We start from the raw sequence: 57,671 nt of genomic DNA on the forward strand, positions 1-57,671 counted from the left end.
ACGACGTCGCCTTCTACGGAGCCGACCTCTTACTGACAGGACACACCCACGGAGGCCAAATTCGCATCCCAGGCCTGCCGCCCCTGGTTACCAACACCTACCTTGGCGACAAAGGAATTTACGAAGGATACCATGTCATCCAAGGCATCCCCCTCTACATCAACCGCGGCATCGGCGAAAGTGTCATACCGCTGCGTTTCAACGTACCCCCGGAAATCACCTTCTTCACCTTCCACCAAGGAAATGAATCACCCAAACATCAAACTAAAGACGCCAAGTAGCCCCGCAATAGCGGGGCTACTTCATTTCCCAAGTCAGACGGTGCACATAAAATGTGCCGTCACCCAAAAACCGTTTCTCTTATTCTCGTTCCGTTACCAAGCCCAGGACGCAGTATGACGCAAGCGCGAGGCCTTTACGTAAGCAGCCCAGCAAACTTCCGTTCTAGCGACCGACCCCAGATACGGGGCGGTGAACAGGGATGTTCACCGCCGCCATGGCGCCAAGGACGGCGCCTATGGCACGATAATCTCCGGTGGAGATTATCGCCGAAGGCGGGTTCTCCAAAAAATACTATCGCCGTAGGATGTACCCCGCTCCCCAAATCAGTCGCTCGAACGGTTAGTTTGCTCTGCGCATGTACGGACGAGCGCTGTGTCATACAAGTCAGATACTGAACGTATGGTTCCCAATCCTCTTAATCACGGGCCTGCTTTTTATCCAGCGATCTTTCGTAAGCCGCGGATTATAATAATATATTGCCCCATCGGTGGGATCATCACCTGAAAGCGCTGCTTCCGCAGCCTTGTAGGCTACGTCATTCGGATCGAGATGAATCTGCTGATCCTTGACGGCCGTAAAAGCACCGGGTTGATAAATAACACCCCAAAAGGTTTTCGGAAAATGAGGATCCTTAAGGCGATTTAAAACGACAGCTCCAACAGCGACTTGACCTTCAAAATTCTCTCCCCGCGCTTCTCCATAAATTACACGAGATAACAGATTGACTTCCTCTTCTGTTACGAAACGCCCCAAACTGCGGGAGAGAACTTGATGCCCTGTATCTGGCAGTGGTCTATCTTGAGACGATTTATCATTTTGATACTGATCATTATTTACAATAATATTATACGTTGGAATTTTGGTTGTCGACTTTGTTGGCTGAGACTCATTGGAACGAGATGGTTGGGGTCCGGTGTGAGAGTTGGCAAACATGATTTCATATATATCATCTTGACCCAAAACAGGATAGATCTCGGCTTGCCAAAGAAACAAACACATCAACCCGCAAAGAAAGATCGCCCAGGACTTCCGACATCGTCGGTGTGGCAAAAAAATCACCTCTTAAGTTCTAAACTATTTCTAGTCTTTCCCAACAAAGGCGATTTTTATAACATGAGAAATTTTAATGATCAAAGATGCTCTTTTTTATCCTCTTTAAATCATATCCAGCAATCTATTTACATATACTTAGGCAAACCGAGCAAAGCTAGAGTGAAGTCTTATAATTAGAGCACGCAAGTAAAGTGAGGGTGATGATATGCGAGCTATAATTAAAAACCTCTTTTCATCGTATTCTTCACCGAACGAACCACCGCTGAGCGAGGCTGAACAATTATTGGGAGAAATTGAGGAATCTCGGGAAAAAATCGAATATGCCTGGAATCATTTTGATTTTGCAAATCCCGAGTATGTGGAAGTTGCCGTCCTTGAACTTCTTTTAGCAGAAACTCAATATAGCATTCTTAACAAACGTTATCGTCTAATGTTGGGCATACAGGAAAAATCATTATACCTGGAAACATCTGAAGCCGACGTACCCTCATTTTCTCTGGAAAGCCAGCTCCACAGCCATGCCTTCTATGGAACGTTCTTTAAGGGCGAGGAAAATCCTGCCCCGGTAGTCTCTCAGTTATTATCCCAGAATCAGAGTTAAGCTCCAGACACCGCCAGTTCGCAGCACAATACTGTAACAGTCAATTTTCAGTACTAATTTCTGTGCTAATCATTCAATAATTCTAAGAGCCAGTCTTATTCGGAGTCTAGCAGCATTTCTCCTAACATATGTAAGGAGACAAGATCGGACTAAGAAACGAAGAAAAACCTAGCACATATTAAAAGAGGTTGGTTAAGAATCATCCAGATTCTAACCAACCTCATGCCATTTGGTTATTAAAGCTAATAATTACTATTTACATAACAACAACAGTGACTTCTTCCCTTAATCTTTAGTCAGCTAAGTCGTTTTGGAGATTTGCCGCAGCAGTCATGTAAGCATTGATATCTTGTTGGAGAGTATTTTGGTCATTTAAAAGCGTGTTTTGCAAATTAATCAAGTCCAGGCTGCTTGCTGTTCCCACATCGACATTTTTTTGTTTCGTGTCGAGATTAATCTGATCGGCTTCAGCAGTCAATTTATCGGCTGCAATACTATTCTCCAGGGATTTCAAAGAATTATACTCTGTCCGTAAATCTACTTCTTTGTTTGTTCCTAAGTTTGCTAAAGTCTCTTTCTTATCCTCGATGCTGATTTCAAGTTGATCTGCTGCTTTGTCGTCAAATTCAAGGTCGATATCGTGTTCAATTTGAGTAATGTCAATATCCTGGGTGTATTTTTGAATATTATAGTCGTTCTTAATGGCTTGAGCAATTTGATCAGCAAATTTTGAGTCATCAAATTGCGCATAGGGAATGAGACTTGACGTCAGCACAACATTTCTGCTCAGATCGATTCCCAAATCCTGTTTCAGGGTAATCATATCGCTGTTGATGCTATTCTGAACGGCTTTTTGGGCTGCTTCCAGCTTGCTTTTCGAAGCGGTGTAGGAATCGATAGCTGACGGAATTTGTAAACCAAGCTTGATTTGGAGATTAACTTGAGCAATAACCTTGTCAATATTAGCAAGCTCAGTCGTATAGTTAGTCACTTGCGTCTGAAGCGCTAAAATGGTCTCGTATTGATTCGTGACGTCAACCTTGAGATCTTTTAATTGGGTATCTCTGTCATGCTTAGCATTGTCTAAGGTCCATTGTGAGCGTTTGTAGTTTAAATAGATAACCTTTTTAGAGTCCTCATCAGTGACTGCCGTACCGGCACTATGCTGCGCCAAATCGGTTTGATTTTGCTTATCGTAGATGGCAATTTGACTGTCGGCTAATTTCAGGTCCGGATTGCCTGTTTCTACAGCCTTCAAAGCATCATCGAGGGAAAGATTTAAAGTCGATGTATCTGCTGGTGTGGCAGGCTCCGTTGTACTTGAAGAACTCGAATCGGCGGAGGAAGTATCCGTTGCAGCTGCACCTGTCGATGCAGACGTTGTATCCGTTGAGGTACCGGTTGCCGTTGTCACTGAAGACGTAGTTGAAGCGGTTTGAGCTGAACTATCCAAGGCAAATGTCGGATGAGTCGACAATACGATAGAAGCTGATAAAACAAGAGTAAATAATGTTAAATAACTCTTTTTCAAGTTAGACACCTCCAAAATATTAGTGACGATTGGCTGCTTTATCTGGCTTAGTTGAGACAGTTTTATTAGAACCGGTGGTTTGAGCAGCACCTGATGTCCCAGTGCTGGGAGGAACATAGCCGGCACCGCAGGCTGAATTCATCGTGGCTTGCGCTAACCAGGCGTCTAATTGGGCATTTTTGTAGTTCACGTCGGCTTGGGCTTTAGCAACTTTGGCGTCATCCAAGTCCTGCAGGGAAATCTGAGCAGTCTTATATTTCGTTTCAGCCGCAGTATAATCTGCCGCTGCTTGATCATCGAGATCCTTCGCTGCTTCCATGAGCTTCATGGCACTGTCTAAGGATTTGTAAAGAGTGGTAACACTTTGCTGAACTGTTATTTTAGCAAGGTCCAAATTATTTTGGTCATTATCCATGTTGTAATTTAGCTTCTGCATGGCGAAATCATAATCGGTAACTGGGGCAGCCTTAATGTAGTCATATTCTTGTTTAGCCACATCCAAGGTACTCTGAGCATTCTTGACTTCTGATCGACTAGCCACAGCTATGGCAATGTAATCAGATAACGATTTGATTTGAGCTGCAGGCTTAACGTTATTATCCTGCAGGGTTGAATATTGCTTGGCGAGATCCGCGCCCATCAAGTTATCGATGGCCATGGAGGCCGAGTCGAAACTCTTTTGAGCACTGTTATAACTATATTGTGATTTAAGATAGGTAATTTCAGCTAAGCGCAAATCGGAGGCTGAAAGCAAACCCAAGGATTCCTGTTGCTTCGCTGTTCTGAAATCAGCATCAAAGCCATTCATCAGACCTTGCTGGATGTTTAAAGCATAATTTGCTTTTAAGAGGTTGATATAAGCTTGATAGGCAGAAAGCCTGACAGCATTCGTCACCACTTGTTGGTTATTGGTATACTGATCCATGCTGCTTTTGGCCTCTATCGGAAGAAAAACAATTTGTTCTAAGGTACTGTATGAATTCTGATACTGTAAGAGACCTTTCATGGCCTCAGCGCCTGATGTCGCATCCGAATAATATTTCTTGGTCAGGTCTACCATTTTATTGTAGGTTTGAAGGTTTTGGGAGTTTTTTATGGTTTGGATAGCAACTTTTTCAATATCCAAACTATTATCCTCAGCCAAAACCGAATTGGCGGAAGCGAGCAGCATCAATCCTACGAATAAAACTGATATTACTTTTTTCACATGAAGTTCCTCCTTTGCTGATGATAAACTATTCGCTATTCATTTAGTTGTATTGTTATGCAGTTAATTCTCTCCACCCTTCGACGTTTTGTGGGCAATATGTTAAAATACTTTAAATGTATTAACTATGGAAGGAGGAATCAGAAAACACGATGGATAAAAACGAGCCGAGAATGCACCTTAGTACTATTGCCGGGATTGCTCTCGCCGGCTGCCTTGCCGGAGCTGTGGCCGGGGTACTGCTCGCACCGAAACGCGGCAAGGAATTGCGTCAGGATATTCGTAAATTGATGAAGACCTTCCATAAAGACTCTCAAGACTTCCCGCAGCCTGGAAAAACAGGTTACATTACTCTAAAAAACCCCAAAGATACTCGGTTTTACATGCCGGAGATCTGAAGAGAAGTCCCGGCCGCCCCATTCAGCGGTCAGGGGCTTATTTTTTATCTCTGAACTCCTGCCAAAGTTCCTTAAGCTGCTTGATTGTCTCTAATAAACTCGTAATCAGATACAAAGGGTCCTTCCTCAATCTCTCTAAACCAGCCGCAACTTCGCTGACCGTTCCATTGACTTGCTCCGTAGTTTGTCTCACCACGTTAGTCATAGCGTTGACATCCTGCAGCATGTGCGGTATATAGGTGTTTATGTCCTGAAGAGTATGTTTAGCCTCATCCGTAAGTTTTCGGAGTGAGCGAATCCACATGACTAATTCTATACCAAGCATTCCTAAAATAATAGTGGCTACGAGAGCACATACTTGATAAACCATCTTCCTGCCTCCAGCATCCTCCAATAATCCCCTCTTGATTCCATCAAGACGGGTTATTTCTTCGTCAAGTCCTGTATAGCCCAACCATAATCAGGATCATTGGTATTGGTCAAAGGTCTCTCGCTTAGAGGCCGGAAAGATCCAAAAGACTGAGTCTTCGCCTTTGGTTCAGCTGCAGACCCCTGGGTCGTATGCAGAATAGTCACGGTTCCTCCGCTCATGGCCTTTCCTGAGGTATCTTTAACCGTAGGATGAACAACCAGCCAGTAAGTCGAATCCGGGGACAGGTCTTTCTCCGGAATCACTTGAACATCAGAGGGACCCAAGGTCTCAAACGTCGTCAGGATTCGTTCTCCGGTCATACTATTAATCAGCTCGATCGTCGAATCGTTGACGCTCTGCCAATCGACAGCCTTATTAAAATGAACGTTAAATAGTTGATTCAGGGAAACGTTGGCTATTTCAGCCATCTTCTGATAATCGGGATAATAAAGGGAATAGAGAGCATACTGTTCCGGTTTTACGTCAGAAGACGTTGTGTTTACCAGTTCTCTCCAAGCCTCCCAATAGTCCGGAGTCTTAGCCATGTCTAAAGCAGTTTGCTTATTCGCGAGCATCAGTTCAGCCGCTTTGAGCGAGTCCGAATTGACGATATTGACATCCGGAGTGACACCCACTTTATTGATTTCATGACCAAAGGCAGAGTAAAAATGATCAACTGTCATTTTCAGGACACCACCGTTGGAAAGGGGGAACATGGTCTGAACGGTCCCTTTGCCATAGGTTCTGGTGCCGACAATAGTGGCTTTCTTGTAGTCTTTCACTGCCGACGTAAGAATTTCGGAAGCACTGGCGCTGTATTCATTGGTTAAAAATATAATTGGTTGATTCAAGGTAAAGGGTTGATACGGAGCCTGGTATAAATGAAGAACCCCTGTCCGGTCTTTGACCTTCACTGCAACATTAGAACCAATGAAGAAACCGGCAATGTCAATTGCTGAGGTTAAGTAGCCGCCTCCATTATCCCTTAAATCAACGATCCAACTGTCAACGTTTTGATAATCGAGCTTTACAACAGCGGAAGCGAACTCCATGGGTGTCGAGTCACCGAAGGATTCAAGCTGGATATAACCGATATGTCCGTCCAGTACTGAGCCTTCTACTGTCGGTTCTGACACAGTTCGCCGGGCTACCGTGAACTCTTTGGTTTCAGTTCCCCGCTTGACGCTGATTTGAACGCTGCTTCCCTCAGGACCCCGCAAATACTTCACAGCTTCTTCGTCCGATAATCCGGCTAAAGACTGTCCGTCTGCGCTGACAATCACATCTCCCGCTTTTAATCCGACCTCCTCAGCCGGTGAACCTTTTACTACTGAAACCACCTTGACACCCTCGGGTAACATCTCAATATGTATTCCGATACCCGTAAAGCTCATGTTGACGCTGTCCACAAAGTCTTGGTATTCCTGAGAAGAAAAATAAGTGGTATGCGGGTCTCCAAGTCGTCTTAACATTTCATCGATCGTCGGAGCGCTGAGGACGTCTTGAGATACTGGGTCTGCATACTGCTTCTGCAGCAAGTCACGAACTTCGGGCAAGACGTTATCATTCGTTGCTGCCAGAGCAGATGTTGATGTACTCAAAATTAGCGTCAAGACCAGCAATAATGCGGTAAAACGGCCTAGTAATTTCTTTCGCCAAAAAAACTCTCTCATTGTTTTGATTATCTCCCTCCAAGATATAGACAGAATACGAATATTGATTCGACATAGGAACCCATTTTACCTTCGAGGTTTTGAAAATTTCTTTTACTTGATAAAGAAAATTATTTGCCATTCGCCCTATCTCATTCCATTTCTGGGATAAATTTGGGGATATGGCCTTATGCTTTCTGATTTGGCATTATCAGAGTAATGAAAATGGGTCGTTCGGGTCAGGTAGCTTCGCCCACACCGTTCACTCAGCATTCCAAGACTAGCCCACTCGCTTGCGTGGGAGCTACACTGAACCTCAGGGTAGTACCTGATGTGAACCACAGTTCCGCTTTCCCCACGCAAGCTTCGTGGGCTTTACCGCCTCTCCATGCAATGAGTTCACTCTTGTGGGCGAAGCTCCCTTCCTCTGTGGTCTAGAGGTTTCCCTAGAGCAGGCAGTCGTGCCGCTGAGGCGGCACCATCAACCCATGGGCAAAACATCTGTATGAACCGCTGGCCATGATAATAAGCGGACGAGCTTATCGTCATACTGCGGCTCATTACGCATACCCCTGGAGTGTGGATTGGCCGGGTGTCCCCGAAGTCATGGACGGCGAATGGGGCTCTTGGCCTCGCTTTCCCCAAGCAAACTTTGTGAGCCTTCCCGCCTCTCCATGCAATGAGTTCACTTTGTGGGCGAAGCTCCCCTCCTCTGTGGTCTAGAGGTTTTCTGTTTGTGAATATTTTAGTTTATTGAGGCAGCCTGGAAAGAATCCTGAATGTTAAAAAGGCCAAAAATGGCCTTTTTCTTAGATCATTATATATTATTGATCATTCTTAGAACCGTTCCGTCTATTGTCGCGGCTTCTGGGTGCTCCTCCGCGGACATCGTGGTTCCTTCTTCGCGGCCAGGTATCTTTTTGGCCATAGTTATTTCTATTATATCCGCCTTTGGGAGATCTGGGGCCGGGGTTGCCTAGGCCTCGAACTCGGATCGGGGCGGTTTCGGTTAGGTGGACTTCTACTGTTTCCGGTTCTTTGGTAATAATTTTCAAAGCGGCGGATAAGAGGGTGACGGAATCATTTTCGGCCAGAAGTTCTTCGGCGATGGCTTTATATTTCTCGATATCCTCTTCGGCAATAACTCGCAAAATCTCATTCATGGTCAAGCGCTGTTGTCCTTGGACAGCTTCAACTATCGTGGGGATTGGCTTGCGGATAATTTTCCGTTTGATGACTGATTCGATGAGTCTTAACATCCCCATTTCACGAGGGGTTACGAGAGTGATGGCCAGTCCTGTTTTTCCGGCACGTCCTGTTCGCCCGACGCGGTGGACATAGCTTTCCGTATCTTGAGGAATATCGAAGTTGAAAACATGGGTTACACCGCTGATATCAAGGCCGCGGGCAGCTACGTCCGTAGCTACCAGAACGTCAATTGTCCCGTCTTTAAATTGCCGCAGGACGCTGTCTCTTTTGCTCTGGGTTAAATCGCCGTGAATCCCTTCGGCGGAATAACCGCGTTTGCCTAAGCCTTCAGCAAGTTCATCGACGCGGCGCTTAGTACGGGCAAAGACGATGGACAAGTCGGGAGATTGGATGTCAAGTATTCTGGTTAAAACATCGAATTTAAGTTTTTCCGCAACTTCAATATAATGCTGCTCAATGTCTGAAACCGTGACGCCCGTGGCCTTAATTCTCACCATTTCCGGTTCCTTCATAAAGCGCTGGGCGATCGCCTCAATCTGCTTGGGCATGGTTGCAGAAAAGAGCAGTGTTTGACGTTCCTCAGAAATCTCCTTGAGAATGGTTTCAATGTCTTCTAAAAATCCCATATTGAGCATCTCATCGGCTTCGTCTAAAACAACAATTTTAATATCGTTTAAGCGGATAGTTCTTCTCCTCATGTGATCCATCAGTCGGCCGGGAGTTGCTACAATAATATGCGGTTTCTTTTTAAGAGCACGTATCTGCCAGTCAATCCCTTGGCCGCCATAAATCGGCAAGGCATGAATCCTCTTGAATTGGCCAATTTTATTAAGCTCCTCAGCGACTTGAACCGCTAATTCTCGTGTGGGTGCCAAGACGATGCCTTGAATTTGTTCAAATTGAGTCATAAGCTTCTCGACGAGAGGAATTCCGTAGGCAGCAGTTTTCCCCGTTCCTGTTTGCGCCTGCCCGATGAGATCCCTTCCCTGAAGGGCGATGGGTATCGTTAACTCCTGAATCGGGGTTGTTTCCTCAAACCCCATGTTAATAATTGACCGGATAACAAATTCACTCAACCCTAAGTCTGAAAACGTTGCCAATAGTTTCATACTCCTTTTTAATAGTCTTTAATTATAAGTTTTCCAAAGGCGTCTCTATCTAAACTGCAGGCAAGAAATAGCTATCCTGCGGTCAATAATTCTACTCTATCACTATCACTAAAAGTGAACATTTACCGGCGCGCGTGAGCTCGCATCCAATTACAAACGCCATTGGGACTTAAAAATGTATTATATCACATTATTAGCATAATATACAAGAAATTATCCAATCGTCACTTTCGTCACCGAAGTCCCGATGTTCGGCCTTAGCTGAACGAGTTCACTGCAGCCTGACCGAACTAAGCCGGCCGAAAGGATCTAACGTACTGGCAAGAACCCTACAGAGCGGGAAGGGAGAAAGAAAACAAAATGGCTGTAGCAAAACTTTTTCAGTTTTTGTTGCAGCCATTTTACAAAGTCGCTTATTCAATTTCTACAGTTCATTTTTGGCTTATTTCAGATTATCTTCAGTTCGTTAAAGACTTTTATTGTCTTCTCTGAATTCCCATTGGAAAATTGCCAAATTGCCTTCTTTTAATAATTCTGACCGTTGGCTCACGGTTTGAAGGAAATAGAGTCGGTAGTTTTCCCGTCGACAATGACTTGAGTGGTAATCTGGCGTTTCGGGTAATTGACCTTCAGTTGAGTTAAAAACTCATTAGCCAATTCATGGGCATATGCTTTGTCAACTCCGGTTTTAAAGGTAATCCTGCCAATCATAATTCCTTTTTCTTCGGAAATCTGAGTACCCAGAACATCCTTCTGCGCCATCAGTTGTTTAGTTACATTATTATTGGAGGTAACTAAGGCAGTTCCTTTGGGAACGGGCTTCAAATAATCTTTCTTAACTTCCTGAGAACTACTAGTGCCTTGTTGAGTTTTATTTGTCGAAGTACCGCAACCCACGAGGGTTATACCCAATACTAACACTATTAACCCCAGCGTAATTTGTTTCATGGTAATTCGTCGATTCATGTAACCACTTCCTTTAGATCAAGATTAACTCCAAGCAACTTTGACTAGTGCTATTATAGCACCGCAAGCTGTGGCCTTCAAAACAAATCGACATCAACAAAACAACAAATTTCAAAAATCAACATCCATTGAACTCGAAGCAAGGTATGGGAAACAAAGATAACTAATTGTTACTCCCCGGAATACTATCGTTCAAGTCTTGAACAGTAACCGTCGGATCAGATATATTCTTCGTCCGAAGATCATAGAAGGATGCGGCGACATGATTTACCAGCCATCGTCCTCCGCCGGCGAAACTGACTTCATTCTCCGGAAATTGGGGTGAGGCGTAATAGGGATAATAGTCTTGATAAACAATGTTGCCTGAAAAACTTCTGCCGGGATAGTTTTTGGCAAGATCATTATTAATCTGCACAAAATAGGCCATTATACTTCCTTTTTGATTGGCCTTGAGCAGAGCAACCCAGTTAGCATAATCCTTTGGATTCATATAACCCAGAATGCTGAGATTCGATGTTCCGGACTGATTAACAGTAACCTTCCAAAGGAAGTGGACACTCTTATTGTCAATCGTCATGACACTATAGGAACTATCCAGACCCCTTAAATTATAAGAAGAATTAAGGTAGTTGTCCGGATTTGAAAAATCTGCTGAAGTCAGGTCCGTCTCTACAGGTATTGAAGCGGCAGAACTGTCATGAGGCAGCTGAGCCAAAGTCTTATTGATATCCTTGGTTAACAAGGGCTTCAAAGAATTACTCGGCATTGCCAAGTAGAAGTTCTGGCCATCCGACACATTGACTGTCGTCGTGCCGATAACTTCAGCCTGTTCATTGACGAGGGCTCCGCCGCTCGTTCCTTTAGATATGGCAGCGGAAATTTGAATAAAGGATGCTTCATTGACTAACTCTGATTTAGTGCTGACTATTCCATCGCTCATTGTATCATCGGTTCCTGAAGTATTCCCCAGGGCGTAAATCTTATCTCCTGTGCTGATTGAATCAGAATCGCCCAAGGTCACGGCGGACAGTCCTGCAGCATCTATTTTAAGTAAGGCAATGTCCTGATAGGGATCATAGGCCAGAACTTTGGTGACATCATAAGTCTTGCCGTCTTTGGTGGTGACTTTGGCTGAGTTGGCATTCTTAATCAGCTGATAGTTTGTGGCAATCTTACCGCTGGGATCAACAATATATCCGCTGCCGCTGGCAATAGGCACACCGCTTGAATCGCTGGTTTCGATATAGACAATCGAAGGACTGAGCTTTTTAGCAATTTCGCTGGCGCTATAGGCTGCAGCAGGTGTCGTAGGTGTCGTAGGCTGTGCTGGATTCAGATAGCTTTGAACGAGTGCTGAGGGCATCACGACCTCGCCGCCCAAAATATCCAATTGCTCAATTTGACTGCTCTTAGAGTTTAAATACTCTCCGATGGTCTGCTTATAGGCATTATCGACCAGCAAAACAGGGGCGTTCAGGGCAGCAGCATAGGCCCCTCCGGCGAGAGCATCTGCAAAACCGTTTCCGGTTGCCATAAACAATTTGCTGAAGTCCAAACTGCTGTCAAACCGATTCAGCACGGCAAGATTACGGGCGTACTTATCACTGCCCGTTATTCGTTCAACACCAGGAAATTGATCGGCCACCGACTCATTGATTTGATCGGTGCTGCCAATTATATACGTATGAGAAAGCTGATGAGCCGCCAGATAATCCTGGATACTGTTGGTCAAATGATCTTTTGGTGCCAGGATAATCGGAGCATTTTTTTGAGCAGCGATGGGGGCAATAGATAAGGCATCGGCATAACCGTCACCGCTGACCACAGCGGCCTCCTGCACATCCCCCAGCTGTTGGGCAACTTCTATAGCCGTATCATACATATCTTCTCCGGCTAGACGTGTTACATTGATCCCCAGATCACGGACCTGGGCTTCCACGTTCGTGGATACTACAGCAGTCCCCCCCACGATAAACACGTTTTTGACACTTAGATCCTGTAACGTTTGCTTCGTTACGGCGGGCAGGCTTTGAGCTTCGGTCAGCAATATGGGAGCATTGAACTTTTTGGCTAACGGAGTTGATGCCAAAGCATCAGGAAAGTTTTCCCCATAGGCTAAAACAGCATAATCCGACTGTGTCCAGCCTTCCTTAGCGATGGCAGAAGCAGTATCGTACTGAGTATAGCCGGCGATGCGCTGGCTGGTCGGTGCGGCTATAGCGGGACGGACAAAGGCCATCTGAAGAATACAGACCGAAATAATCAGCAGCAGTGACAGAGAACTCCATCTGGCCCGCTGGGCATTAAGCGTTCGATAGTCCATGGTTAAATATGACTCCCCTCCAAGTAATCTCCTCTCACCATAATTTCTACGTTAGTCCTTTTTTCCCTCTTTTCCTTTGCTTAAAATTAATGGAAAAGCGATTCCATGAAAGCCACTATAAAAGCTTTGAATGAAACCGAAATGCCGGATCAACTAAAAGTTATCCTTGTCGGAAAGAAAAAAAGCTCCTCAATGTAATAACCCGTTTTACGATGAAAACTTGGTTATTACAAAAGGAGCCTATCACAAACGCTATGAAACGCTGATTATAAGTATTTGCCCTAGTAGATTAGCCTACTACCGCAGTAGCGACACGTTACTTAACGGGCAACGTCCGTGTAAATTGACATATAGCCGGGATCGGTTGCAACGACATGAATTTCAATGGATTTAACCATACCATTGGCTGCAACTCCCGTAAGTTTAAGGACATCTCCCACGTTAGGAGCATTAGTGATCGTACCATCCGAAGCCATTTTAAACTGACTGGGATTTCCCTTAGCGTCAACAGCCGAGTTTACAATAATCTGAGCCAGGGGCATTCCCTTGGAGCCATATTGATCTACCGCTAAGAAATAGACGGCGCCGCGGCCTATAATATTTAAATTCGGTGTGTTATCATAACCATTGCCCGTAGGTCCATATTTACCTACTGTTCCATCTTTGTCAAAGCGCGCCAGGAGTTTATTAGTGGCCAGCCAATTTTGAGCAATTGTGGCAACATCGCCGGTTTCATTCAAGGAATTGCCCGGTAGATAAGTACCCACCGCAGCAACAAGAGCCATGGCCGAACGAGTTGATGATGAGGATTTAAGCGGTGTCGTAAGGCTGTGCACCAGTCCATCAGCGCCTTGCAGGGTGACCGCTAAGGTCGTGCTAGATTCCGTGACACCATCGGCTAATTTATTGGCGACAACCTTCACTTTATCATAGGCAATGGGGGCTGAAGAAGCATTGTCTGCAACACTGAAATCCTTGGAGTCAACAGATACCCCAATGACGGGTTTTCCCTTTAGTTTTACTTTAGAACCGCTTGATGTTAAGCCATAGACATAGGGATTAGCCGCATAATCCTTATCTAATTCAGAAATTGCCGTATTATCGTTAATTGTATAGATGGGCTTGGGAACTGCTGCCATGGTGTAGTCAGTAATGTCTTTATCCGGCAGAACGGAAATCGTTACTGATTTTGAATCGATGACCACATGGGGATCTGCCGCATTACCTGCATGGCCATCCCGGGCATTGACCAGATTGAAGATCACCGTCCCGCTGCCGGCTCCTGTCAGATTATTGGCATTTGCCCCCGCAGCTTGAATGTTAATGCCTTTTGCCCCGGATGCGGCAGGATCACCCACGGCATTTCCGTAAATATCCGTTCCGGTAAGTGTGAATTCCGAACTGTCTTTCGTCGTGGCTAATACTTCGTAATCATAAGCCGGAACAGCTAAAGCACCGCCGACATATTGATCCGGCTCAGTCGCCTTCCCGACCATATCAAGCACCCGGCCATATTGATCCTTAACAACAAGGCCGCCATAATTGATTCCGAAGTCGATAAATTGATTGGCTCCGTTTTGCATGTTCGTTAATAAGATATCCGGATTCAAAATTAAAGTGTCGGCCTTGGCGGGTTTTTGAATATTCAACGTCAGGTTGCTGACCTTGCCGGTTGACGTTGAGGCCGTCAATGTTTCCGTTATGCTTTGGCTTCCAGTGTTGGCAAAGGGTTTGTTTAAGATGCTCGCTGTACCATCGGCATTTTCTTGCAGGATACAGTTCGTCAGGATCAAACCGCTGACGGATTCTTTCAGGTCAGTGTATTTCTTTAATTGAGTTCCATTTTGATCGTAAGCTATGAAAGGAATTACCTTAGATTCCCCGGACGCTACATCATAAGAAGGAGCCATCAAGCGGATCGAATCAAGCTTTGAGGCTTTATTTAAGGTTGTGTTAAGGGTGGAGGTTGTTCCTGTCCAGGTCATGGCGGTAATAATAGTCGGCATATCTACCGTAATGGCATTGCCCGACGTATTATTGGCAACGACCTTAATGACTGCCTTCGAGGAATCGCTGGGATCTTCTTCAACAGAAGCTGTGACATAAGAGTTGGAGGTTGTAAGCAGATTATCATTGCCGTTGTTATCGGAATGCAAAATCAATCCGCCTTTAATCAAATCATAACTGGTTGTGGGATTACCGCTGATATCCTTTGCCGTATAGGATGCATAGAATACGCTGGTGTCTCCGTCGGTCAAAGTCAAATCATTAGCATTGGTTAAGGTCCCTAATTGAAAATCACTCAGCGTCCCAAGCTGTGTCGAGGTTGTCAGGGTCGCACTTGTTGAAATCCCGGATGTCGAGTCATAACCTGTTATAACAACTGTGGAGAATTGCATCAAGTTTGTAATATTTGAACTGGGGGTTAAGGTCAGCAGTCCATCTTTTGGCTCTACTGCCCCTACACCACTTTGAAAATTTAAGCTGTTGGCGAGCCCCCCAGTAGTAATATCATTTCCATATTGGTCTAAGACGTTATACGTCGCATATCCCTTTTGGCTGTTGTCCTTGGAATTTGTGACAACTCCTAATTTCGTGGACGTAATCGTTAGAGAAGCAATCTTTTGTTGATCTAGAGTTACTTCTGAAGTTCCCAGATCTGTTTTGTCATCCTTGACATTGACCGTATACTTTCCTTGCGGAAAATTGGCCGAATACTTCAAGGTCGCTTCTGTTTTTTCGGTATTCCAGGTTGGCGACACCGTAAAGGGATTCGCAAAACTTTCAACTGTAAAGATGATTTTCGCGGTATCTGCCGGGGCGTGATTAAAGGAAACTTTAATACTGTCCGCGCCCACTGCCTTGACAGAGGTTACAGTCAAACCCTGAGACGAGGAAGACGTATCCTGTCCGGCTACTCCTAAGCGAACCTTTTCAGGTACCACTGCCGTACCTCCGAGAGCCGTTACCACTGTTCCCTCGGTGAGTTTATTTTTTATGAAGGAAGCTGCAGACGGAACCGTCCCATTGGTTAAAACGATGGGAGATTTCGTCTGCGCTGCGAGAGGAGCCCCGGCCAGAGCATCGATTCGGGTTTCACCGTTAGCCACATAAATATTGGTATAATGAAGGACAGAATCGAAATCCTTGATAACTTGGCTATTGGTGTCATAAGCTGTAGTTCCGGCATGACGGACAGCACCGGGAAATTGAGCCTTTACGGCATCACTGATGATACCTGTTCCGCCGATAATATCGCTAGCCGTAATACCTTTGTTGGCGGCAAGATACCCCGCAACGCTGGCTGGAACGGCGTTTTTGTCTGTCAAAAGGATGGGTTCATTGGCTGCTGAAGCAATCGAAGCAATTGAGAGCGCATCCGGAATCCCATTGGCCACGGCAACTTTAGTTACCCCGACCATTTTTTTGGCGATATTGACAGAGGTATCTGCTCTGTCGGTGCCGCCAAGGGAAATAACAGTAATACCCATACTTTGCAGCTGATCGAGGACTGCTTGAGGAATAACTGCCGTCCCACTTGTTACATAGACTGTTTTAACCTTCAGTTTAATAAGTTGGGCTTTCGTATCGGACTCAAGTGTTTTTCCCGCACCGGTCAAAAGGATTGGAGCTTTCAGGTATACTGCCAGTGGCCCTGCCGTCAAGGCATCTACCATACCATAGGAAGTGGACGATGCCAGAATCGCCGTACCGCTGTATCCCGTCTGATCAGCAATCGCTGCCGCAGTTTGCGCTGCAGTTGCACCAGCTAAACGAGTTGGAACTGTACCTTCGGCAAAGGTTTCGCCAGGAACCATTGTTAAGGCCATAACCGCGATGGCTAGAGTGGCTAAAACTTTCTTTGGCTTTCTCATGCACTGAATTTCTCCTCTCGATTTAGATCTTTGCTTTTCACAACCCAGAACGTCAATTTCGGAATCCCATCACCTCCCTAAGTAATCTTTGGGTGTCCGGTGGTCTATGAAAATCTGATCTCGGAATTATTTCCAGTTCATGGCTTTAACTTTAATGGATGTATTCTACGTAAATTTGCGTAATCCTCTATATTATTCTGATTAATCCAAATTTAAATTATTATATAAATTTATTACTTTATTCAGATATTTGTGTGAATTATGATTTGCATTTGCGATTTTGCCAAATAATTTGAAAGGTAAGAATTTGTTTTTCTACAGTTACGGCTTAAGCGGCGGATAAAATAGCGTAGCGAATTAATCTCTTAACTCTGTTATTCTATTAAAAAGAGTCAGATATAGGAGGCTTTTTATGGGTAGAGATGTGGCCCTAGAACAACGTTGGCGAAACTGCATCGACGAATGCCGTCAGAGTGGACTGACAGCAAAACAATGGTGCTTACAGAATGGACTCAATATTACACTTATCGTTACTGGAATTAAAAGTTTAATAGAGTGGCACAACAAGAGACAGAAGATAATTCATTCGCCGAAGTGGTTCTTTTGCCCGAAGGCAAACTCCGCACTAACGAAACATGGTCCACAAAATCGGAAATTTCTTTACGCATTGGAGATTATTCTATCAGTGTACCGGATGATTTCAATCCAACTACCCATAGTCGAACTGGTAAAGGTTCTGCAGAAACTATGATTCAGCGTATAGCCGATAGCGCCGAACATATTTATCTCGCACTTGGATATACGGATTTTCGGCGGCAGATTACTGGACTAACCGCTATGGTTGCTCTACCTCCCCTATGCTTACTTGCTCTTAGGATATCAGAGAGGAGGTTGTTCTTCACACCGTTTTGTATTCCACCGATTACTTTAATTATTATTATAAATCCCTAATCTTTCGTTTTACTAAATTTTCGAAGATTAAAATAAAAATTTCCCCTCACAATGAGGGGAAATTCCATGAGGAACTATCTTATAAAAAGTTGTTTAATTCTCTTTGATAGCTTAAAAAACGTTGTATGTTTGCTATAGCAAAAAATTATTGCCAACGGTTTTGAAACTCTCAAAAAGTTGGATAAGCAGGTTTTCCTATACCTACTACATAGAAATTAACTTGCATTCCAAAGCCCATTAAACTACTGAACATTGCCTGTAACTTCTACTGTTAAAATTACATATCCATCATATCCATCAACCAAAGCATAATAATAATAAGTTCCTACTTCACTTGTATCAACAGTAGCTGCATTCCATTTAACTGCCACGTCCCTCCCGGGAATCCCCTTATACACCTTCGCTTTTACAGTTGATGGTAGCGTATAACTATCATTTTGATTCACAGATATACTAATGTTATCAATTAAAATTAAATCCTTCCCAAAGTTTCTAGAATTAATTATTTGAGAGCAATTATAATCACCTCCAGTTAAATCTCTTAAATTGAGATTTTTAAGGCAAATATATTTTAGAGCATCAAAATCATTATTACTATTATTTAACTGATTATCATTCAATTTGTTACCTTCCAAGTGTAGGGCTCTTATATTTGATAGACCTTTCAGGGCACTAATATCAGTAATTTGATTATTCTCCAAGTATAACGCCGTTAAATTTGTACAATTTTCTATTCCACTCAAGTCTTTGATTTGTGAACCATTTCCATAAATACACTTTAAACTTTGAGCATCCTGAATAGTTATATCCCCGTTATTCTTATGAATAGTTTCCCTGACTACATTCTCAAGGTTATGATCTTTAAATTTGCAAATGGTTTGTGGTGTAGAAAGAGATTTCTTTCCTATATCTTGAATTAAACTATCGGAGACAACAGCTGTACCTCCAAATACATTAATCGTATTTGTATTATTTAACCGTTCTTGATAGTAACTCTTGTTATATCTTGTGGGGAATTCTTTACAAGAATAATAGGGGCATGTAGTTTTGCCGCATATACTGATCCCGCAAGTGCATCCGCAAAATTTTCTCCAGTAGCTAAACAAAGACTATCTGAATTAAGATAGGTATTAAACTTTTGATTAATGGCTATATTCCTTTCATATTTATCTTCTCCAACGATTCGCTCAGGCTTAAAACCAATAAATTCTTTGAAAACATCATCCATTTATGACACTAGAATCTCCTACCACATATGTATTTAGCGGACCCGTTCCTGATCTGCTATAACCAATATAATTCACATAGTCCTTAACGCAATCTGGGATGACATCCTTTGGTACCAATATAATTGGATCTTGTTTTAAAAACGAAAGTCTGGTAAAGCCAAAAAAGTAAGGCAAAAGTTAAGAAGTTCCCTTGTTGAATCCGCCCGAGCTGCGTCCCGCACGAAAGAAACATATTCATCGTCACAGTACCACCGAATAGCCGCCAGTAAAGGAGCAAACCGAGCTGCTTTGGCTGTTGCCCATAGCATTTTAATCATCGCGTACTACATCCTAAAGAGAAGACCGCCCTATATTGAGCTTGGTACAAACTATTATGCAGAACTAAAGCGTCTTACAGTGCTAAAACAGTCAATTAAGAAACTTGAGGTTTAGGATACAAATTCACAGTTGAATAGGTAACATAACGAGAAATATTTGAAATTTTGCAGGAGCCAAGTTGTAACCAGATTTGGATATGCAAGTTGATTTTTATGGGTCTTGTTTTTTGACTATCTTAGGGTCATTTAATTTTCAGGATAGAAGAGGAAACCAATAAGTACGATTATCTATCCGATGCACAGTTCAAGATGCTTATCCGTAATCACTACAAATATATCAAAGATGTTGCCAGTGAAGGATTTCCTTATGAATGTGACTTAGCCCCGATTATCAAAAGCTGAAAATCGGGGCTAGGTTTCGTTCGACACTATTTGTTCCACCGCTTATGCCACGGCTAACCTTTCTCTTATTAGATCAAAATAATCCTGCGTTCTTAAAACGCAGGCCTATTAACGGTAACATTAGAAAATCTAATGATTTTCATTATTCCGCGTAAGTGCTATTAACCGAACTGATGAAAAGAGTAAATAACATATCAAAAGGTTCTGGACTATGAACGAAGATCCAGGTAAATATTAAATTAACATAATATCCTTCGCTAACTAAGGAGAAGACATGGACAAATCCACTTAGTATCAATTTATGGGTATTACTTTAACTTGATCAATTTTACTTAATATAATTCCCTTTAAGCTTACTATACGCTAGCTTTGGTTTATTTTTTTAAAAGTATTAGGTTAAGACTTAACTTAGGTTGCTATCATAGAATAGGATAACACCTATATATTTATTAGCCATAGAAAATTAGAACATAACCCTCAAACCAAATCGGTGTGAGGGTTATGTTTCAGTCAGTTCGAAAAACCTTACTTATAGTTAAGCTTTCTGTCCTTATTATGCTACAGTTGCAGTGGCTGGTGCACTAATCGTATCAGGAGCTAATGTAGCTGTTACTGAAAGAGCGTCTCCAGAAACCAATGCCGGTACTGTTACAGTCCAGTTTCCAGATGCATCAGCTGTTACAGGAGCTTGAGCTGTTCCATTGACGCTAAGCACAATAGTTGCTCCTGCGACTGATGTACCACTTACGGTTGTAGCACCTGCCGCTGGTGTTCCAGTAATAGCTGGCGTTGCCGTTGCGACTGGAGGAGCAGCTACAACAGTAGCAGTGGCAGCAGTACTAACTGTGTTAGGAGCTAATGTAGCTGTTACTGAAAGAGCATCTCCAGTAACCAGTGCTGGTACTGTTACAGTCCAGTTTCCAGATGCATCAGCTGTTACAGGAGTTTGAGCTGTTCCGTTGACGCTAAGTGCAATAGTTGCTCCTGCGACTGATGTACCACTTACAGTTGTATCACCTGCAGTTGGCGTTCCAGTAATAACTGGTGTTGCTGTTGCGACTGGAGCCGGAGCTACGCTAGCAGTAACCGTAATATCGATGGTTTTGACATATCCACCGGCAACGCCAGATAATGTGATTACATCACCAGGTTGCAGATTAGTACCAGTCGGAATTCTTCCGTCAGTCAGTGTAAGAGTCGAAGAGGTTGTGGCACCACTTCTGGTCAATTTGGCGCTGAGATATGACAATGCCATAGCTTTTGTGCCATATTGATCCTTAGCATAGATGTATACTGGGGCACGGTTAGCGCCTGATCCGGCACTATCATATCTTTCGAGGAGAGCACCATCATGCATGTAATCTACGCTGACAGTAGCTTGGTCGCCTAAATCATTAAGTGTTACACCATCTTTAAAGGTAGCTGCGGATACATAGATACCGGATGCTACAGGATCTGCAGTTGAAGATTGGATAGGAGTTGTTACTGAGTGTACTACACCATCAGCACCATTAATGGTTACGTTTAAGGTGGTGCTGGAAGAAGTAACATTGTCTCCTAATTTCTTCGCATAAACATAAACGTTTTCCCAATCATAAGGTTCCGAATATGGATCTGCAGGATATGGGGTATATGCGGTAAAGAAGTCTTTGCTGTCAACACTAGCTCCAAGAATACTTCCGTTTTGTAAGATTACTTTTGAACCGCTTGCAGATTTACCATAGACATATGGTTCAGCTGCATATGCATTTTGTCTAGCAGTAGCAGAAGCTTCATCAGTAGCATCAGCAACATAGATCGGATCTTTAACCGTATCTACATAGTAATCCTTGATATCGTTGTTTTTCAGGACGGAGATGGTTACTGATTTGGAATCAATAACGGCGTGCGGATCTGCAGTAGTTCCAGCATGATTGTCGTCGAGGTTAATTAAATCGAAGCGAACTGTTCCGGAACCGCCATTGGCTTCTAAGCCAGTCTTAGCTTGAATACGAACACCGTTTCCGCCGTAGATTACTGGAGCGCCATTCGTCAGATTCTCGCCGGAATCCGAACCGACAACCGAAAGATCACCGGTAGCAGATGCTACAACTTGATAGTTAAAGTTCGGATCAGCAGTTGATCCCTGACCGCCTTTATATTTACCTTGCATATCAATTACTCGGCCGTATTGGTCTTTTACGGTGAAGCCACCATAGTTCCAACCAAAGTCAACGCCTTGCAGTGCACCACTTTGCATATTGGTAGCTACTACGGATTGGTCTAATTGTAAGGTATCAGCTTTAGCAGCTTTTTGAACATTAATGGTAATGGAGCTGTATTTACCGGTTGCAGTATTGGCTGTAATAACTTGTTGTCCGTCAATGCCAAATCCCTTGCCAGTATTCGGACCGCACCACAGGCTGGCAGTTCCATCGGAATTTTCCTTCAGGAATGCATTCGTGATGGTAAGATCAGTTGTGTTAAGATCAGACCACTTGGTGAGTTCTTTTCCGTTTTGGTCTAAAGCGCGGAAAGGAACTTGCTTGCACTCGTCAACAGCAATGCTGTCTGCAGGAGCCATAATTGTGAAGCTGTCAATCTTCGAAGATTTGTATAAGGTTGTGTTCAGAGTTGAAGTTGTTCCATTCCAAGTCATAGCTGTAATAACAGTCGGCATGTCCACAGTCAGGGAATTACCTGAAGTGTTGTTAACAATAACCTTGATAACAGCTTTGTTGGAATCGCTGGGATCTTCTTCAACGCTGGCTTGTACGTATGAGTTTGAAGTGGTAAGGAGGTTATCGTTGCCATTTCCATCGGAATGCAGGATTAAGCCGCCTTTAATCAAATCATAATTGGTTGTTGGGTTACCGCTGATGTCTTTTGCGGTATAGCTAATGTAGAATACGCTGGAATCTCCATCAGTTAAATTCTTGCCATCAGCATTGCTTATAGTACCAAGTTGGAAATCACTTAAGGTACCAACTTGAGTAGAGGTTGTTAAGGTAGCACTCGTTGATACACCGGAAGTTGAATCATAACCGGTAATAACGACGGTTGAGAACTGCATAAGGTTTGTGACATTTGGGGTTAATGTGAGTAAGCCGTCTTTAGCATCTACACTACCAACACCACTTTGGAAGTTTAAGCTGTTAGCCAGACCGCCGGTTGTGATGTCGTTGCCATATTGGTCTAATACTTGATAAGTTGCATAACCTGTTTGGTTATTATTCTTATCAGTTACAACACCTAATTTGGTAGCGGTGATGTTAATAGCTGCAATCTTTTGTTGGTCAACAGTTACTGAGCTTGATCCCAGATCTGTTGTGTCGTCTTTAACGTCAACAGTATAGGTTCCTTGCGGAAATGCTGCTGAATTTTGGAGGGTAGCTACTGTATTGTCGGAGTTCCAAGTAGCAGTTACGGTAAAAGGAGTATTGAACTCTTCTACATCGAAGGTAACTTTTGAAGTATCAGCAGGTGCATGGTTGAAGACAACTTTAAAGCTGTCAGCTGCAGTTGCTGTTACGGAAGTTACGGACAACGGACCGTTGTTGTTCGGACCGGTTTGACCGCTAACAATTGCGGTGCGTACAGTTTCAGGAACAACAGCTTCGCCGCCGAGAGCTGTTACTACAGCGCCAGTAGCAAGTTTGCCGTGTACATAGGTAGTAGCTGCAGGAGCGGTTCCGTTCGTAAGAACGATCGGTGAGCTGGTTTGAGCAGCGAGGGGTGCTCCGGCAAGAGCGTCAATTCTGGTTTCACCGTTAGCTACAAATACGTTGGTGAATTTCAGAGCTGAGCTGAAGTCTTGGATAACTTGATTGTTGGTGTCATAAGCAGTGGCTCCTGCATGACGGGTAGCGCTGGGCAATTGTCCTACAACTGCGTCGCTGATGATGCCTGTTCCACCGATAACATCTGAAGATGTAATTCCTGAGTTAGCAGCTAAATAAGAAGAAACGCTGGCAGGAAGTGAATTTTTATCGGTTAAGAGGATCGGCTCATTAGCAGCGGAAGCGATAGAAGCGATTGAAAGAGCATCGGGAATGCCGTTTGCAACTGCAACTTTGGTTACACCGCTCATTTTCTTAGCAATGTTTACAGAAGTTTCAGCACGGTCAACACCGCCGAGGGGAACAACCGTAATGCCCATGCCGGTAAGTTCATCAAGAACTGATTGTTTAATAACAGCAGTTCCGCTGGTTACATAAACGGTTTTAACGCTCAATTTGGTAAGTTCAGTTTTGGTGTCAGCATCAAGTGTGCTTCCTGCTCCGGTCAAAAGGATAGGAGCTTTTAAGTAAGTAGCGAGTGGTCCAGCTGTAAGAGCATCAACCATACCATAGGAAGTAGAGGATGCAAGGATTGCTGTACCAGTCCAGCCGGTTTGATCGGCAATTGCATTTGCAGTTTGAGCTGCAGTAGTACCTGCCAAACGGGTTGGAACTGCACCGTCAGCGAAAGCGTTGAACGGTACTGTCGTCAAGGCCATTCCAGCGATAGCTAAAGATGCTAAGGCTTTTTTAGTTTTTTTCATGTAGTGAATATCTCCTCTCGTCTTTGGATCTCTTCTGTCTGGTGAATGACTATCTCTTTTCCTTACCTAAGGACGTCTTTTAGTCGTCCCTCACCCCCTTAACATGAGTAGCACAATCTTTAGACATTGCGCAATATCTAAAAGTAGACCTAGGACTTTAGCGGGAGCGTCCCCCCTGAAGATGAAATCTCATCCGCCCTGGTTACCCTTTAGAACCGCATCGAAAATTTGAAACCACAAAAAAGGGTCTACATTAGCTATATGTATTCTCCATAATAACTAATATTCCTGCTTACTGTCCGAATTTTTTTTAAGGTCTCTTCAAACCAAACCCCAATTCTCGGACGGGTTTCGAATCTGGACTTAATAGCTTTTGTCTCAATGTAGTCTAGTTTACACTAAAAACTATTAGTTTTCCACCATTAGCCAAAAAATATACGTAAATGACCAATGAGATAATTGAGTATACCACAAAATTTAATGTCAAATGTGGAAATTTTGTTAACATCCCATAAAAAATTTGTTTAGAAGATTTCAGAGATGTAAAATCTGGCTTAATTACGTTTTAGTCTTTACTGAAATAGCTAGTATCCTTTGTACTTTAAAATCCCCTTATATATCCCCTGGGCTGTTTTCTGCTGAAAATCCGGTGATCCCAAGAGCTGCTCTTCCGTAGGATTGGAAATGAAACCAATCTCAATGAGAACCGCCGGCATCTTCGTGTTTTTGATGACGTAAAAGGGTGCATCCTTTACTCCCCGGTCATATAAACCAATCTCTTTAACCAATTCACTCTGAATATTGTTACCAAGAGTCTGAGATTGACCGGCAGCGGAACTGGCTGAACTATAATAGGTTGTTGTACCGTTTGAACTTGGATTGCTGAAGGAGTCGTTATGGAGGCAGATAAATAGATCTGCATTGGCATCATTCGCTATTTTCGTTCGTGCCTGGAGGTCTGAAAGTTCGGAGTACTGTCCGACAGCCGGAGATACGTCGGTAGTTCTGGTCATAATGACTTGTGCTCCTGCGGCTCGCAGGACACTGGCCAGATCAAGACCAACAGCCAGAGTATTATTCTTTTCATAGGTTCCTGAGGGGCCGATAGCTCCCGTATCCGGGCCGCCATGACCTGGATCGACAACGATCTTCATTCCTGCTAATAAGGAAGGAAGCGGTATCGTTCCCTCGAGCATTCCTTTGACTTGATCGGAAATAACCGCTGTTCCCCCGACAATGACGACAGAAGTCGAATTTTCGGTGGGTTTGGACAAAGCAGAAGAGGTTGCTCCGGGCAAGGTGTTCTTTTGAGTCATAATAAGCCCTGCGCTTTCTTTGGCGGCCAACGCTCCGGCAGCCAGGGCATCGGGGAAATTCTCCCCGGTTACGATGTATGTTTTAGGGGCGGTTAAATCGTCTTGAGTAAAGTCATAGACCTCCGCCGCAGTCTCGTAGCGGTCTTCACCGGCAATGCGCTGGACATCCGGCAATCCGGTCAGTGTTGAACTAGAGACCACCGCCTCTCCGCCGACGACGATGGTATGAGTATCACCCTTTTGCTGAAAGGCCGTAAGTTCTTCTTTCGTAACCTCTGGCATGGTCGTGGCTTTTGTCAGGAGAATCGGGGTCTCGGTCTTACCTGCGTAAGCAGAAATGGCCAAAGCATCCGGGAATTGTTCCCCGCTGACTAAAATAACCTGACCTTTAGACCCGACACGCTCGGCAACCTTTTGAGCCGTTTCATATTGGTCCTGCCCCCAGATTCGCTCCGGTTTAGCGAGGCCGGCATTTTCAAGGTCTGTTTCCACTTGAGTGCTTAAAGCCGCTGTTCCTCCCAAAAGAATAGCTTTTTTAGCACCCAGACGTTTAATTTCATCCAGGACATAGGGATCGACTCCCTGCTTCTGGGTCAGAAGAATAGGGGCATCCAACTCGTGCGACAGCGGCGCTGCAACCAAAGCATCGGGAAAGTGATCACAGTTCGCCAATAAGACAGTATCCGCCTGCTGCCAACCTGCCTGAGAAACTTGTATGGCAGTGTCGATTTGCCTCGCCCCGGAAATCCTGGTGGTTGTAAAGTTTAACTCAGATGCCTGAGCAGGATTTTGCAGCCCTATCAGGAAACAGAAGGCAATAATCACCATTCCTATAACTTTCCATTTTAAATGTGACACATTAACGACCTCTCCTTTTCTACAAAATACTTTCTAATTCGCTATTAATGAGCGATGTCCTGCAAGAAAATATGGTATTTTATCCCACGCTTACTGAAGTAATGCTTCCACGCTTTGCACAACAGCATCCGGCAGTGCAATTTTTCCTCCCAAAGCCTCTATTTGCTTGCCTTTCCACGAGGTCAGCAGAGTAACCAGGCTGGAGGGCAGCTCCGACTTGGTCGGGACGAGAACGACCATCGAACCTTGCAGCGCTGCCCTGACTGCTCCCGTCAGAGCATCGGGAAAATTCTCCCCTGTTGCTAATTCCAGTTTCAACGAACTGGGCGGATACGTCTGCAAAACAGCAGCTGCCGTGTCATAGGCCGTATTTCCGGCAATTCTTTGGGGGAGAGGCAGCTGATCTTCAACGGCAGAACTTATAACGGCAGTTCCGCCAATGATCAATGTCTGCGAAACCTTAAGTTCCTTAAGAGATGTTTGAGCATCTTCCGCTAAAGCATCTGCGCCTGTCAGCAAAATCGGAACCCCTTGACGCGCCGCCCAGGCGGAAATGGCCAAAGTATCCTGAAAATGATTGACATTGGCAATCACAGCTCGTCCTTCTGTACCCAGTTCTTTTGCAATAGCCCCCGCGGTACCCTCTGCCGTATAGCCGTAAAGACGTTTTACCGTGTAGGTGCGCTGAAGCTCCAGCTCAATCTGCGCTGAAAGAGCAGCCGGACCGCCTAAAAGATAGATGGTTTTCGGAGCAAGGCGCTGGATTTCGCTGCGAACATCAGGTGTGAGGGCGGTGCTGGGGGTCAGTAAAATCGGTGCCTGCAACTTATAAGCCAAGGGCGCCCCGGCTAAAGCATCAGGAAATTGATTAGCTTGAGCGAGAATTACCGTATCCGCTCCGGTGGGAAAGGCAGCCTGAGCAATCTGAATCGCCGTTCCTTCGGCCGTTGTGCCTGCAAAACGCTGTACTGACTGACTTGCGGCCTGTATTGTTCCCACGGTGTAAATCCCCGGCTTAAAAAGGCCGAAATTGATTTCTCCGTTTTGCAGCTCTCCTCCTAAGGTGATCCAGCGTGCGCCGTCCCAATGATAAATAACGGCGTCTTGCATTCCTTCCAGGGAAGGATCGCTGCAATTTAAGGCCAGCATTTCCTTTGGTGTCTCGCTTCCCCACTCGACGTCAAAGGCCGGCGTTAGAAATCTTGCCTCATTCGGAAGGGCTTGCGGGATTGATACTGATGTCAGGGAAACATTGGCTGAAGCTGCGAAGGCTTGCGCAGGTACTGACAACGTTAAGGCAGCGGACCCCTCAATCGCCTCAACACTGCCGCCCAAACTAGTGACATCCGCCGGTGAGGGACGTGTTTCTTCGGTTTGCGCGGCAAGGGTTACGGCCCGGGTGACATCAACTAAACCGTAACCGTAATCATTGTCCCGCCCAGGCGTTCCCAAATCTTTGACGCCGGCTTTCAGAGCCTCAACAACCTGGTCCCGTGTCCATGTAGGATGCTGCCCCCAGACAAGAGCCGCCTCTCCGGCCACAAAAGGCGAAGCCATCGAGGTTCCGCTGGCATCAGCATAGCCGGAACCCTCAGCCAAACTCCACCAATCGCTGGTAATTTCGTCCCCCGGTGCGGCTAAACTGACTTCCGGACCGGTTGCCGAATAGGAAGCAATGTCGTTATTTTGGTCTGTTGCCGCAACAGCCAGGACATGCGAATCTGAGGCAGGATACGTGACCCCGGGATTTTTTGCGGAGGAAGGATCGTAGTTCCCGGAGGCAGCGACGAGCAGGCATCCTTTATTGTAGGCGTGAAGGACCGCTTGGCCGATCACCTCTGAGAACGCCTCATCATCTGAGCCCAGACTCAGATTGATAATTTTAGCCCCGTGGTCGGCAGCCCAGACGATTCCGCTGGCAATAGCATCGTCATAGCCATCTCCGTCGAAATTCACTGCTTTGATGGGCATAATTTTCGCCTGATAGGCCACACCGACAATACCTGTATTATTTCTCTCTGCCGCAGCGATGCCGGCAACATGGGTGCCATGTCCGTTATCATCTTGATTCGCCCCAGGTGCGTCACTCTGGGTAATCGCATTGTACCCCGGGACAATATTATCCTTCAAATCGGGGTGGTTTAGGTCTATGCCCGAATCCACGATGGCGATGGTTATTCCCTTGCCTGTCGCCCCCATACCCCATGCTCCCTGAACATCCCCGTTCACGACAGACCATTGATCCTTAAAATAGGGATCAGAGGGCAAGGCAGGCAGGGATGCTGCGGCTATCTTGTGCAGGTGATTTTCCTGGGCACTGAGAACCCCGGGAACCTTTTTTAGGCTTGCGGTCATCGCCGCTATGTTGACCGTTTTCTCAAACCCCAACGTCGCAAAATTCAGCGGTCCCTGCCGCAAAACCGTGGCCTTAAATTCTTTGGCCAGTTTTGTAATATCGGTTTTAGAAGCTAAGGAGACGACAATCTGTGGGGTGGGCGGGGAAACAGAGCTTGCTGACTTGGAATCCTTGGCTATTGATTGAGAAGGAATCAGAGCCTGTACTTGTTTTGGGGAAGTAATTGACCCCGAAGACGCCACAGGTAATTGAGTTAGAATTTGGTTTTGAGTTTGTGACGTTCCCGGTGTAAGATAGTTTTGTTCTGTTAAAGTCACGGACATAAGGCTTACATTCAATCCTATTATTAAAAAAGGAACAAAGAGATATTTAACCTTATTAATGAAGAAACTTTTTTTAATACGAATATTTGCCACCTCTTTATGTACGAATTGATGCTAACCATGTATTCGACAAAAATCGGCACTTTCCTTTTCTCTTTTTTGCCATGAATTGAAAACAATCTCCTATAATTTCCCTGATTGTTTGGATATTGGCAACCGGACTTAACTAAATTTCGGCAGGTTTTCTCATTTTTGTCACGAATACTTAATGTCAATTAGTGATTTTAGCTATGAACAAAGGAGGGGAAGATGATTAAATTCTTCACAAGGAAATCTGAGCAAACTAATCACAATCAGCCATATAACACCAAAAAGCATAAATTACGCATGGTCTCCTGCCTCATTGCCCTTATCTGCGGTGTAGCCCTCTTGACCAATCTGGTCCCTTTTCAGTCTGTTGATGCCCAGGCTGCTTCTACTGATTCCATCACAGATCGAATCTATGGCACTACCCTCTATGATACGGCCATAGAGATCTCCAAAGCTGGGTGGGATCAAGCTCCTGTTGCTGTCCTCGCTACAGGTCAAAACTTCCCGGATGCGCTCACAGGATCTGTTTTGGCGCATAAAGTAAATGGACCCTTGCTTCTGACAGAATCCGATCATTTAGATCCTGCTGTTTTAAGCGAGCTGAAACGGCTGGGGACAAAAAATGTCTATCTTCTCGGCGGAACCGTTGCTCTGAGCAGTTCTATTGAGCAAACCCTCAAAGATCAGGGAATTACTCCGACACGTCTTGCCGGGACAGATCAATATGGAACTGCTGCAGCGATTGCAGGTGTGGCAACTCCGACCTCAGACCAGGCTTTCATCGTTAATGGTGAACATTTTCCCGATGCTTTAAGTATTTCTTCTTATGCGGCAGCTCATGGGATACCGATTTTGCTCACGCGTCCGGATTCCTTACCTGCGGAAACTGTCTCAGCTCTTGCCCAAATGGGTGTCCAGAAGGTCACTCTGATCGGCGGAACGGCCGTTATTCAGAAAACCGTAGAAGATCAGCTGGCGAAACTCCCGCAGCCGGTTACTGTTACCGCCCGTTATGCCGGGTATGATCAGTACGAAACAAATAGTATCGTATTAAATCAGCTCCCTTATGACAGTTCCCATGTCTATGTTGCCACAGGCGAAAATTTCCCCGATGCCTTAGCAGGTGCGGCCCTGGCGGCAAAAACGAATTCTCCCATCTTTTTGTTTCCTTCAAAACCATTAGCTTCTTATACATCATCTTATCTCGATCAAAAACGATCTTCCGGCACTGCCTTTACAATTCTGGGGGGGTGGGGCGTAATTAATTACAAGATGGAAAGTATCCTGCGGACAGGAGTTGTGCAGCCCCGGATTTCCCTGCAATTTACCCAAGGTGCACTCAGCGGGACGAAGGGAATGCTCAGCCAGCTCCAATCAATTCCTTCACCGGCTACCGATTACGCCGATCTGATCGGGCCGAGCTGGTATTACCTTGATGACGCAGCCAATGGCAATGTCACCGGAGGCTGGGATGCCACCGCGGCAGACTATACTCAATTCACAAGCGCTGTCCATGCCCGCGATCTTAAGGTTCTGCCCGTAATTCAGTCAAGCTGGTCGACCCCTAAAACCGTAGACACAGTCTTGTCTTCAGCAACAACTCGGGCAGCCTTGGAAAACAAGATCATCGCTTTAATCCAAAACACCAATTCTGACGGAATTGTCATCGACTTTGAACTGATCAGCGACAGTACAGGGCCCTATCTTACGCAGTTTATGCATGAACTCTATGCCAAACTTCACCCTCTGAACAAGTTGGTCATTGAAGCGGTTATGGCTCGCACAGGCTCAGAGTCCTGGCTGACAGAATTTAATTACTCTGCTTTAGCCCAAAACGTGGATTACCTGGATGTTATGACCTATGACTACAGCCATTCAACCCCAGGACCCATTGCACCTCTGGATTGGATGAACAAGGTTATGCAATACACCAAAGCTCAAGGTGTTGATATGCATAAAGTGCTCCTCGGCATACCGTACTACGGCAACGACTGGTGGACTACGGGCAGCGGAAGCAGCGCTACCTATCAGCGAAAATCCGGCGGGATGGCCGAACTTCAGGCCTTAGCGCAAGGTCCCATTCAGAGAGATTCCTCGCAAATCCCTTATTTCAATTACACGGATTCTTCCGGCACCCACACTGTTTATTACGACGATGCTCAAAGCTGGAACGCCAAACTGTCCCTGCTCAACCAATATAGTCTTGGCGGAATCGGAGCCTGGTCACTCAACTGGTCACTCACTCCTGCAAGCTCCAACGCCATATTCCCGCTCCTTAAGCAGTATTTGCGCTAAGAGAAGAGAATGAAGGCTCGGCCATCCGTGGCCGGCAACAGGTAAAAAGGAGAAAAGTCGCCACTAATTTACTGAATAAAATAGTGGCGGCTTTTTGGGACAAAATCTGAGTACATATTTGCTATAAAATTTGCACTCGCACTATTAGGATTAAATTACAAAGTCTCTTCGTACCTATATAGAAACATCAGACTGCTCAGTAGTCTGATGTTTCTGTTTACTCGGGCCAGATCCGGCTCATCATTGAGTTAAGAATGATGGCTAAACTCACCTTGAACATATAGTACCCGCTTTTAAAAGGGGTAATTGACGAGTTTCCGGAAATACGGGCGTCCATCTCCACAGAGACTTCTATGACCCTTACTCCGTTTTTGATCAGGGTTACGATGGCATCGGGTTCCGGGTAGTCTGTTGAATAATGGGCCGAAACCATACGCAGGGCTTTCTGGTTATAGGCGCGGAATCCCGAGGTGGGGTCCGTATATTTCCTGCGCACCACGGACTGGATCGTTTTGCTTAAGAGATAGATTCCCATGCGCCGGGACCAGGAGGATTTATAGGCCGTTTTACTCAAAAAACGCGATCCGATGGTGACATCAGCTCTGTCCCTGAGAATAGGCTCAATCAATTTCTGGATCTCTTCAGCCCGGTGCTGCCCGTCTCCATCGACTTGCAGGGCAACATCATAGTGATTTTTAACGGCATAGAGAAATCCTGTTTGCACTGCTCCCCCGATTCCCAGATTCACAGGCAAGGAAATGACGTTTGCTCCATGACTGCGGGCAACCTCCGCCGTTTGATCCGTCGATCCGTCATCGATGACCAGAACATCCAGCCAAGAGGACACTTTTTTTAGATTATCCACCACGGCGCCGATATTCCGGGCTTCATTCAATGCCGGAACAATCGCTAAAATTCGTTGCATACCTTCTTTTTACACGTCCTTATGCGGACTCGTTTCCGCTGCTTGTTTCTGCTTCCTGATTTGCGGGGATTTTGTCTGAGGACTCTGCTGCAAATTTCTTAAGTCGTCTTCTAGTAAAGCAATTCTCTGCACCAAAACACGATTCGTAGAACTCAATCTGGAAATCTCCAGGGAAAAATGGACACAAAGAATAAAAACCAAGACCCCGAAAATTACAAAAATCGCGGAGGGTGCGTAGTAAATTCCCATGAGATTCGCCAAATACTCGATCCCGTTTCTCCATAAGGAGAAAAAGATCATGCCAAAGCCCGCAACAATCCAAATTAAAGAATATTCAACGGCCAGACGGCGCAGACGTACTTGTTCGATAATAAAACCTGTGACCAGAATGCTCATAATGAGTACGACGATTTGGACACGCGACATCGTTTATGCCAACCTCCCATGGGCTCTTCCCCGTGTTCCCAGCAGCTTCCCGGCTCCTTTAAGGAGCAGTACAAGACCCAGGGACCCCGCCAAAATCATCGCCGGCATCACCGGCAGGCGATAACGTCCTCCTGAAACGACTGTGATCATACTCACGATAAAGCTGTAGTAAAGGATATAAAGCAAAAGGAAGCTGTATTTTTTCAGCCAGATGATACTTAAGATAATCCCGCTTAAGCCTAAAAGCAGATACCACTTGTCAAGGAAGTCCCCTTTCATTTTATAAGCCTGCCCTTCTTGGGAACTTACGGGCTGCCAAAACAGATTCTTTTCTTTGGCCAAGGTGCGCTCCAGAAACAGCACCGGATGACTGACAATATAGGAGACTCCCAGACTTTTATACTCCTTTTCCTGCTCCAGGAGAGGAAGTTTATCAATCCTTGCTTTGACCGCCGGGTCATAGCTGGGCTGATCCATGACAAAGTAACTATTTGTGATCGTGCGAGGGTTATTCCCTAAATAAAACTCGTAGGAACCATAATTGGAAACAGATATAGACTGGTGATATTTTAACTCATTGCGTATCCACCAGGGACTCATGACTAAGACGGTCATGAACAGGATAAGCATAAAATCCCGCAGCGCTTGCTTCAGCCGCCAGCCTTTCATCCAGAAAATCCAAAATCCCATAACCGGAAAATAGAGCAAAAGAAAGGGACGAACAAGATTAGAAACTCCTATCACTACTCCCAAAATTAAAAGAGTGGACATTTTAGGCCGGCCGATTTCTCGGGCATAACGTGCCGAACAATAGAGAAACAGCCAAATGGCAAAAACATAAGTCGTTTCTGTTAAGACATACATCCCCCAGAAGGCAAACAAGGGGTAGCCGAGAGTCAAGACGTAAGGTATCCAGGCATACCTCTTACCAAACAGAAGTTCCCCGGTTTTAAAAGCAAGTACCGCGCTGGCTGCTCCAAGCACACCATGCAGAACCACGATCACCATGGCATAACTTTTAAAACCAAAGATTCCATAGATTAAGGCTAAAAGCAGGGGATAAACCGGGCCTACTACATAGTCCCGGGTCTTAGGAAAAGCTTGGACAACATGATTAACGCCTTCAGCGAAATTCGCAGTGTTCACCAGTCCTTTGCCCTGGAGAAAGTTTTCAGCGATATTGGAGTAAAGATACCCATCCGGAGAGATAAAATAGTGTACCGAATAGGATTTGATATAAAGAAGCTCAAGGCCTAAGGCTATGAAGAACAGGAGGCCTGTTATCCATAGCCTTTTATATTGCTGTGCCAATGAATGTCAAACCTCCGTGTTCTTCTCCGCTAATTCCGCGTTCTTCTCCGCTAATTCAGGAAGACGTCAGCAGACCTTCTAAAATCTTCTCATTAGAACTGGAGATAACTCCTGTTCCACCAAGTATATAAGCCTTGGTCGTTTTTCCGCTTTGAGCCTTCAAGTAGGCCTTTGTATCAGCGTTTAAGTCCCCTTGAGGAATTAAGAGCAAGGGACTTCCCGTAACGGCAGCAAAGGCTCCACCCGCCAGTCCGTCCGGAAAGGTTTCTCCCGTCGCTATAACTAATGTTGCTGGGTCCTGCTGAAAATAGTTTACAATCTTGATCATCGTATCATATTTTGTCTCCCCAGCCAAGCGCACCGGCCCGTAGCTCTCCAAGGGGCCTCCTGTGCTGTCAAAGGACGTGGAAACGGCGTATTTCCCGCCGACGATAATCGTTTTCGTCACTTTATAATCTTGCAAAAGCTGCAGTGTCGAGTCAGGCAGCGTACTTTTCTCCGTCAACAGAATGGGAATCCCCAAAGCGGCAGCCGGAGCTGAGGCACTTAAGGCATCAGGGAAACTTGTGGCAGATGCAAGGATAACTTGAGTGCTGGGACCCATTCTGCGGGCAATTGCCGCAGCGGTATCGGCGGCGGAATTGCCAAAAATACGTTCAGAGGGCAAATTGGCCTGGGTAAGGGCATCCGTTACGTTGGGGCTGATGGCGACTTCTCCCCCGATAACAAAAACTTTGGTCCCTGCACCCAGTCGTTTCAATTCCTGTAAAACGTTGCTCTCCAGTTCGTCAGGGGCTGTTAAGAGTAAGGGTGCCTTTAATTTTCTGGCCAAAGGGGCTGCCGCCAGGGCATCCTGGAAGCGGTCGACCCGGGCCAAAAGGACAACAGGGGCAGAATTATCGGCCCAGCCTTCCTGGGAGATCTTAATTGCCGTATCTTCGGCACGGGTCCCAGAAAGACGAGTAACTGCCGCACCCGCAGGCTGTGGCTCAGCGGGCGAAGTCGGCGTTGAACCGGAAGTTGAACCTGAGGTCGAACCCGGGGTTGAGCCTGACGACGGAGTCGTTCCGGAGCTTGCCGAACCCGAACCACCGGCTGCCTGATAGCCGGTTTGAGCACGCTCTGTCAGACCGGCATCTAAACTAGGGCCTTGCAAAACTGTTTGATAGTAACCCGCCGCAGTGGCTTTACCATCTGTTGTCCCTGCAAGGACCAATTTGTCGGCTTCGTCCAAAAGTTTATTATAGGCGGTGAGAAGACCATTGTCTGCCCGTTGAACAAGGTCGGCATCGACACTGGAGCCTTGTAAAACAGTCTCATAGTCCTGAACCGCGCTTTTAGCTGCTGAAGCATCTCCCGTCTGAACCATGTTGTCGGCTTCATCCAATAATTTTCCCAAGGCATTCTTTAAGCCTGTGGCAGCCTGGGAGGCAGCATCTTGATTCAAACTTGGTCCTTGGAGAACCGTCCAATAATATTTGGCGGCACTGGCATCGGAGGAGTCCTTCCCTTCCTGCACGAGGGAATCGGCTTCAGCCAGAAGATTCGTTTGAGCACTTTGGATTTTCTGCGTAACAACGGTTTTATCGGCGATCGCGGAGCTGTCATAAGCCGTATTATAAAAACCCAGGGCATAGTACGATGCCCAGCGGGCATAGTTGAACCAATAGTCTCCATTCGCGGCATCACCACCGCTTCCGCCGCCCGTCGCCAACAATTGATCCTGATCAATCTTCAGGTCACCGGTATGGGTTTCGGCCGGTGTGCTGTATCGACTGGAATTATTGGGTGGATTTACAGAGGGCAGGAGGTTTGCCGGGTACTTGGCAGCCCCGGGAGCAAAGGTAACTGCGCTGTTGTATTTTTGACCCATGAGGCTGAAGATCGAATCCTGATAGGCCGGAGATCCTGTGCTGACATTCGGGTTGTTGCGCGAGCCCCAGTTGTTGTAGGCCCAGACTGCAAAATACCAGTTTTCCAGGACATTGCGGTCGCCGTTGCCAATTTTAGGCGCAGCCCGCCATTTTTGATTAAGTAATTGACAGCCTATTTCTATGTTATAGTCAATATCGGTTTTCAGTTTGTCAATCGTCGCTGTATCGCTGGAACTGTAACTCGAGATTTGCATAATCCCAATTCCTATGCCGTCCTTCCCGATTAAAGGCTGGTCAAGTATGGGCTGTCCCGAGTCATCGAGTTCATATTGTCTCCAGCCGCTTTCCATCCAAGCGATAGATTTCAAAAGTACCGGAGGGATATTGTATTTGTCTGCCCAGTATTCCAGTTTTTGTCCGATTCCTGTGTAATATGCTGTTTTATCTACTGCTGCCGAAGCTGTCCTGACGGGTACCAGCTGCATAAAAAAGAGCGCGGCCATAAAAATGGCCAATAACTTTTTGTATCGGCGCCAAAACATTCTTTCTTCTTCCCCTTCCAATCCTAATTCTTGTCTCTTTACTCATACATCATCATATATTCGACAAGAATTAAGGCAGTCCTCCTGGGGAAAAAGAAAACTCGAGTATAGACTAGAGTACAAAAATACTTAGAAAGAAGGCATTTTCTCTAGAGTGAACTCGTTCAGCTAAAGATGAAAGGCTATTCTTCTAGAAATAGACAAAATAAATTGCCTTAGTCCGACTAAGTTCCGAACTAAGGCAACCAGGCTATTTTATATCCAATCGTAAAAATCTCACTTCTAAGGGATCGATACCCCGTACTGCAAACCGGCAACGGCAAGGACAGAGACTCTCCATCCTCGAAGTCTCGATGTTCAACTTCCCTGAACGTGTTTATTACTATTTTGCTCTAAATGATGGAGCGCATAAAACTTACCGATGAATCATTACTCTCTTCCACAGTCCAGCCATCTTTTTTGTAGAAGCGAATGGCACGCTCGTTCCAGGGTAAGGTTGAAAGGCCAACTTTCTTAATGCCCTCTTGTTTCATTTGCGAACAGAAATGTCCGGTTAATCGATTAGCAATACCCAAACCCCGAAAGCTGGGAACAACCCCTATAGCCAGGATTCTTGCCGGCGTGAACAAGCTGCGTTCATGAGAACGTTTACTTCTCCTGGGCCGCCGCCGGAAAAAGGAATTTAAAGCATCTGAAATATAGCTGCGTCTGCTCTTGATATGTTTACGGACGTAATCATCTTTAACGTATCTCGCCATGACTAAAAAGACCAGCTTCCAGAAATTCTGGCGATAAAAGCGGGAAAACGGCCGGCCATCGATTGTCCCGAAGACAAAGCCAATGATTCTGCCTTTGTTTTTTGCCACGTACCCATAGTTTGTGGGAGAATTCATGAATTGGGCACAAAAGAGTCTCAAAAATCCCTGACCCATGTGACCTAAGAAATGATCACTAAAAACCTCCTCATACAATTGAGCAACTTCTGGAATATAATAAGGACTTAAGATATCGACCTCAATATCTGATGTATCTAACGTATATTGAGGCTCTTTATTTAACACTGGTCAAAACACTCCTTACGTTTGCTTACAGATTTAACCTTGTTTTCAAGAAATAGCATGCCCATTAGAAGAAAAAGTAACCATAAGTTAACTTTTAAAACATAATAGATTATTGGCATCAGGCAGCTTCCTCTATAGTCTATTGTTTTTCCGAAAGGATTCTATATAAATCATAACAGGGAGTTCTTAGCATTTAATGTCTCTTTTGTGACGATTCTATGAGTATCTTCTTAAGGCCTAAAAGCCCAATCCCAGAAATGGCAAAATAAAGAAAGGCGATGCAGCGAACTAATGGCATTCGCTGCTCCCCTTTCAGTTGTTTCGTATATAATCATCAAATCTGTACTGTTCTGCAACTGTACGACTGTTTGTGAGCTCCCGGTTCCGGCTTTAGCTTTAGGTGAAATCTGTGTCAATCTGTGGTTTCTCTTATCGCGTATTTACAGCGTTTCTTCTTGTAGGTATAAAAAATGCGGGATTTTAGGATCTTAGTATGCACCTTTCCCGCTGAAAACTACGAAAACCGTTTGCCAGAGTATTTTTAAATCCAACCAAAAACTCCAAGTCCGAACGTACTCTAAGTCGTAGTTCATGGTTTCGCCTAAGGTTAATTCACTGCGTCCGTTGATTTGCGCCAGCCCCGTGACTCCGGGCAGAACATTAAGCCTTTGCCGCTGCTGGGGCGTATAAAGTTTGGCGATTTCCGGGACTTCCGGCCGCGGACCGACCAGACTCATGTTGCCCAGCAGAATGTTCAGCAATTGAGGCAGCTCGTCTAAACTGGTTTTTCTGAGAAACCGTCCGCTGCGCGTAATTCGCGGGTCGTCTTTCTCCTGAAAGACGAACCCTTCGAGATCCTTGACCTGGGCCAATTTGTCTTTGATTAGGGCGTCGGCGTTCTGAACCATGGTGCGAAACTTGTAAATTGTATAAGGTTTCCCATGCAAACCCACCCGGGTCTGCGTGAATATGGCAGGACCCTTGGAATCTGACCGTATCCAGAGGACGATGAGAAGCCAAAAAGGCGATATAAGTACAAGGAGAAATAAAGCGACCACAAAATCTAACAACCGTTTTAAAACAAGCTGCCACTGGGGGTAGGTAAACCTAAGGCTCTCTACGGATGCCGAAGATCGCTGATTCATTGTAACGTCTCCTTCCTAATCAAGGACAAATACTAGAGTCCACGGTATTAACGCTTAGTTATTGTTTATATCTCAAGTATCGTTTATATGCCAAGCTCTCTAAGCCAATGAACAATTATTTGCCTCCAGGCATAATGCTCTTGGACAAATTTTCGTCCTTGCTGCCCCATTTCCCGCCGCTGCGGATTCTGCTTTAATTCCAGAATCGTCCGGGCTAATTCAGCACTGTTTTCCGGTTCGACAACAACGCCTCCACCGGAGGATAACACCAAATTAGCTGCTTCACCTTCTCCGGAATAAATCACCGGAACTTCCGACCCAAGGGCGGGAAACATTTTCGAAGGACGTGCTCCTTCAAATAGTTTATTCTTTTTTAGCGGAACAATACTTGCTGAAGCCAGAGAAAAATATCTTGGCACTTCCTGAACCGGCTGAAAATCAACAAAGCTTACCTTCTCCAGGCCCTTTTCCTTGACTAAACCTTCCAGCATAGGTTTCTCCGTGCCGTCACCGACGAATAAAAAGCGAATCCCCGGTTCCTCCCGGAGGAGCTCCGCCGTTTTGATCACGGATTCCAACCCCTGAGCGTAACCCATTGTCCCGGCGTAGATAAGAACAAAGTCTTCCTTTTGAATTCCCAATTTTTCGGCCAGTGCTTCATCCCGTTCCCGCGGAGCAAAAAGATCCAGGTTCACCCCGTTCGGTAAAAAAGTAACTTTATGGCTGGGTACGCCTCGTTCCAGTAACGAAGAACGTATTCCTTCCGTCTGACAGGATATTTTCCAGGACCGACGGTAAAGCAGCTTTTCAAGCCATTCGGCGGCACTGATCATCCAGCGGCTGTTGACCAGTCCCAGGGCCACCGCTGATTCCGGCCAGAGGTCTGAGATATTCATAATAATCTTTGTACGAGTAAACCAGCCATAGATTAAGGCTGTAATTCCCAGAAATAAGGGTGGTGATTCAAAGAACAAAATATCTTGTTTTCCGGCTTTGCTTAGACCCCAAAAGGATGAAAAAACGAAGGAAAAATAGTTCAGCAGACGTTTCCAAAAACGGCCCCGCTGAACGGGATAGATCCAGGTCCGCCAAAGGGGAATGCCATCGACCTCGTCCTTCATTCGCCAATGCCCTCGATATTCAGGGGGAATGATGCCGCTGGGATGGTTGGGGAAGGCTGTAACCACTGTCACTTGATGACCGTTGGCCTGCAGCCCCTTGGCAACTTCTTTAAGCCTGACCTGTGCTGCCCCGGACTCAGGCGGAAAATATTGTGTTAACATTAAAATACGCAATCGGAACGCCGCTCCTTTTTTACTCCTTGGTGAATGTTTTACTCCATTTTAACACGACACACCTGCTTAGCCAAAGGGAGCCTCGATCAGGAGCGTTTGAGGAATTTCTTAATCGTGTCACTGTGCTTGGCATATACAGATCGTCCGAGTTTTGCCGCCACAGTCCGGTTACGGTAGGCATAGAGATAGTTGCGCTCTGTGCTGCCAAAGCTTTTCTTAAATTTGGCGATGCTCGGAATGTTGGCACCTACCATATCATAGAGTTCAATCCCCAGGGCTTGGGCCCGTTTGAGATATTCCCACTGCACAAGGTTGTTGGACATCACTTTACTGTATTCCCGATCGGATACCCCGTCTAAATAATAGGCGACATTTTTGTCCCGGGGAAAAATACCTCCCGCTATTATCTTACCCTCATAGCGAGCCAGCAAAACGACTAAATCTCCTGGCGGATGTAGTTTTTGCCATAGCGCTGTGAAGTATTCCTTGGTGAAAGGCGGCTCTTTATCCTGGCGGCGATAAACCCCGACTGAAAGCTCATAATAGGGGTCCAGCCATTCTTCCAAAGTCGCCGGTTCAAAAACTGCGACGCCGGATTTTTCCGCCTTGCGTACGGCGTTGCGGCAGCGTACTTCCAGGCCGGCCCATAAGGATTCTTCATCATGGGGCATCGCCAGATCCAGCGTCAATAATTCTTCGACGGTATACCCCTGCTCTTCGAAAATATCTTTTCCCGCCATATCCGGAAGCCGAACCTCGACATAATCGATATGTTTCTTCATCAAATAATCTTCCAGGGCCGGGAGTACGTCCTGCAGCGGCACCGCTCCCCAAGGTCCTGCGTGAGGAGTTGCCGCACCGGACAAGGCACTTCCGGCTAACTTTAAGAGACTCATCTTCCGTTCTGCTAAAGGAAGCAGCCCTCTTAAGACCCCTTCTTGATCGAAAAGGCCCAGCCGGTTAACCTTTAAACCGAAACCTATTTCGATAATATCCTGCCATTCCCAGCGGTGAAACAGCGATCCCTGTGTAATTCCTTTGAGGAAATCGTCCCATTCCTCACGCTCAATTGGCTGTATCGTTAAACTCACGTCTATTTTCACTCCCAACTTTACCCACCAACAGGTGCACCATCATTCCCATGCTGATCCAGATCATAGGATCTTCAAAAAACCGTGCTTCAGACTGTGAACTGATAAAGACGGCAGCAATCCATAAAAAATAGCCGACACCCAACAGGTAGTTTACCTGATTATGATTAGTACCGTTAAATCCTGCACCTGTACTGCTTACATTTGTCTCGACTTGTCTGCTCCTGCGCAGCTTCCACAGGTCTCGGAAAATAGCCAGCCAAACTAAAGCCAAGGCTGTCAGTCCGACTATACCTAATTCCGCCGTAATGGTCAAGATCGTTGTATGCGAGAGAGTCACCCCCTGCACATAAGGAATAACTGTCTTATAACTCGGGTAATTCGTTAAAAAGGATTTCTGAAATCCGCCTAAACCGACCCCGAAGATGGGGTGATCGTGAAACATGGCCAAAGAGACCTTAATCAGATAGGCTCGCTGCGCATCTAAAGCCCCCAAGCCGTTGCGGATGGTCAAAAGCCGATCCCAAACCGTCGGTCTGAGGACCACGATCACGACACCGACGACCCCCAGCACTCCAATAGGCTGAACTATTCCTTTGCGGGGAATAAGCAGACACAATAGAACCAAAACAACCACCAGGGTCACCACACCGCTGCGGGATAAGGTAATGTCTAAGGCACCTAATAAACCTATGAGTGTTCCAAAGTAGAGAAACCGCTTGCGGGACTCCTGGCACATATATTGAAGCAGCAAATTGGCCACAATTCCTAAAACAAGATAACGGGCAAAGATATTAGGATCGACAAAGGTCGCGTTAACCCGGGCGATCATTCCCTCGGCTAAATACCCCCGCCACAGAAAATGCTTCGTGGCACCTTCATAGATTGTCAGGGGAATCAAAGCCACACCCAGCCAATGAACAACCTGCAGCGGGAGCAGACCGGTATTCTTTTCTGCCAGCAGGTAAACGCCCAAATACAGCAAAAACATGGTCAGAAGCCGGATGACACCTATGATTGTATCGGCTTTGCTGATCGTGTAGACAAGACTGAAAGCGCCGACCGCGATATAAATCAGCAAGGCAATGGTTAAAGGATGCTGCAAAAGCTTCTTTAATTCCCGGCGTTTCTCAGGTTCCCGCCCCAGAGACCAGAGGAGTACCACTATAATTCCTACTGTAAAAAGGCGGGCCAGACTGTTAATTTGGGAACCGATGCCCCCGAGAGGGGGAAACCAAGTAATGGAGACATCTAAGGCAACGGCTCCGGCCAAAAAGGAGATTAAAGCGCTTGGCTTTTTCCAGCCGCAATAAAAGACAACGGCCAGACTGAGAAGAAAAAAGCACCATTGCAGAACCAGCATCACCGCGGTTCATCTCCTTCCACTTCTAAGGTTACCAGGGGCCGGGCCGGGATATCGATATACCCTTCGCCTGCCTCATAAGCAACAGAACATTCTTTAATTCTGCCTGGATCCAGATAAAGCCGGACTCGCAGAGGAGGCAGGGGAGTATCTGTTGGCCCATAAGAGGCTTCCCCTGCGGGTTGAGTACAGAAAATCTGCCATTTTGATCCTTCCCTGGTCAAGGTTACCTCAGCTTCCCGTCTCAGGGCAAACCATTTCAGCACCTGGCGGGGAATGGCAATCCAAGCACCATCCTGCTTCCCTTCGGCAATCAAACGTTCATAGACTTCTCCCCAAAAACGAGGCGCCGTAAAACTCTGATTGTGCCAAAGCAAGCTGACTGCTCCGCCGAAGCGCTTGGCCCACGCCAAGACCGGTTTTGCTTGCTTAAAAGCCTCTTCCCGTGTTAAATCAAGGTGTTCCTCAGCCAAAAGAGCTCCGTCTTGGATGTGTAAGGGTAGTTCCCATAGGGTTTGGCAGTTCAAGGGATGATAAGGCTGAAGAGTTCCGGCTCGGAAACCTACAACTTCATTATAGCCAAAGGTAGCATCATATAAAAATCCGCCCTCTTCCATGGCCCGGAAAGAAGCAGGGGTTTCAAAATAGAGCCAGTGCATGCGCACCCCCAGTTCCTTCTGTCCTGTCAGCTGAGAAATTCTCTTATACTCTGCCCGGGCTGCCGGTGCCGAATGCCAGGAATCAATGCCATGAACTCCGGCTTCCCAACCCTCTTCTTCCACGCGGGTTATCGTTCTGCGGTGTTTAGCAGCATCATAAAAAGAGGCCCGATTGGCAGGAGCGGCCGCTTCAGCCTCACCTTGGTTTTTGCCGTCTTGCAGCGCTTGCGGCAGCAGGCCGGGCTTACCCGGGAAAGGCATAAAATATAAACTCGAGCGAACGCTCAAGCGTTTTTCCAAATCCAGGAGCAGCGGCAAGGCCCTCTGCCAGACATCCCGGCCAATACCAAGTTTCGCCGCCAAGGTGCGAACCATTTCCCAAAGGGTCTGGAGAAATTCCGGGGTCGTCACCTTGCCGGATCGCCAACGCTTCCAGTTGACAAGGGAACTGCGGTAAAAATACCCTAAAAACGTGCGGGCGACGGGCATTTCCCTGAGACTTAATATGTCAAGATCGTGAGTGAGAATCATAATGTAATCATTGCCCCAAGGCTTCGGCGGAAGTTCCAGATAGTTTTTAACTTCCTGGCGCAAAACACTGCGGAGTGTCTCAAGCATCAAATCAAGAGATGGCTCCTCTACTCCCGCTTCCCTATACTCCCGCCCCTCCATGAGTAGACGTGTTCCCTCTTGGCCAAGATTAAAAGGCAAGGTCGTAAGACGAAGACCGGGGTTTTCTCCTTGAATTGGTCCGCAAACAATAATTAAGGGGCTTGTCCCTGCTAATGGCGTTGTTCCTGCTGCTTTAAAATCCTCCAAAGAAATACCGTCTACGATAACAACATCACAAGCAAAAAAAGTCTCAGTCTCAGTTTCACTTACAGACTCAGTCTCCGTCTCAGACTCAGCCTCAGGCCCTCCTTGCCGGGCCTTTAGCCATACAGGTGCGGGGATTCCCATCAGGGCTGTCAGCTCCTGATAGACTCTCTCCAACTCCTCGGCTACGAAAATCCCAATCTTTCCAAGTTCGTTACGGCTGCTCACCCAACTCACCTTCTTTGCTTTTCCAGAGCCGCTGCGATTTCTTCGCTGGCTCGGCCGTTCCCATAGAGATTCTCTTGATAAGGGGGTAAGGGATTCCGGCGATAACTTGCAACTGCCGCCGCAATCTTATCAGCAGAAGCACCTGTGAGGGTATTCCAGCCTATTTGCACTGTCTCCACCCATTCCGTTTCATTTCTCATGGTTACACAGGGTACCCGCCAGAGGTAGGCTTCCTTCTGAACTCCCCCTGAATCTGTGAGAATGAGCTCTGCTCCTTTTTCCAAGAGGATCATTTCTAAATAGCCCACGGGCTCAATCTGCTTAACATTTCCCGGAAGGGAGATTTTATGGTCCTGCAGAAGCTTTTTCGTACGGGGGTGAAGGGGAAGAACAATCTGTCCCTCAATGCGGGCGAAGGCTTCCACAATCCCTCGCAAGTGCTCGGGGCTATCCGTATTTTCGGCGCGGTGAACCGTAGCCAGAAGATACGATTTTTCCGGATAGCGCAGATTATCTCCCAGCTGGCGATCTTCAGCCCTCCGGGCGTGATAATAAAGAGCATCTGCCATGACATCCCCGGTGCGTACGACGCCTTCAGTTAATCCTTCCTGGGCCAAATTTTCCACAGCCCGGTCTGTGGGGCAAAAAAGCAAGGCTGACAGATGGTCTGTCAGGACACGATTGATTTCTTCAGGCATTTGGCGATTATAACTGCGCAGCCCAGCCTCAACATGTGCAATGGGAATATGAAGTTTCGCTGCCGCCAGGGCCCCTGCCAGGGTTGAGTTCGTATCCCCGTACACCAAAACCCAATCCGGTTTTTCTTGCAGTAAGACCTCTTCCACTTTAGTTAACATTTCCCCGGTCTGAGCTCCGTGCTGTTTGGAACCCACTCCCAGAAAATAGTCCGGTTCGGGAATGCCTAATTCTTCAAAAAAAACATCCGACATCTGATAATCGTAATGTTGTCCCGTGTGGACAATTTTCTCGTTATGGTTCTTGCGCAAAGTCTCGGAAAGAGGTGCCGCTTTAATAAACTGGGGCCGGGCACCGAGGACGGTAATGATTTTCATATTAGTTCTTACCTCAATTCTAATTTATTCGAACTATCCCTGCCCTAAGGCAACACCTATTTTCAAATTACCATCATTTATTTTGGATTGTGCTGTCTTTTTACTTCATATTTATAAAACTTGTTTTGCCCGACGCCAAACATAGCCGCCGATGCGTTGAAAGTCACGATCCAGGCTGATCAAAACTGCAAGATAAACAATCCCTGCAATTCCTCCTGAAAGTAAAGGATGGAGATAACGCAGGAAATGAGCGACTGCCGCCATAACTGCGGACGCCAAAACAATAACCGGCAGCTGCCGCCAGATGCGTATGTTATAGACTTTTAACCTGACAACTCCGTAATACATGACAAAGACATACAGCTCTGTAATAAGTGTTGCCACACTGGCGCCGTAAATACCATAACGGGGAATTGCGTAAAGGTTGATCCCGATATTTAAAAGTGCAGCCCCGCCCTGAATCCAGGCCCTGGTCCATTGCCGGTTGGTTGTCGTTAAAACATCACCTAAGGAGAAGCTCAGGCATTCAAGGGCGAAAAACCAACAAAGAATCATCATAATGGGAATTGATTCCTGATAGCGATGACTGTAAAGCCAGGATAATAAAGGGTTGGCTAAAACAAACAGCAGCACACTGCCCGGAATCCCCACGGCGCTGAGGACCTTAAAGATTTTTTCGATGGTTTCCCTGTGTTTATCGCGGCTCTCTACCCCCAGCTGGAACAAGATGGGATAAATCACACTGGTCAAAATGCCCGGGATAAATAAGAGTACAGCGATCAAGCGATAGGACGCTGAATAAATTCCTATTTCCCGGTTAGTACGCATTAAGGTAAGCATGAACATGTCAATTTGGAAATAGACATATAAAAAAATAGCCGCTGCTCCAAAGGGCAAGCCCTTTCTCAGCATCTTAACCAGAAGCTGTCCATTAAACTTAAGGCGAATGCTTCTTCTCAGGTGAATATAAAGCAAGATTGAAATGATCAGGGTCGCGGCCAGTTGAGCAAAGGTAATCATCACAACTTTCCCTTTGCCTAAAACCACCAGGATCGTCAGTAAGCCGATGAGAAACGTCGATAAGAATTGGTACAGTGCCGCATAATACATTTGCTGTTTAGCCTGAAAATAGTTGTAAACCGAACTGTCTAAGGCATTTAGCGCACTGGCCACCCCAAAAACAATAACCATGTCCCTGGTCGCTAAACTAAATTTGGCAGGCATCAGAATAAGCATGAGTGCGTAAATAGCCAGTGAGGTAAATGTCTTAAATGCCAAAGTGTTTCCTAAATAAAGGGGCAAAACACTCTCATCGCAGGAGCCTTCCTGAACCATATAGTTGCTCAGGCCAAAATCTACAAAAAGGATAAACGTACTGACAAAGGCCAGGGCAGCATTATACTCCCCATAGATGTCCGGTCCCAAATAACGGGTAACGGCAATGGCCACAACAGCAGTGATAGCTTTTGAAAGTACACTTGCCAGACTTAAGGCGGCAGCATTCTTAAGAACTAAACGAAGTTCCACTCAGGTTCACCTTTCTATTCAACCATTAATCAAAGACGTTCTCTGGCCTTCTCATAGACTGCGAGAGTTTTCTGAGCATTGGAGCGCCAGGTAAATTCACGAGTCACAAGCGCTCTCCCCCGAATTCCCATTTCCTTCCGCCGCTGAGGATCTCTGAAAAGCTCCCTCACTGCAGCAGCAATCGCTTGAACATCCTTAGGGGGAACGGCTTTGCCCACGTCATTGTGATCTAAAATTTCGGCAATCCCCTCACCTTGAGTGCCTATAATCGGCTTTTCATGAGCCATGGCTTCAAGATAAACAACTCCAAAGGCTTCTTTCCAGCTGGGTAATATGAAAACATCGCACCTGGACATCTCACGCATAGCCTCAGAATGGGGCAGACTCCCTAAGAAAACGACATGGTCTCTCAGGCCTAATTCCTCGGTGAGAGCCTCTAACATCGAACGTTCCGACCCATCTCCCGCAATCCGGTATTCTAAGTCAGGAAATTCCCGGATCAGCTCCGGCAGAGCCTGCAAGACCACAGCATGGCCTTTATCAGGGCGCAAGAAGCCGACACTTAGAAGGCAGCGGCGGCCGCCGCTTTTAGAATCGCCATCGGAAACATCCATTTCAGCCTGCCTTTCCTTATCGTCAGAACTTGGAACGACATCCTCCAGATCAACGCCATTGTAGATGACCTGATATTTTACTAAATTATCTGCCCATGTTTCCAGACCGTACTGAGTTTTAAGCTTTTGACTGACCAGGATCACCTGCGAGGCCCCTTTGAGGGTCTTTTTCACACTGTCTGCGCAGACACGGCTCCGCTGCAACGTATAGGCAAAGTCCTGGCCATGAATCGTAACGACAACAGGAAGATGGTACTTCAGTCCGAATTTTAAAGCGACTGCTCCGTCGGGATGAGCCACGTGAGCATGAATCACGTCTACACCTTGCCTGATCTGTTCGGCAACTGCCTTTTGCAGCCCCTGAGCAAAGGTTTGAGGATAATACTCAAAAAACAGGGAACGGGGAAATTCCAGAACACGAGGATGAAATACGGGAAATCCATCGGGTTCCTCTAAAAAAGGAACAGACGGATATCCTCCCCATTTTCCCCGCCCGGACATAAAAGCCGGCACCCATGGTACCGGAGCTACCACCCTCACCTCTGCGCCTAATTGAGTCAAGGCGGCAGCTTGTTGGCGGACGAAAATCCCCCCTAAAGGAGATACGGAATTCGGGTACATGTGAGACAAGATTAAAACACGCATCTTACAGCTTCCTCGCAGACAAAATTCTCTCATAAAGTCTGAGCAGTTTGTTTTGTTCTTTCTCCCAGGTATACTCGCGCTGAAAGGCGTCCCAGCCATTTTGGGCATAGGTTAAGGATTCTGCGGGATTTTCAATGAATGTACATATCGCTTGGGCCAGACTCTCCGGATCACCGGGTTTACAAAGCAGCCCACACTGGTTCTTCTCAATAATTTCTTCAATATAGCCAAAACGCGAGCCTGCTACTGGCAGTCCGGCGGCCATGTATTCCAAGAGCTTGACAGGAATTGCTTTCCGGTAATTTAAGGTGGGCAGCAAGGGAACTAAGGCTATGGAACTCTGAGCCAGGATTCCCGGAACCTGCTCATAGGGCACTTTGCCCCGCAGGTGAACGTTTCCCCGCTCTAACCAGGGGGTAAGATCTGAAAAGTCCGGCCCCAGATCTTCAGTTTCTGCCGGCCCCACTAATTCGCAGACGGCCTCAGGATGCTTTTCGCGGACTAAAGGCATCGCCCGCAAGATAATCTCCATGCCTCGTTCCCGATTGATTCCGCCGAGATATAAGATGACCGGTGGTTTGCTGCCTGCCGGCCGGGAAAATTGGAATTGCCGCTGCAGCGGATAATTGTGCAGGATCTCTCCCTCAGGGTTTTCCCGCTTAAAAAGATCTGCCATATGATTGTTCACCGTAATAATACCGGCAAACGAACGTGCCGCCCGTTTTTCAACCCGATCCACAGTTTTAGCCACAAATTTACGCATGGGTTTAGGCAGCCAGTAACGTGTGAGAAGACTGTCGCCGTAATATTCATGAACATCATAAATGACCGGCTTCCGATGTTTCCGGCTCAGCCGCAAGCCTACGGGAATCAAATCCGGATCATGGAAGTGATAGATATCCGCCTTTTCCCGCAGCGCCGTTCGGTATAAAGATCTCAACCGCCAAATTCGGTCTGACCTGGAGGATAAGGGCGGCACGGCCTGAATCCTGATCCCGTCCTTAACCATTGAGGCCGTGTAAGGTGCAGCAATGACCACTTCGTAACCTGCCTCAGCTAAGCTGCGGGCTTCCTTATGAAATATTCGCTCATCAAAAGGAGAATGGGCCGTGGTTAATATGCAGACTTTCAATCGTTTTCCCCTTCTATCCTATAAATCAAACCCATAAACAAGGCAAAAAAAGTCATTAATTGAAGATTGTAAAATATCCCGGCAGTAATATTGTAAATAAAGATTGCCCCTGTCGCAGCCACGTAAGCGATGCTGAGCAGCGTTTTTGTTTCTCTTAAGCCTTGATCAGGACTTGAGAAATCAAAAAGTCTGACCTTTCCAAGAGCACCTTTGAGAGGACGCAGAAAAAGCCAAAGATACATGGCTAAGCCAATCACACCATAGCGCCGGGTAATCAACGCATACTCATCATCAACCAGCGTCGTCATCGTAGTTTTAGCTGTACCCCAGCCCAAAATGGGCGATTCCTTAATATACCCAAAGGCATTCCCTGCTCGCAGAAGATGGCCCTGAGCTGACGTGCTTGTGTCAAAATTCGTTGCTTCGTTAATTCGCGTCGTAAAACCGCGCGGCGAGGTAAAGAAGATGAGTAAGGTTAAAACGAACAAGGCCCCTACCTTTATAAGCATGTCCTTTTTCCAGCGGTGTTTAAACAGAGCCCAAAGGCTTAACAACGTGAGGACAAAGGCTGTTCCCAAAAGAGCGGTGCGGGAAATTGTCATAAAGACCAGTTTGATCGTCAAGCCGACAGCTGCAAAGAGAAAAATTGTTTTCGAGCGTTCATTGTTGCGAAAATAAAAGAGCGCAACAAAGATTGCCAACGTAATGACAGAAAAGATTCCCATAACATTAGGGTTGTCAAAGGTCCCTAAAACCCGGGGAGGATTGGCGTTCACGAGATTGTCCAGATGTGACTGGGCAAAGAACGGCGTCAGCCAGGCATTGACATTGGCAATATTTAAGAACTGCCCCCAGGACAGAAGGATTATGAAGCCAAAACTCACAAGGAAGGTATTACGCAAAAGACTGAATTCCCCATCCTGCAAATCCAGGGAAATGGCCAGAGTGGCAGCCAGATAGTATTTCGCCAGGGTAACTCCTTCCATGGCATCCCGCAGACCAAAAGGTGTCTTCAAAAAAATACGGGCAAATATATTGGAGACAATCATCGCTCCCAATAAGAGCAAAAAAACAGTGGTAATGGCCCTTATCCCTCGAGACTTCTCCTCGTGATACGACAATCCCAGATCATACTCTGAAGGTGTGCGGTGGATTAACCAAAGAATGATATTGAGGGCAAATACCCCAAATATCAGAACATCATCCAGACGCAGACGGGGTAAACTGGAGCGGATTTCTATCGAAGGCAAGAGCATGGTGGATAACATGATTGCCAGAATAAGCAGCAATTTGTTTGAGTTCGTACGTGTAACTCCTGTGTTCCAGAACATCTTTTTCCTCCTTGTTGCCTAACCTTTTATTAAGGCTGCGACCCTATTGTTACTATTCAATACTAAATCAGGAATAACAAGGTTCAAGGTAAGAGCTCCTCCTCTGGAACTTCTCGAATCTCTCTTGCCGGAAAACCTTTAAGAACACGTTTGGCTGTGGTATCTTTCGTAACCAGGGCTCCTGCTGCCACAAAGGTTTCGGGAGCGACCTTCACTCCCGGCAAAAGGATGGACGCGCCGCCAATTCTGGCACCTTTTTGAATCGTCGCACCTTTTATCGATTTGAAACGTTTTTCCGTGCGTCCCATATAGTTATCATTGGTTGTCGTAACCATGGGAGCGATAAATACCCGTTCCTCAATTTCCATATAGGCTGTGATGTAGGAACCTGTCTGTATTTTGGTAAAGGAGCCAATCTTAGTATCATTTTCGACGACGACTCCACTGCCAATCACGACGTTGTGACCTACCGAACATCGCTCCCGGACTATAGCTCCGTCACCGATAAACGCTTTGTCTGAGTAAGTTGTTCCTGCATAGAGAACTGCTGAACAACCGATAGTATAACCATTCCCCATTTTAAGGGGGGGAAGGTCTGCCTGGGTTTTAACCGTACTGGTAGCAGCAGCTTTGGGCAAACGTCCGATCGAAGAGCTGCTGCCAATAAAGCCTTCATCGCCGAGCTGAGTCTGCTGATATATCGTAGTGTGGTCTCCAACCCGGGAACGAAGCCCCAGTTTTGCTCCTGAGCCAAGGGTCACATAATTTCCGAGTTCACTTCCAGCTCCTACAATTGCCCCATCAGCGAGAACACAACCGACTCCCAGAACCACATTTTCGCCCAGTATAACATTTTCGCCAATCACACAAAATGGCCCAATTGCTGCGCTTGAGGGCACTACGGCACTCAGGGCAATCTGCCGCGGCACGTTGTTTTGAGACATAGACTTTTCTCCTTTTTTAGTTTTCTATGAGCGGAAACACAACGGGCTGTTTTGTTTCTTGGCATTTATAAATGGCCAGAATAATTTCCAGAGCTTTTCGTCCTTCCTCTCCGGGTATAGCCGGAACACGGTCTTCACGAATAGCGTGTATCATATCCAAGATGAGTTCCCGGTGTCCGAAGCCATAAACGGTAGGCGGGTCAACTTCCTGACTGGCAAAGATTTGTTTCTTCTCGTCTTCGCTGTCCGGGAATTCCCAAACTTCAATGCGGTTAACTGCAATTCCGCCAACAATAACGGACCCCGTCTCTCCGAAAACATTGATGGTCTCTTCAATGTTCTTGGGATAAATGGTTGAGGCGGCTTCAATGATACCGATTGCACCGTTCTTAAACTTAATCACGGCTGCGCCCATGTCTTCCATTTCAATTTTACGCAAAAAGGTTGACGTATATCCAAAAACGGAATCTACGGGGCCGAACATCCACTGCAGTAAGTCGATGTTATGGATTGATTGATTCATAAGAACCCCGCCGTCTTGAAGCCTTGTTCCGCGCCAGGGAGCCTGGAGGTAGTAATTGTCATTGCGGTTCCAGCGCACGGTAGCTTGTCCATGGGTCAATTTGCCGAAACGTCCATCGTCTAATGCTTTACGCACAAGTTTAATCGAAGCATTGAAACGGTTTTGGTGAATTACCGCTAATTTAACGCCGGCTTTTTGGCAGGCAGCAATCAGAGCGTCAGCGGTCTTCAACGTCATGGCCATAGGTTTTTCCACCATGACATGTTTTCCAGCTTCAGCAGCGGCAATTCCGATTTCGGCATGCAAACCGCTGGGGGTGGCAATCGTCACAACGTCAATATCCGGCCTCTTGAGCATTTCCTGATAATCTGTATAAGGCTCTGCCCCATATTTATCCGCAAAGTTTTGGGCATGTTCAGGTACTATATCACACACAGCCACTAATTCTGCTTCAGGTAAGGCCACGATAGATTCCGCATGTTTGGGAGCAATTCTTCCGCAGCCAATAATAGCAAAGCGGATTTTCTTTTCTTCGCTCATCAATCCACATCTCTTTTCTTTAAAAATTTATTTCATCTAAACCTATGAATTCCAGATCGTAAAATTTCCAGACTATTGTTTGCCAGATTTGAGAACTTTATTTAACCGATAGCCTTCTGGTAAAAAATAACTATTACGATATACAGGTTTAAGGGGAATCATGAAGATTCCCCTTAAGCACGTATTTCAGTCAGGTTTCCGTTTCTCCACCGGTATCCGGCGCAGCAACCTTATATTTTGGCGATTTTGTCCCGATTCTCCTGGACTTCTTTAGTAGCATTGCGGGTATCCACGACCAGTTTCGCCTTTTCCGCCACCCGGGCATAATCCACCACGCTATGATCGGTTAAGATCAGAACTCCGTCGGCATCTGACAATACTTCATCTGTCAAAGGTACGCTCTCCAAGTGCACCGTACTTCCGCCATGAGGCTCAATCACCGGAATATAGGGATCATGGTAGGAGATATTGGCTCCCTGTTTGCGCAGCAGCTCCATGATTTTTAAGGCCGGAGATTCACGGACATCGTCAATATCCTTCTTATAGGCTACACCTAAAACAAGAATTTTGGCGTCTTTCAAGCTCTTATTTTCGCTGTTGAGGGCTCTGACCAGTTTATTAACCACATAGTAGGATACCTCAACGTTGATTTCCCCTGCCAATTCAATGAACCGCGTATGGAAATCGTACTCCCGAGCCTTCCAGGTAAGATAGAAAGGATCAATAGGAATACAGTGGCCGCCTACACCGGGGCCGGGATAAAAGGTTTGAATACCAAAGGGTTTCGTTCCGGCGGCTTCTACCACTTCCCAAATATCAATCCCCATGCGGTCACAAAGCATCATCAGCTCGTTGACCATGGCAATGTTGACGGCCCGATAGGTATTCTCGAAGACCTTAGTCAGCTCAGCTGCGGCCGGGGAAGAGACGGGAACAACGTTCGTGATGGTTTGCATATAAAGCGCATAGGCAATCTCTAAGCAAATAGGAGTCATGCCCCCTACGACTTTAGAGGTGTTTTTCGTACTGAAGCGTTTATTGCCTGGGTCAACCCGTTCCGGCGAGAAGGCCAAGAAAAAGTCTTTTCCCACTTTAAGACCTGACTTTTCCAAAAGAGGTAGAATGACTTCCTCGGTTGTACCGGGATAGGTGGTGCTTTCCAAAGTAATTAATTGTCCTGGGCGAATATATTGGGCAATCTTCTCTGAAGAAGCAGCGATGTAGGAAATATCCGGATCTCGTGTGATGGTTAAAGGAGTAGGCACACAAATGATCACGACATCACATTCAGCCAAACGGGAGAAATCTGTAGTGGCAGTTAATAAGCCTTTGCCCACCATATCTTTCAGATCCTGATCTTTAACATCACCGATGTAATTATCGGCAGCATTAACACGATCAACCCGAACAGAATTAATGTCAAAACCAATTACCGAGAAGCCGACCTTACTTTTTTCAACAGCCAAGGGGAGGCCTACATATCCCAAACCCATGACCCCGATACGAGCTTCGTGTTTTAGAATCTTTTCTTTAAGGGCCTTGGCAATAACATCCTCACTAGTAATAACATTTTTTACGGTCACCATAATGACTCAATTCCTCCTTATTTGGCTACAGCGTTAGTGTTCTTCTTGCGAAAGGTTGGAATGACAGTCTGCAACAAGGAGATCACTTCGTCACGTGTCAAAGAACTGCCCCGCTCGCGAACTATATGCGTAAGTTCTTCCAAAACACTCACGTCAATAAAGCTTGGTTTTGCGACAAATATTCGACTGTGTTTCGTAGACGTGATGCCTTCCTCTGCTGTCAATAATTCCTCGTAGAGTTTTTCTCCCGGCCGGATTCCCGTGAATTGTATCTTAATATCGACATCAGGCTCAAAACCTGAAAGCCGAATCAAGTCTTTAGCTAAGTCTAAAATTTTAACCGGTTGGCCCATATCCAAAATGAAGATCTCTCCGCCCTGAGCCATAGCTCCGGCTTGGATCACTAACTGGGTCGCTTCCGGGATGGTCATAAAGTAACGTACCATTTCCGGGTGGGTTACGGTGACAGGGCCTCCTTTGGCAATTTGTTTCTTAAAGGTTGGAATAACACTGCCACTGCTTCCTAAAACATTGCCGAAACGTACCGCCACAAATTTCGTCTGCGACCTGCGGTCTAAATTCTGAATCATTAATTCAACGGTCCTCTTGGTTGCTCCCATAATACTGGTGGGGTTGACCGCCTTATCCGTAGATATGGAGACAAAGGTTTTAACTTTAAATTCATCGGCAGCTTCCGCCAAATTCTGAGTACCCAGTACATTATTTTTCAGGGCTTCTTCCGGATTCCGTTCCATTAGTGGAACATGCTTATGGGCTGCGGCATGAAAGACAACCCCCGGCTTATAGCGGTTAAACACCAGGAATACTTTTTCCCGGTCTTTAATATCCAAAATTTCAGTAACGTAATCAATACCCGGCCGCTCAGAGCGAAGTTCCTGTTCAATATCAAAAATACTGTTCTCTCCGTGCCCGATCAGCACCAGTTTCCCCGGATTAAACTTAGCAACCTGTCGGGAAATTTCCGACCCGATGGAACCTCCGGCACCGGTAATAAATACCGTCTCGCCGGAAACATAGCCTGCCACCTCTTCTAAATCCACGGAAACAGGATCACGGCCCAATAAATCTTCAACTTGGATCTGCCGAATGGGTTTGATATTAATATCTCCGCTGATGACGTCATATACACCCGGCATGATTTTTAAATCAACACCGGACTTTTCGCAAATTTGCACAATCTCGCGGACGGAGTCGCCTGAGGCTGAAGGCATAGCAATAATAACTTCATCAATATTATGACCTTTGACGACACGCGTAATATCTTTACGCGTTCCTAAAACAGGAATCCCCAGCAGCTGGAGCTTTTGTTTCTCGCGGTTGTCGTCGATAAAGCCGACCGGACGTCCATCGCGATAGTTGCGGTTTTTCAATTCTCTGGCAGCTAAAACCCCAGCATCCCCGGCTCCGACGATGAGCACTTGCTTTTGGGAACCCGGGACATGCCGGTCAAAGACATTCTCCTGCACTATTCGCCAAATGAAGCGCGAACCGCCAATTAAAATAACCATGACCAACCAGAGCAAAATGGCAGCGGAGTTGGGCATTCTCAAGGGAAATCTTGCCAGAACAACACTATAGTAGTATACAACTGCTACTGTACCACCTGTTCCAACGGTTACCGCAAAGATAATGGAAAGCAGTTCTCCGGTGCTGGCATATTGCCAAAGCCTGTTATACAAGCCAAATATGTAAAAAACAGCAATATACAAGATCGTAGCCGTTGCGGCTGTATGGTAATAGGTTTGATAGTACTCTGACGGAATATGCCCAAAGATCTCAAAACGCAAATAAAAACTGCTAAAGGCTGCTATGTTGATTAACAGAGCATCAATCAGCATAAGAATTAATGTACGTTTACGAAATAACACTTAGTTCAGCCCCTTCTGATATACCTAAAGAAAACATGGCTGACGCAGGCGGCAGCCTTAGTTGTACCTATGCAGAGGAAGAATACAACGAAATTATATTTACTGACCGTACAAAAGCGAGTAAACTTTATCGTTCTAAAGTTTACTACAACTTATATCCTTTTACAACTCAAACATCCCGTCATTCTACAGCCTCTTAGTATTTTTTTCCGGCTTAATGCTTAACCATTTTTGGCTGACTGAAGCCGATTAAGTAATAACTAAAGGGCAAATAGCTGATGACGCGGACTCCTGCATAGCTTAATATTAAGGTTACTATAAAGACAATTGGATAAAAAACCCACTGATTGGGACCTATCTGATGGCTGTTGAGAATATTAATCGTTGTTTGATTAAAAAAGAGATGAATGAGATAGATCCCAAAGGAATAATCCCCGAGTTTCATCATGACCTTTGCCCAAAGATTCTTCCCTTGAGCCAGTCCGCCGGCCAGGTTCCATAAGAAAAGAAAGGTTACCAGTCTCAAAACCGGATAAACCAACTCCGAACCCGTTGTAAAATAGGGCGGAATTTCATCATAGGTATGACCGGTGGTTAAACCTATGACAATAAAAAAACTGGCTCCAAAGGTTAAAATCAGGGACATCGTTCCCCAAATTGGCGTCAGGCTCTTAGGGAACGCTCTTAATTGGGCGAAATGGTCAAAGGAATAAATTCCAATCGCGAAATAGAAGAGGTAAGCAATTCCATTAACCTTAATGACATTGGCATAAGAGGTATGGGTCCCCACCATCCAAAGAACTTGAATAGCGAGCATTCCCGCGAGGAAGTATTCAGATTTGCTGTGTGCTTTGCAAAAATCATAGCCTTTAATAATTAAAGGATAAGCAATATACAGCTGAATAATAATGGCAAAAAACCATAAATGATAGGATGCATCGGAATGCCATATGCTTTCAGCAATTCGCTTAAGATTAGCCGGCAGCGAACTGTTCTGCATTTCCTGCCAATGATTAAAAGCCGTATATAAGACCGAGAAAATCACATATTGGGGGAGTATAGAACGAGCCCTCTTAACGTAAAACTTACTTACAGCAAAATTCCGGCGGTAATTCTTTGCTAAAACGAAACCGGAAATCGCAATAAATAAAGGGACGGCAAATTGCGAAAAAACATCCGTCCAAATACCTAAAAGAGCTAAGGTTTTATAAGGCTGAACTTTTGTAAAGTAGCCTGTCGTATGGATTGCTAAAACCGCTAAAATACTGAATCCCCTAAGAACGTTAATTTCCGCGATTTTTTCCGTCTTGGCTTGAGCCCCTTGATTTTTCATTAATCTCTACGTTTCCTCTTTTAGTATAATCACTCGTTTATCTGATCTCATCATTGGGGGTGGAGTCCCCCGATGTTCAGCTTTAGCTGAACGAGTTAACTATTATAATTATACTGATTTATTGGAAAGATTACAAAAATCGGTCTGGTTTTGGTTATCATCTTTGTGAGTCTCACCCATAGCAAAAAAGCGTCCGTAAGGGACATGCTGTATAACCTGATAAAAGAGAAGTGGGACAATTATCCCGATAACAAAAAAACGCTGAGGTGTAATGGTTAGGAAGCGGCGAGCAAAAGCAGCTGCACCGGGATGCAAATACATAATCACCATGGATGCTTCCCCAATATAGCTTAATCCCTGTTTCAAACCCTGAATGTGTTCAAGGAACATGCTCAATTGAACAAAAAGCACGGTAAACGCTGCCGGAAGCAGAAGATTTGTTCCAAAATAATAGTATTGACGGTGTTTCATATCCAGACCATAGTCCAGTATATGGTGAGCATATAAATAGATAAAGCCTA

General features: G+C 45.8%; 42 protein-coding genes and 1 pseudogene (2 of these 43 cut by a window edge). 6 read left to right on the plus strand and 37 right to left on the minus strand.

The genetic code is table 11. The annotated features are described in order from the left end of the window. Both B5Y67_RS24525 and B5Y67_RS25520 read left to right on the plus strand, forming a co-directional pair. A protein-coding gene (locus tag B5Y67_RS24525) for a metallophosphoesterase (RefSeq protein WP_088228990.1) crosses the window boundary here: on the plus strand, positions 1-281 show its 3' end. Its footprint begins 667 nt before the window's first position; the window shows 281 of its 948 coding nt (coding positions 668-948); the start codon falls outside the window, past its left edge; the stop codon is at positions 279-281. A 114-nt stretch (positions 282-395) separates the two neighbouring features. Beyond that, positions 396-677 carry a hypothetical protein gene (locus tag B5Y67_RS25520; protein WP_170932798.1) on the plus strand — a complete coding sequence of 94 codons (282 nt, stop codon included), beginning with the start codon at positions 396-398 and terminating at the stop codon, positions 675-677. Here the strand turns inward: B5Y67_RS25520 and B5Y67_RS26080 are convergent. Continuing rightward, a pseudogene (locus B5Y67_RS26080) lies at positions 667-1,023 on the minus strand (cell wall hydrolase); the annotation flags it as partial. The gene B5Y67_RS25520 and the pseudogene B5Y67_RS26080 sit on opposite strands and share 11 nt — an antisense overlap. A gap of 517 nt (positions 1,024-1,540) precedes the next feature. Between B5Y67_RS26080 and B5Y67_RS24535 the strand changes: the two are divergent. Then, a complete protein-coding gene (locus B5Y67_RS24535; RefSeq protein ID WP_088228991.1) occupies positions 1,541-1,936 on the plus strand; it encodes a hypothetical protein in 396 nt (131 codons plus the stop codon). Positions 1,937-2,228: 292 nt separating this feature from the next. Here B5Y67_RS24535 and B5Y67_RS24540 read toward each other — a convergent pair whose 3' ends face one another. Together B5Y67_RS24540 and B5Y67_RS24545 are read right to left on the minus strand one after the other, a co-directional pair. Beyond that, positions 2,229-3,467 carry a TolC family protein gene (locus tag B5Y67_RS24540; RefSeq protein WP_088228992.1) on the minus strand — a complete coding sequence of 413 codons (1,239 nt, stop codon included), beginning with the start codon at positions 3,465-3,467 and terminating at the stop codon, positions 2,229-2,231. Between the two features lie 19 nt (positions 3,468-3,486). Further along, positions 3,487-4,674 (minus strand): TolC family protein, encoded by a 1,188-nt coding sequence (locus B5Y67_RS24545; protein ID WP_088228993.1) that lies wholly within the window; start codon positions 4,672-4,674, stop codon positions 3,487-3,489. 152 nt (positions 4,675-4,826) lie between these two features. Here B5Y67_RS24545 and B5Y67_RS24550 point away from each other — a divergent pair, with 152 nt between their 5' ends. Continuing rightward, positions 4,827-5,072 (plus strand): YtxH domain-containing protein, encoded by a 246-nt coding sequence (locus B5Y67_RS24550; protein WP_088228994.1) that lies wholly within the window; start codon positions 4,827-4,829, stop codon positions 5,070-5,072. A gap of 37 nt (positions 5,073-5,109) precedes the next feature. Here the strand turns inward: B5Y67_RS24550 and B5Y67_RS24555 are convergent, their stop codons facing one another. The 7 genes from B5Y67_RS24555 to B5Y67_RS24580 all read right to left on the minus strand — a co-directional run bounded on the left by B5Y67_RS24555 (position 5,110) and on the right by B5Y67_RS24580 (position 16,618). Next, positions 5,110-5,442 carry a DUF948 domain-containing protein gene (locus B5Y67_RS24555; protein ID WP_088229077.1) on the minus strand — a complete coding sequence of 111 codons (333 nt, stop codon included), beginning with the start codon at positions 5,440-5,442 and terminating at the stop codon, positions 5,110-5,112. A 53-nt stretch (positions 5,443-5,495) separates the two neighbouring features. Next, on the minus strand, positions 5,496-7,157 hold the full coding sequence (locus B5Y67_RS24560) for a S41 family peptidase (RefSeq protein ID WP_088228995.1): 1,662 nt from the start codon (positions 7,155-7,157) through the stop codon (positions 5,496-5,498). A gap of 378 nt (positions 7,158-7,535) precedes the next feature. Then, the gene (locus B5Y67_RS25525) at positions 7,536-7,697 is read right to left on the minus strand and encodes a hypothetical protein (RefSeq protein ID WP_170932799.1); all 162 of its coding nucleotides are present in this window, start codon (positions 7,695-7,697) and stop codon (positions 7,536-7,538) included. Positions 7,698-7,960: 263 nt separating this feature from the next. Beyond that, positions 7,961-9,445 (minus strand): DEAD/DEAH box helicase, encoded by a 1,485-nt coding sequence (locus B5Y67_RS24565; RefSeq protein ID WP_088228996.1) that lies wholly within the window; start codon positions 9,443-9,445, stop codon positions 7,961-7,963. A 555-nt stretch (positions 9,446-10,000) separates the two neighbouring features. After that, positions 10,001-10,420: a hypothetical protein gene (locus B5Y67_RS24570; protein ID WP_242976105.1), complete on the minus strand. Its 420-nt coding sequence runs from the start codon at positions 10,418-10,420 to the stop codon at positions 10,001-10,003. A 163-nt stretch (positions 10,421-10,583) separates the two neighbouring features. Further along, a complete protein-coding gene (locus B5Y67_RS24575) occupies positions 10,584-12,743 on the minus strand; it encodes a cell wall-binding repeat-containing protein (RefSeq protein ID WP_088228997.1) in 2,160 nt (719 codons plus the stop codon). A 320-nt stretch (positions 12,744-13,063) separates the two neighbouring features. Further along, entirely contained in the window at positions 13,064-16,618 is a 3,555-nt protein-coding gene (locus B5Y67_RS24580) for a cell wall-binding repeat-containing protein (protein WP_088228998.1), read from the minus strand. Positions 16,619-17,030: 412 nt separating this feature from the next. On the opposite strand from B5Y67_RS24580, the gene B5Y67_RS24585 reads away from it, so the two are divergent. Beyond that, positions 17,031-17,369: a hypothetical protein gene (locus B5Y67_RS24585; protein ID WP_088228999.1), complete on the plus strand. Its 339-nt coding sequence runs from the start codon at positions 17,031-17,033 to the stop codon at positions 17,367-17,369. 442 nt (positions 17,370-17,811) lie between these two features. Here B5Y67_RS24585 and B5Y67_RS25530 read toward each other — a convergent pair whose 3' ends face one another. The 6 genes from B5Y67_RS25530 to B5Y67_RS24615 all read right to left on the minus strand — a co-directional run bounded on the left by B5Y67_RS25530 (position 17,812) and on the right by B5Y67_RS24615 (position 28,892). Continuing rightward, positions 17,812-18,189 (minus strand): Ig-like domain-containing protein, encoded by a 378-nt coding sequence (locus B5Y67_RS25530; RefSeq protein WP_242976106.1) that lies wholly within the window; start codon positions 18,187-18,189, stop codon positions 17,812-17,814. Positions 18,190-18,542: 353 nt separating this feature from the next. Beyond that, positions 18,543-18,797: a cell wall-binding repeat-containing protein gene (locus tag B5Y67_RS24595; protein ID WP_088229001.1), complete on the minus strand. Its 255-nt coding sequence runs from the start codon at positions 18,795-18,797 to the stop codon at positions 18,543-18,545. A 135-nt stretch (positions 18,798-18,932) separates the two neighbouring features. Continuing rightward, complete coding sequence (locus tag B5Y67_RS25535; protein ID WP_170932802.1) at positions 18,933-19,115, minus strand: hypothetical protein; 183 nt, start codon at positions 19,113-19,115, stop codon at positions 18,933-18,935. Between the two features lie 955 nt (positions 19,116-20,070). Continuing rightward, positions 20,071-24,039 carry a cell wall-binding repeat-containing protein gene (locus tag B5Y67_RS24605; protein WP_088229002.1) on the minus strand — a complete coding sequence of 1,323 codons (3,969 nt, stop codon included), beginning with the start codon at positions 24,037-24,039 and terminating at the stop codon, positions 20,071-20,073. Between the two features lie 584 nt (positions 24,040-24,623). Then, complete coding sequence (locus B5Y67_RS24610; RefSeq protein ID WP_170932803.1) at positions 24,624-26,213, minus strand: cell wall-binding repeat-containing protein; 1,590 nt, start codon at positions 26,211-26,213, stop codon at positions 24,624-24,626. Positions 26,214-26,303: 90 nt separating this feature from the next. After that, positions 26,304-28,892 (minus strand): S8 family serine peptidase, encoded by a 2,589-nt coding sequence (locus tag B5Y67_RS24615; RefSeq protein ID WP_088229080.1) that lies wholly within the window; start codon positions 28,890-28,892, stop codon positions 26,304-26,306. Positions 28,893-29,201: 309 nt separating this feature from the next. On the opposite strand from B5Y67_RS24615, the gene B5Y67_RS24620 reads away from it, so the two are divergent. Next, positions 29,202-31,277: a cell wall-binding repeat-containing protein gene (locus B5Y67_RS24620; protein WP_088229003.1), complete on the plus strand. Its 2,076-nt coding sequence runs from the start codon at positions 29,202-29,204 to the stop codon at positions 31,275-31,277. Positions 31,278-31,494: 217 nt separating this feature from the next. On the opposite strand, the gene B5Y67_RS24625 is transcribed toward B5Y67_RS24620, so the two are convergent. The 21 genes from B5Y67_RS24625 to B5Y67_RS24725 form a co-directional block, all read right to left on the minus strand. After that, complete coding sequence (locus B5Y67_RS24625; RefSeq protein ID WP_088229004.1) at positions 31,495-32,202, minus strand: glycosyltransferase family 2 protein; 708 nt, start codon at positions 32,200-32,202, stop codon at positions 31,495-31,497. A 9-nt stretch (positions 32,203-32,211) separates the two neighbouring features. Next, entirely contained in the window at positions 32,212-32,628 is a 417-nt protein-coding gene (locus tag B5Y67_RS24630) for a DUF2304 domain-containing protein (protein WP_088229005.1), read from the minus strand. Positions 32,629-32,631: 3 nt separating this feature from the next. Next, entirely contained in the window at positions 32,632-33,939 is a 1,308-nt protein-coding gene (locus B5Y67_RS24635) for a glycosyltransferase family 39 protein (RefSeq protein WP_088229006.1), read from the minus strand. 55 nt (positions 33,940-33,994) lie between these two features. Further along, complete coding sequence (locus B5Y67_RS24640; RefSeq protein WP_170932804.1) at positions 33,995-36,355, minus strand: cell wall-binding repeat-containing protein; 2,361 nt, start codon at positions 36,353-36,355, stop codon at positions 33,995-33,997. 392 nt (positions 36,356-36,747) lie between these two features. Beyond that, positions 36,748-37,416 (minus strand): GNAT family N-acetyltransferase, encoded by a 669-nt coding sequence (locus tag B5Y67_RS24645; protein ID WP_088229008.1) that lies wholly within the window; start codon positions 37,414-37,416, stop codon positions 36,748-36,750. A 488-nt stretch (positions 37,417-37,904) separates the two neighbouring features. Continuing rightward, positions 37,905-38,561 carry a sugar transferase gene (locus B5Y67_RS24650; protein WP_088229009.1) on the minus strand — a complete coding sequence of 219 codons (657 nt, stop codon included), beginning with the start codon at positions 38,559-38,561 and terminating at the stop codon, positions 37,905-37,907. 83 nt (positions 38,562-38,644) lie between these two features. Beyond that, positions 38,645-39,856 carry a glycosyltransferase family 4 protein gene (locus B5Y67_RS24655; protein ID WP_088229010.1) on the minus strand — a complete coding sequence of 404 codons (1,212 nt, stop codon included), beginning with the start codon at positions 39,854-39,856 and terminating at the stop codon, positions 38,645-38,647. An 86-nt stretch (positions 39,857-39,942) separates the two neighbouring features. After that, positions 39,943-40,947 carry a GNAT family N-acetyltransferase gene (locus tag B5Y67_RS24660; protein ID WP_088229011.1) on the minus strand — a complete coding sequence of 335 codons (1,005 nt, stop codon included), beginning with the start codon at positions 40,945-40,947 and terminating at the stop codon, positions 39,943-39,945. Then, on the minus strand, positions 40,922-42,310 hold the full coding sequence (locus B5Y67_RS24665) for an O-antigen ligase family protein (protein WP_170932810.1): 1,389 nt from the start codon (positions 42,308-42,310) through the stop codon (positions 40,922-40,924). The genes B5Y67_RS24660 and B5Y67_RS24665 overlap by 26 nt, the downstream gene beginning before the upstream one ends. Beyond that, the gene (locus B5Y67_RS24670; RefSeq protein ID WP_088229013.1) at positions 42,310-44,013 is read right to left on the minus strand and encodes a hypothetical protein; all 1,704 of its coding nucleotides are present in this window, start codon (positions 44,011-44,013) and stop codon (positions 42,310-42,312) included. The genes B5Y67_RS24665 and B5Y67_RS24670 overlap by 1 nt, the downstream gene beginning before the upstream one ends. 5 nt (positions 44,014-44,018) lie before the next feature. Beyond that, on the minus strand, positions 44,019-45,086 hold the full coding sequence (gene wecB, locus B5Y67_RS24675) for a UDP-N-acetylglucosamine 2-epimerase (non-hydrolyzing) (protein ID WP_088229014.1): 1,068 nt from the start codon (positions 45,084-45,086) through the stop codon (positions 44,019-44,021). A 111-nt stretch (positions 45,087-45,197) separates the two neighbouring features. Then, positions 45,198-46,613: a flippase gene (locus tag B5Y67_RS24680; RefSeq protein ID WP_088229015.1), complete on the minus strand. Its 1,416-nt coding sequence runs from the start codon at positions 46,611-46,613 to the stop codon at positions 45,198-45,200. A 29-nt stretch (positions 46,614-46,642) separates the two neighbouring features. After that, positions 46,643-47,872, minus strand: coding sequence for a glycosyltransferase (locus tag B5Y67_RS24685; RefSeq protein WP_088229016.1), 1,230 nt, complete (start codon positions 47,870-47,872; stop codon positions 46,643-46,645). A gap of 1 nt (position 47,873) precedes the next feature. Then, entirely contained in the window at positions 47,874-49,004 is a 1,131-nt protein-coding gene (locus B5Y67_RS24690; protein ID WP_088229017.1) for a glycosyltransferase family 4 protein, read from the minus strand. Then, positions 49,001-50,335, minus strand: a complete 1,335-nt coding sequence (locus B5Y67_RS24695) for an O-antigen ligase family protein (protein ID WP_088229018.1) — start codon at positions 50,333-50,335, stop codon at positions 49,001-49,003. Before B5Y67_RS24695 ends, B5Y67_RS24690 begins: the two co-directional genes overlap by 4 nt. Before the next feature lie 83 nt (positions 50,336-50,418). Beyond that, entirely contained in the window at positions 50,419-51,279 is an 861-nt protein-coding gene (locus tag B5Y67_RS24700; RefSeq protein WP_088229019.1) for an acyltransferase, read from the minus strand. Between the two features lie 16 nt (positions 51,280-51,295). Beyond that, positions 51,296-52,342, minus strand: coding sequence for a Gfo/Idh/MocA family oxidoreductase (locus B5Y67_RS24705; RefSeq protein WP_088229020.1), 1,047 nt, complete (start codon positions 52,340-52,342; stop codon positions 51,296-51,298). Between the two features lie 230 nt (positions 52,343-52,572). Further along, positions 52,573-53,928 (minus strand): nucleotide sugar dehydrogenase, encoded by a 1,356-nt coding sequence (locus B5Y67_RS24710; RefSeq protein ID WP_088229021.1) that lies wholly within the window; start codon positions 53,926-53,928, stop codon positions 52,573-52,575. Between the two features lie 17 nt (positions 53,929-53,945). Continuing rightward, the gene (locus B5Y67_RS24715; RefSeq protein WP_088229022.1) at positions 53,946-55,817 is read right to left on the minus strand and encodes a nucleoside-diphosphate sugar epimerase/dehydratase; all 1,872 of its coding nucleotides are present in this window, start codon (positions 55,815-55,817) and stop codon (positions 53,946-53,948) included. A gap of 214 nt (positions 55,818-56,031) precedes the next feature. Further along, entirely contained in the window at positions 56,032-57,150 is a 1,119-nt protein-coding gene (locus B5Y67_RS24720; RefSeq protein ID WP_088229023.1) for an acyltransferase, read from the minus strand. A 108-nt stretch (positions 57,151-57,258) separates the two neighbouring features. After that, a protein-coding gene (locus tag B5Y67_RS24725; RefSeq protein ID WP_088229024.1) for an acyltransferase family protein crosses the window boundary here: on the minus strand, positions 57,259-57,671 show its end. Its footprint extends 652 nt past the window's final position; 413 of the gene's 1,065 nt are visible here — the last part of the coding sequence; the start codon falls outside the window, past its right edge — the gene reads right to left on this strand; the stop codon is at positions 57,259-57,261.

Source organism: Desulfosporosinus sp. FKB, assembly GCF_002196705.1.
Classification (GTDB): domain Bacteria; phylum Bacillota; class Desulfitobacteriia; order Desulfitobacteriales; family Desulfitobacteriaceae; genus Desulfosporosinus.

Bases quoted from the DNA above. Each gene is read 5' to 3' on its own strand.
- B5Y67_RS25520 (WP_170932798.1), top strand. From the start codon at position 396: ATGACGCAAGCGCGAGGCCTTTACGTAAGCAGCCCAGCAAACTTCCGT.
- B5Y67_RS24535 (WP_088228991.1), top strand. From the start codon at position 1,541: ATGCGAGCTATAATTAAAAACCTCTTTTCATCGTATTCTTCACCGAAC.
- B5Y67_RS24550 (WP_088228994.1), top strand. From the start codon at position 4,827: ATGGATAAAAACGAGCCGAGAATGCACCTTAGTACTATTGCCGGGATT.
- B5Y67_RS24555 (WP_088229077.1), bottom strand. From the start codon at position 5,442: ATGGTTTATCAAGTATGTGCTCTCGTAGCCACTATTATTTTAGGAATG.
- B5Y67_RS24560 (WP_088228995.1), bottom strand. From the start codon at position 7,157: ATGAGAGAGTTTTTTTGGCGAAAGAAATTACTAGGCCGTTTTACCGCA.
- B5Y67_RS25525 (WP_170932799.1), bottom strand. From the start codon at position 7,697: ATGAGCCGCAGTATGACGATAAGCTCGTCCGCTTATTATCATGGCCAG.
- B5Y67_RS24570 (WP_242976105.1), bottom strand. From the start codon at position 10,420: ATGAATCGACGAATTACCATGAAACAAATTACGCTGGGGTTAATAGTG.
- B5Y67_RS24575 (WP_088228997.1), bottom strand. From the start codon at position 12,743: ATGGACTATCGAACGCTTAATGCCCAGCGGGCCAGATGGAGTTCTCTG.
- B5Y67_RS24580 (WP_088228998.1), bottom strand. From the start codon at position 16,618: ATGAGAAAGCCAAAGAAAGTTTTAGCCACTCTAGCCATCGCGGTTATG.
- B5Y67_RS24585 (WP_088228999.1), top strand. From the start codon at position 17,031: ATGGGTAGAGATGTGGCCCTAGAACAACGTTGGCGAAACTGCATCGAC.
- B5Y67_RS24595 (WP_088229001.1), bottom strand. From the start codon at position 18,797: ATGGATGATGTTTTCAAAGAATTTATTGGTTTTAAGCCTGAGCGAATC.
- B5Y67_RS25535 (WP_170932802.1), bottom strand. From the start codon at position 19,115: ATGATTAAAATGCTATGGGCAACAGCCAAAGCAGCTCGGTTTGCTCCT.
- B5Y67_RS24605 (WP_088229002.1), bottom strand. From the start codon at position 24,039: ATGAAAAAAACTAAAAAAGCCTTAGCATCTTTAGCTATCGCTGGAATG.
- B5Y67_RS24615 (WP_088229080.1), bottom strand. From the start codon at position 28,892: ATGTCCGTGACTTTAACAGAACAAAACTATCTTACACCGGGAACGTCA.
- B5Y67_RS24620 (WP_088229003.1), top strand. From the start codon at position 29,202: ATGATTAAATTCTTCACAAGGAAATCTGAGCAAACTAATCACAATCAG.
- B5Y67_RS24625 (WP_088229004.1), bottom strand. From the start codon at position 32,202: ATGCAACGAATTTTAGCGATTGTTCCGGCATTGAATGAAGCCCGGAAT.
- B5Y67_RS24630 (WP_088229005.1), bottom strand. From the start codon at position 32,628: ATGTCGCGTGTCCAAATCGTCGTACTCATTATGAGCATTCTGGTCACA.
- B5Y67_RS24640 (WP_170932804.1), bottom strand. From the start codon at position 36,355: ATGTTTTGGCGCCGATACAAAAAGTTATTGGCCATTTTTATGGCCGCG.
- B5Y67_RS24650 (WP_088229009.1), bottom strand. From the start codon at position 38,561: ATGAATCAGCGATCTTCGGCATCCGTAGAGAGCCTTAGGTTTACCTAC.
- B5Y67_RS24665 (WP_170932810.1), bottom strand. From the start codon at position 42,310: ATGCTGGTTCTGCAATGGTGCTTTTTTCTTCTCAGTCTGGCCGTTGTC.
- wecB (WP_088229014.1), bottom strand. From the start codon at position 45,086: ATGAAAATCATTACCGTCCTCGGTGCCCGGCCCCAGTTTATTAAAGCG.
- B5Y67_RS24685 (WP_088229016.1), bottom strand. From the start codon at position 47,872: ATGCGTGTTTTAATCTTGTCTCACATGTACCCGAATTCCGTATCTCCT.
- B5Y67_RS24695 (WP_088229018.1), bottom strand. From the start codon at position 50,335: ATGTTCTGGAACACAGGAGTTACACGTACGAACTCAAACAAATTGCTG.
- B5Y67_RS24700 (WP_088229019.1), bottom strand. From the start codon at position 51,279: ATGTCTCAAAACAACGTGCCGCGGCAGATTGCCCTGAGTGCCGTAGTG.
- B5Y67_RS24705 (WP_088229020.1), bottom strand. From the start codon at position 52,342: ATGAGCGAAGAAAAGAAAATCCGCTTTGCTATTATTGGCTGCGGAAGA.
- B5Y67_RS24710 (WP_088229021.1), bottom strand. From the start codon at position 53,928: ATGGTGACCGTAAAAAATGTTATTACTAGTGAGGATGTTATTGCCAAG.
- B5Y67_RS24720 (WP_088229023.1), bottom strand. From the start codon at position 57,150: ATGAAAAATCAAGGGGCTCAAGCCAAGACGGAAAAAATCGCGGAAATT.